54 protein-coding genes, 1 pseudogene and 1 riboswitch (1 of these 56 running past the window's edge) are annotated in these 57,671 nt (G+C 51.7%); of the genes and pseudogenes, 24 read left to right on the plus strand and 31 right to left on the minus strand.

From position 1 onward, the window contains the following. Positions 1–256: 256 nt before the first annotated feature. From BEA93_RS08035 to bioA, 3 genes are all read right to left on the minus strand, one after another. Positions 257–1,540: a putative acyl-CoA thioester hydrolase gene (locus tag BEA93_RS08035; protein ID WP_001091591.1), complete on the minus strand. Its 1,284-nt coding sequence runs from the start codon at positions 1,538–1,540 to the stop codon at positions 257–259. 151 nt (positions 1,541–1,691) lie between these two features. Then, positions 1,692–2,168 carry a kinase inhibitor gene (locus BEA93_RS08040; RefSeq protein WP_001516024.1) on the minus strand — a complete coding sequence of 159 codons (477 nt, stop codon included), beginning with the start codon at positions 2,166–2,168 and terminating at the stop codon, positions 1,692–1,694. Positions 2,169–2,226: 58 nt separating this feature from the next. Beyond that, entirely contained in the window at positions 2,227–3,516 is a 1,290-nt protein-coding gene (gene bioA, locus BEA93_RS08045) for an adenosylmethionine--8-amino-7-oxononanoate transaminase (protein WP_105224626.1), read from the minus strand. A gap of 86 nt (positions 3,517–3,602) precedes the next feature. On the opposite strand from bioA, the gene bioB reads away from it, so the two are divergent. The 5 genes from bioB to uvrB all read left to right on the plus strand — a co-directional run bounded on the left by bioB (position 3,603) and on the right by uvrB (position 9,804). Continuing rightward, positions 3,603–4,643, plus strand: coding sequence for a biotin synthase BioB (gene bioB, locus BEA93_RS08050; protein WP_000951218.1), 1,041 nt, complete (start codon positions 3,603–3,605; stop codon positions 4,641–4,643). After that, positions 4,640–5,794, plus strand: a complete 1,155-nt coding sequence (gene bioF, locus BEA93_RS08055; RefSeq protein WP_105224625.1) for an 8-amino-7-oxononanoate synthase — start codon at positions 4,640–4,642, stop codon at positions 5,792–5,794. Before bioB ends, bioF begins: the two co-directional genes overlap by 4 nt. Beyond that, on the plus strand, positions 5,781–6,536 hold the full coding sequence (gene bioC, locus BEA93_RS08060) for a malonyl-ACP O-methyltransferase BioC (RefSeq protein WP_001516028.1): 756 nt from the start codon (positions 5,781–5,783) through the stop codon (positions 6,534–6,536). Before bioF ends, bioC begins: the two co-directional genes overlap by 14 nt. Then, the gene (gene bioD / locus BEA93_RS08065; protein ID WP_000043999.1) at positions 6,529–7,209 is read left to right on the plus strand and encodes a dethiobiotin synthase; all 681 of its coding nucleotides are present in this window, start codon (positions 6,529–6,531) and stop codon (positions 7,207–7,209) included. The genes bioC and bioD overlap by 8 nt, the downstream gene beginning before the upstream one ends. 573 nt (positions 7,210–7,782) lie before the next feature. Further along, a complete protein-coding gene (gene uvrB, locus BEA93_RS08070) occupies positions 7,783–9,804 on the plus strand; it encodes an excinuclease ABC subunit UvrB (protein WP_105224624.1) in 2,022 nt (673 codons plus the stop codon). A gap of 192 nt (positions 9,805–9,996) precedes the next feature. Here the strand turns inward: uvrB and yvcK are convergent, their stop codons facing one another. Beyond that, positions 9,997–10,905, minus strand: a complete 909-nt coding sequence (yvcK, locus tag BEA93_RS08075) for a uridine diphosphate-N-acetylglucosamine-binding protein YvcK (RefSeq protein ID WP_105224623.1) — start codon at positions 10,903–10,905, stop codon at positions 9,997–9,999. A 264-nt stretch (positions 10,906–11,169) separates the two neighbouring features. After that, positions 11,170–11,314, plus strand: a riboswitch (molybdenum cofactor riboswitch). On the opposite strand from yvcK, the gene moaA reads away from it, so the two are divergent. The 7 genes and pseudogenes from moaA to BEA93_RS26335 all read left to right on the plus strand — a co-directional run. Further along, the gene (gene moaA / locus BEA93_RS08080; protein ID WP_001516029.1) at positions 11,302–12,291 is read left to right on the plus strand and encodes a GTP 3',8-cyclase MoaA; all 990 of its coding nucleotides are present in this window, start codon (positions 11,302–11,304) and stop codon (positions 12,289–12,291) included. (Overlaps the previous riboswitch by 13 nt.) Positions 12,292–12,312: 21 nt before the next feature. Next, a complete protein-coding gene (moaB, locus tag BEA93_RS08085; RefSeq protein WP_001516030.1) occupies positions 12,313–12,825 on the plus strand; it encodes a molybdenum cofactor biosynthesis protein B in 513 nt (170 codons plus the stop codon). 2 nt (positions 12,826–12,827) lie between these two features. Then, on the plus strand, positions 12,828–13,313 hold the full coding sequence (gene moaC, locus BEA93_RS08090; protein WP_000080885.1) for a cyclic pyranopterin monophosphate synthase MoaC: 486 nt from the start codon (positions 12,828–12,830) through the stop codon (positions 13,311–13,313). Further along, on the plus strand, positions 13,306–13,551 hold the full coding sequence (moaD, locus tag BEA93_RS08095; RefSeq protein WP_001516032.1) for a molybdopterin synthase sulfur carrier subunit: 246 nt from the start codon (positions 13,306–13,308) through the stop codon (positions 13,549–13,551). Before moaC ends, moaD begins: the two co-directional genes overlap by 8 nt. Before the next feature lies 1 nt (position 13,552). Continuing rightward, a complete protein-coding gene (moaE, locus tag BEA93_RS08100; protein WP_000852287.1) occupies positions 13,553–14,005 on the plus strand; it encodes a molybdopterin synthase catalytic subunit MoaE in 453 nt (150 codons plus the stop codon). A gap of 137 nt (positions 14,006–14,142) precedes the next feature. Next, a complete protein-coding gene (locus tag BEA93_RS08105; RefSeq protein WP_000373618.1) occupies positions 14,143–14,847 on the plus strand; it encodes a Bax inhibitor-1/YccA family protein in 705 nt (234 codons plus the stop codon). A 214-nt stretch (positions 14,848–15,061) separates the two neighbouring features. Then, a pseudogene (locus tag BEA93_RS26335) lies at positions 15,062–15,178 on the plus strand (Bax inhibitor-1/YccA family protein); the annotation flags it as partial. Positions 15,179–15,389: 211 nt separating this feature from the next. Here BEA93_RS26335 and BEA93_RS08115 read toward each other — a convergent pair. Genes BEA93_RS08115 through BEA93_RS08125 form a run of 3 tightly spaced genes read right to left on the minus strand, consistent with a single transcriptional unit; the run spans position 15,390 to position 18,345 of the window. Next, on the minus strand, positions 15,390–16,346 hold the full coding sequence (locus tag BEA93_RS08115; RefSeq protein WP_001516033.1) for a lysylphosphatidylglycerol synthase domain-containing protein: 957 nt from the start codon (positions 16,344–16,346) through the stop codon (positions 15,390–15,392). Beyond that, positions 16,346–17,587, minus strand: coding sequence for a cardiolipin synthase ClsB (gene clsB, locus BEA93_RS08120; protein WP_000649633.1), 1,242 nt, complete (start codon positions 17,585–17,587; stop codon positions 16,346–16,348). The genes BEA93_RS08115 and clsB overlap by 1 nt, the downstream gene beginning before the upstream one ends. Then, the gene (locus BEA93_RS08125) at positions 17,584–18,345 is read right to left on the minus strand and encodes an endonuclease/exonuclease/phosphatase family protein (protein WP_105224622.1); all 762 of its coding nucleotides are present in this window, start codon (positions 18,343–18,345) and stop codon (positions 17,584–17,586) included. The genes clsB and BEA93_RS08125 overlap by 4 nt, the downstream gene beginning before the upstream one ends. 132 nt (positions 18,346–18,477) lie before the next feature. Here BEA93_RS08125 and BEA93_RS08130 point away from each other — a divergent pair, with 132 nt between their 5' ends. Then, complete coding sequence (locus BEA93_RS08130) at positions 18,478–18,888, plus strand: YbhQ family protein (protein ID WP_000871975.1); 411 nt, start codon at positions 18,478–18,480, stop codon at positions 18,886–18,888. Here BEA93_RS08130 and BEA93_RS08135 read toward each other — a convergent pair. Genes BEA93_RS08135 through cecR form a run of 5 tightly spaced genes read right to left on the minus strand, consistent with a single transcriptional unit; the run spans position 18,850 to position 24,491 of the window. Then, the gene (locus tag BEA93_RS08135; RefSeq protein ID WP_000469021.1) at positions 18,850–19,956 is read right to left on the minus strand and encodes an ABC transporter permease; all 1,107 of its coding nucleotides are present in this window, start codon (positions 19,954–19,956) and stop codon (positions 18,850–18,852) included. The two genes, BEA93_RS08130 and BEA93_RS08135, sit on opposite strands and share 39 nt — an antisense overlap. Positions 19,957–19,966: 10 nt before the next feature. Further along, complete coding sequence (locus tag BEA93_RS08140; RefSeq protein ID WP_016248501.1) at positions 19,967–21,100, minus strand: ABC transporter permease; 1,134 nt, start codon at positions 21,098–21,100, stop codon at positions 19,967–19,969. Then, the gene (locus BEA93_RS08145; protein WP_000997115.1) at positions 21,093–22,829 is read right to left on the minus strand and encodes an ATP-binding cassette domain-containing protein; all 1,737 of its coding nucleotides are present in this window, start codon (positions 22,827–22,829) and stop codon (positions 21,093–21,095) included. The genes BEA93_RS08140 and BEA93_RS08145 overlap by 8 nt, the downstream gene beginning before the upstream one ends. Continuing rightward, complete coding sequence (gene hlyD, locus BEA93_RS08150) at positions 22,822–23,817, minus strand: secretion protein HlyD (protein WP_001516038.1); 996 nt, start codon at positions 23,815–23,817, stop codon at positions 22,822–22,824. The genes BEA93_RS08145 and hlyD overlap by 8 nt, the downstream gene beginning before the upstream one ends. A gap of 2 nt (positions 23,818–23,819) precedes the next feature. Then, positions 23,820–24,491, minus strand: a complete 672-nt coding sequence (gene cecR / locus BEA93_RS08155; RefSeq protein WP_024191852.1) for a DNA-binding transcriptional regulator CecR — start codon at positions 24,489–24,491, stop codon at positions 23,820–23,822. A 228-nt stretch (positions 24,492–24,719) separates the two neighbouring features. Here cecR and rhlE point away from each other — a divergent pair, with 228 nt between their 5' ends. Then, on the plus strand, positions 24,720–26,084 hold the full coding sequence (gene rhlE / locus BEA93_RS08160; protein WP_000007078.1) for an ATP-dependent RNA helicase RhlE: 1,365 nt from the start codon (positions 24,720–24,722) through the stop codon (positions 26,082–26,084). Positions 26,085–26,317: 233 nt separating this feature from the next. On the opposite strand, the gene BEA93_RS08165 is transcribed toward rhlE, so the two are convergent. Further along, a complete protein-coding gene (locus tag BEA93_RS08165) occupies positions 26,318–26,800 on the minus strand; it encodes an NADAR family protein (RefSeq protein ID WP_072274915.1) in 483 nt (160 codons plus the stop codon). 119 nt (positions 26,801–26,919) lie between these two features. Between BEA93_RS08165 and dinG the strand changes: the two genes are divergently transcribed. The 3 genes from dinG (at position 26,920) to BEA93_RS08185 (ending at position 31,280) form a co-directional block, all read left to right on the plus strand. Beyond that, positions 26,920–29,070, plus strand: a complete 2,151-nt coding sequence (gene dinG, locus BEA93_RS08175; protein ID WP_105224621.1) for an ATP-dependent DNA helicase DinG — start codon at positions 26,920–26,922, stop codon at positions 29,068–29,070. Positions 29,071–29,097: 27 nt separating this feature from the next. Beyond that, positions 29,098–30,066: a DNA-binding protein YbiB gene (gene ybiB, locus BEA93_RS08180; RefSeq protein WP_000386506.1), complete on the plus strand. Its 969-nt coding sequence runs from the start codon at positions 29,098–29,100 to the stop codon at positions 30,064–30,066. A gap of 140 nt (positions 30,067–30,206) precedes the next feature. Beyond that, a complete protein-coding gene (locus BEA93_RS08185; RefSeq protein ID WP_000146184.1) occupies positions 30,207–31,280 on the plus strand; it encodes a malate/lactate/ureidoglycolate dehydrogenase in 1,074 nt (357 codons plus the stop codon). Between the two features lie 222 nt (positions 31,281–31,502). On the opposite strand, the gene ybiJ is transcribed toward BEA93_RS08185, so the two are convergent. From ybiJ to mcbA, 5 genes are all read right to left on the minus strand, one after another. Further along, positions 31,503–31,763, minus strand: coding sequence for a DUF1471 family protein YbiJ (ybiJ, locus tag BEA93_RS08190; protein ID WP_000849310.1), 261 nt, complete (start codon positions 31,761–31,763; stop codon positions 31,503–31,505). 263 nt (positions 31,764–32,026) lie between these two features. Next, positions 32,027–32,293, minus strand: a complete 267-nt coding sequence (gene ybiI / locus BEA93_RS08195; RefSeq protein ID WP_105224620.1) for a C4-type zinc finger protein YbiI — start codon at positions 32,291–32,293, stop codon at positions 32,027–32,029. Between the two features lie 73 nt (positions 32,294–32,366). Then, positions 32,367–33,044, minus strand: coding sequence for a PKHD-type hydroxylase YbiX (ybiX, locus tag BEA93_RS08200; RefSeq protein WP_001516044.1), 678 nt, complete (start codon positions 33,042–33,044; stop codon positions 32,367–32,369). A gap of 211 nt (positions 33,045–33,255) precedes the next feature. Continuing rightward, the gene (locus BEA93_RS08205) at positions 33,256–35,538 is read right to left on the minus strand and encodes a catecholate siderophore receptor Fiu (RefSeq protein WP_016248508.1); all 2,283 of its coding nucleotides are present in this window, start codon (positions 35,536–35,538) and stop codon (positions 33,256–33,258) included. 263 nt (positions 35,539–35,801) lie between these two features. Further along, positions 35,802–36,062, minus strand: coding sequence for a DUF1471 family periplasmic protein McbA (mcbA, locus tag BEA93_RS25020; protein ID WP_001516045.1), 261 nt, complete (start codon positions 36,060–36,062; stop codon positions 35,802–35,804). A gap of 275 nt (positions 36,063–36,337) precedes the next feature. Here mcbA and rlmF point away from each other — a divergent pair, with 275 nt between their 5' ends. Then, on the plus strand, positions 36,338–37,264 hold the full coding sequence (gene rlmF / locus BEA93_RS08215; RefSeq protein WP_157942459.1) for a 23S rRNA (adenine(1618)-N(6))-methyltransferase RlmF: 927 nt from the start codon (positions 36,338–36,340) through the stop codon (positions 37,262–37,264). On the opposite strand, the gene ybiO is transcribed toward rlmF, so the two are convergent. The 6 genes from ybiO to rhtA form a co-directional block, all read right to left on the minus strand. Beyond that, on the minus strand, positions 37,261–39,486 hold the full coding sequence (gene ybiO / locus BEA93_RS08220) for a mechanosensitive channel protein (protein ID WP_105224618.1): 2,226 nt from the start codon (positions 39,484–39,486) through the stop codon (positions 37,261–37,263). The two genes, rlmF and ybiO, sit on opposite strands and share 4 nt — an antisense overlap. 252 nt (positions 39,487–39,738) lie before the next feature. Further along, positions 39,739–40,461, minus strand: a complete 723-nt coding sequence (gene glnQ, locus BEA93_RS08225; protein ID WP_000569100.1) for a glutamine ABC transporter ATP-binding protein GlnQ — start codon at positions 40,459–40,461, stop codon at positions 39,739–39,741. Beyond that, positions 40,458–41,117 carry a glutamine ABC transporter permease GlnP gene (glnP, locus tag BEA93_RS08230; RefSeq protein ID WP_001159054.1) on the minus strand — a complete coding sequence of 220 codons (660 nt, stop codon included), beginning with the start codon at positions 41,115–41,117 and terminating at the stop codon, positions 40,458–40,460. The genes glnQ and glnP overlap by 4 nt, the downstream gene beginning before the upstream one ends. 108 nt (positions 41,118–41,225) lie before the next feature. Next, positions 41,226–41,972 carry a glutamine ABC transporter substrate-binding protein GlnH gene (gene glnH / locus BEA93_RS08235; RefSeq protein WP_001516049.1) on the minus strand — a complete coding sequence of 249 codons (747 nt, stop codon included), beginning with the start codon at positions 41,970–41,972 and terminating at the stop codon, positions 41,226–41,228. A 402-nt stretch (positions 41,973–42,374) separates the two neighbouring features. Next, positions 42,375–42,878: a DNA starvation/stationary phase protection protein Dps gene (dps, locus tag BEA93_RS08245; RefSeq protein ID WP_000100800.1), complete on the minus strand. Its 504-nt coding sequence runs from the start codon at positions 42,876–42,878 to the stop codon at positions 42,375–42,377. A 299-nt stretch (positions 42,879–43,177) separates the two neighbouring features. Continuing rightward, on the minus strand, positions 43,178–44,065 hold the full coding sequence (rhtA, locus tag BEA93_RS08250) for a threonine/homoserine exporter RhtA (RefSeq protein ID WP_001119539.1): 888 nt from the start codon (positions 44,063–44,065) through the stop codon (positions 43,178–43,180). 233 nt (positions 44,066–44,298) lie between these two features. Between rhtA and BEA93_RS25025 the strand changes: the two genes are divergently transcribed. Together BEA93_RS25025 and ompX are read left to right on the plus strand one after the other, a co-directional pair. Beyond that, positions 44,299–44,364, plus strand: a complete 66-nt coding sequence (locus BEA93_RS25025; protein ID WP_120795379.1) for a protein YliM — start codon at positions 44,299–44,301, stop codon at positions 44,362–44,364. A 52-nt stretch (positions 44,365–44,416) separates the two neighbouring features. Further along, positions 44,417–44,932: an outer membrane protein OmpX gene (ompX, locus tag BEA93_RS08255; protein WP_001516050.1), complete on the plus strand. Its 516-nt coding sequence runs from the start codon at positions 44,417–44,419 to the stop codon at positions 44,930–44,932. Between the two features lie 50 nt (positions 44,933–44,982). Here ompX and opgE read toward each other — a convergent pair whose 3' ends face one another. Then, positions 44,983–46,566, minus strand: a complete 1,584-nt coding sequence (gene opgE, locus BEA93_RS08260; protein WP_001054649.1) for a phosphoethanolamine transferase — start codon at positions 46,564–46,566, stop codon at positions 44,983–44,985. Between the two features lie 267 nt (positions 46,567–46,833). Then, on the minus strand, positions 46,834–46,962 hold the full coding sequence (mntS, locus tag BEA93_RS08265) for a manganase accumulation protein MntS (protein WP_001001759.1): 129 nt from the start codon (positions 46,960–46,962) through the stop codon (positions 46,834–46,836). 185 nt (positions 46,963–47,147) lie between these two features. Between mntS and mntR the strand changes: the two genes are divergently transcribed. After that, positions 47,148–47,615, plus strand: coding sequence for a manganese-binding transcriptional regulator MntR (gene mntR, locus BEA93_RS08270; RefSeq protein WP_000091026.1), 468 nt, complete (start codon positions 47,148–47,150; stop codon positions 47,613–47,615). Beyond that, positions 47,612–48,730 carry an anion transporter gene (locus BEA93_RS08275; protein WP_105224617.1) on the plus strand — a complete coding sequence of 373 codons (1,119 nt, stop codon included), beginning with the start codon at positions 47,612–47,614 and terminating at the stop codon, positions 48,728–48,730. The genes mntR and BEA93_RS08275 overlap by 4 nt, the downstream gene beginning before the upstream one ends. 57 nt (positions 48,731–48,787) lie before the next feature. Here the strand turns inward: BEA93_RS08275 and ldtB are convergent, their stop codons facing one another. Beyond that, entirely contained in the window at positions 48,788–49,708 is a 921-nt protein-coding gene (ldtB, locus tag BEA93_RS08280; protein WP_001056379.1) for a L,D-transpeptidase, read from the minus strand. Between the two features lie 218 nt (positions 49,709–49,926). Here ldtB and BEA93_RS08285 point away from each other — a divergent pair, with 218 nt between their 5' ends. Next, on the plus strand, positions 49,927–51,519 hold the full coding sequence (locus BEA93_RS08285; protein ID WP_000961451.1) for an ABC-F family ATPase: 1,593 nt from the start codon (positions 49,927–49,929) through the stop codon (positions 51,517–51,519). A gap of 221 nt (positions 51,520–51,740) precedes the next feature. Here the strand turns inward: BEA93_RS08285 and BEA93_RS08290 are convergent, their stop codons facing one another. From BEA93_RS08290 to BEA93_RS08305, 4 genes are all read right to left on the minus strand, one after another. Further along, positions 51,741–53,000, minus strand: coding sequence for a DUF1479 domain-containing protein (locus BEA93_RS08290; RefSeq protein WP_105224616.1), 1,260 nt, complete (start codon positions 52,998–53,000; stop codon positions 51,741–51,743). Positions 53,001–53,150: 150 nt separating this feature from the next. After that, positions 53,151–53,966, minus strand: a complete 816-nt coding sequence (gene ybiV / locus BEA93_RS08295) for a sugar-phosphatase YbiV (RefSeq protein WP_016248513.1) — start codon at positions 53,964–53,966, stop codon at positions 53,151–53,153. Between the two features lie 145 nt (positions 53,967–54,111). Then, positions 54,112–56,544: a glycyl radical protein gene (locus BEA93_RS08300; RefSeq protein ID WP_000209339.1), complete on the minus strand. Its 2,433-nt coding sequence runs from the start codon at positions 56,542–56,544 to the stop codon at positions 54,112–54,114. Between the two features lie 5 nt (positions 56,545–56,549). Beyond that, on the minus strand, positions 56,550–57,449 hold the full coding sequence (locus BEA93_RS08305) for a glycyl-radical enzyme activating protein (RefSeq protein WP_001516054.1): 900 nt from the start codon (positions 57,447–57,449) through the stop codon (positions 56,550–56,552). Positions 57,450–57,577: 128 nt separating this feature from the next. On the opposite strand from BEA93_RS08305, the gene fsa reads away from it, so the two are divergent. Next, on the plus strand, positions 57,578–57,671 hold the start of the coding sequence (gene fsa, locus BEA93_RS08310) for a fructose-6-phosphate aldolase (RefSeq protein WP_105224615.1). The gene runs 569 nt beyond the window's last position; 94 of the gene's 663 nt are visible here — the first part of the coding sequence; the start codon lies at positions 57,578–57,580; the stop codon falls past the right edge of the window.

The raw sequence follows: 57,671 nt of genomic DNA on the forward strand, positions 1-57,671 counted from the left end.
ACCTACAAATCGCATTGAACCGTAGGCCGGATAAGGCGTTTACGCCGCATCCGGCACTTATTGTCGGATGCGATGCTGGTGCATCTTATCCGACCTACAAATCGCATTGAACCGTAGGCCGGATAAGGCGTTTACGCCGCATCCGGCACTTATTGTCAGATGCGATGCTGGCGCATCTTATCCGACCTACGAATCGCATCGAACCTGTAGGCCGGATAAGGCGTTTACGCCGCATCCGGCCAATAGTTAACAGCGCTTACTTCTTCGCCTCTGCAACCACTTTGCTACCCACGCCGCGGTTATTGTATTCCCACATACGGTTGTAGTTTGTGTCATTCAGATTGCGCTGCACTTCGTCATCATCATCAACGCTGCCGGTGTTACCCGCAAACGGACGATTAGAGATCACCGCATCGGCCCACGGTTTGACAGTGTTGAAGCCTTCGTTGATCACACTGTCACGGATTACCACCTGACCGTTGGTATTGGCATCAACATCCAGCGAGCGGCCTAATTGCGCGACACCATCACCAGAAGCATTGAAACGGCTGTTTACCGCGAGGAAACCGTAATAGATGTTAGACAGCGTCGCCGGTGCAAAAACATACGCTTCCTGCTGGGTACGAGAGTTCACCACGCGGAATTCGGTGTTATCGAACACCACTGCGCCACGACCGGAAACGATATCCACATCCCCTTCAATGTAGCTATTTGTCACCAGTGTACGCGGCTGGCGATTGGTTTCCAGACGGTTCTGCACACCGCTGTTGGTGACAAAGAAGGTATTCTGACGACCGAGAATATTGACGTTATTGATCTGCACTTTATCGCCATCGGTACGCAGCGCCACTGCCGGATGATTACCCGCATCTACGCTATCGCCCAGGGTGTTTTCGATGGTCAGATTTTGCAGTTGCAGACCATTGTTTTGCGACCAGAAGACCGCAGAACACAGTACACCGATACTGTCGCTGCGTTTGCTCTGGCAGCTATCGTACATATACCACGCTGGTTTACCTGGCATATATTTGCCGCGTGGGTTGACGTCGTGACGCCAGTCGGCAGGACTCATTCCACCATCAAGGGAAAGCCCAATTTTGACATCAATCGGTTTTTCACCCGTACCGTACAAAGTGATTCCACCCGGAGCTGCAGGAACGTAAACCGTGCCTTCATACTCACCTGGCAGCACGGCAATATACTGGCGCTTATTGGTGCGCTTGATAATTGCCGCATCCACCGCAGCCTGAATGGTCGTGTGCGTCACACCTTGTGTACCCGCTGGTCCAACAACAAAGTCAGGTTGCGCGGGCAGGGTAATCGGTGAAGGATTCCACGCTGCAGCACCTGGCGTCAGTGAGGAGAAATAGTGCTGCGCATCGAAATTCTGCGCTTCTTTTGCCGACAGAATCGGGCGAGAAGACGTACCAGGCGCGGTTTGATCAGAAGGACGTTGATCGGGCGGTGTTGAGCTACAGGCGGTCAGCGTCACGCCAAAAGCCAGTGCCAGCGCCAGACGGGAAACTGAAAATGTGTTCACAGGTTGCTCCGGGCTTTGAAATGGAAAAATGAATCCGTTGAAGCCTGCTTTTTTATACTAACTTTAGCGAAACGGGAAGGTAAAAAGACAAAAAGTTGTTTTTAATACCTTTAAGTGATGCCAGATGGTATCGCGCCATCTGGCAGAGTATTTAACTGAACATCGCGGTAATCGAGGCACTTGCCAGAGAGTGGAAATGGACGTTAAAGCCGACCATCGCGCCGCTGGCACCTTCATCGACATCAATACGTTCTACATCCAGTGCGTGAACGGTAAAAATGTAGCGATGGGTTTCGCCTTTCGGTGGCGCAGCGCCATCGTATCCGGTTTTACCAAAATCGGTACGCGTCTGCAAAACACCGTCTGGTATAGCCACCAGATCAGAGCCAAACCCTTGCGGCAATACGCGGGTATCGGCAGGCAAGTTAACAACTACCCAGTGCCACCAGCCAGAACCCGTTGGCGCATCCGGATCGTAACAGGTGACAACAAAACTTTTGGTTCCCGCAGGAACGTCGTCCCACGCCAGGTGCGGCGAAATATTATCGCCATCGTAGCCCATGCCATTAAAGACATGACGATGCGGTAACTTATCGCCATCGCGCAGATCATTACTGATGAGTTTCATGAACCCTCCTTTCTTGTTTGCAGAAAGTGTAGCCAGAAACACTCACGCTGACTTCTCGTTATTGGCAAAAAAATGTTTCATCCTGCACCGCTCGGTTAACGGCTGCCGTCAGGCGCTGTAACTGTTCCGGGCGAATAATATAGGGTGGCATCAGGTAGATAAGTTTGCCAAATGGCCGGATCCATACCCCCTGTTCGACGAAGAATTTTTGCAGAGCCGCCATATTTACCGGGCGTGTGGTTTCGACCACACCAATTGCCCCCAGCACGCGGACATCGGCAACCATTTCGGCGTCACGGGTGGGTGTGAGTTGCTCGCGTAGTTGTGCTTCAATAACCGCTACCTGCTGCTGCCAGTCGCCAGATTCGATCATCGTCAGGCTGGCATTTGCTGCTGCGCAGGCCAGCGGATTACCCATAAAAGTTGGCCCATGCATAAAGCAGCCAGCTTCGCCGTTACTGATGGTTTCCGCAACCAGGCGCGTAGTGAGTGTGGCGGAAAGCGTCATTGTACCGCCCGTTAAGGCTTTGCCGAGACATAAAATATCCGGTGCGATACCCGCATGTTCGCAGGCAAAAAGTTTGCCGGTACGGCCAAAACCGGTGGCAATCTCGTCAGCAATCAGCAAGATACCTTCGCGATCGCACATTTTGCGGATTCGTTTTAACCACTCCGGATGGTACATACGCATCCCGCCTGCGCCCTGAACAATAGGTTCAATGATTACGGCAGCGATTTCATGACGATGCGCCGCCATTAGCCGCGCGAAGCCCACCATATCGCGCTCATCCCATTCGCCGTCCATACGGCTTTGCGGGGCGGGAGCAAACAAGTTTTCCGGCAGGTAGCCTTTCCACAGGCTGTGCATTGAGTTGTCCGGATCGCACACCGACATCGCGCCAAAAGTATCGCCATGATAACCATTGCGGAAGGTCAGAAAACGCTGGCGCGTTTCGCCTTTGGCCTGCCAGTACTGCAACGCCATCTTCATCGCCACTTCTACCGCCACGGAACCGGAGTCCGCGAGAAAAACGCACTCCAGCGATTCCGGCGTCATTGCCACCAGTTTGCGGCACAGCTCAATGGCTGGCGCATGGGTAATACCGCCAAACATCACGTGTGACATGGCATCAATTTGCGATTTCATCGCGGCATTGAGCTGTGGGTGATTGTAGCCGTGGATCGCCGCCCACCAGGAAGACATACCGTCAACCAGGCGTCTGGCGTCAGACAAAATCAGTTCGCAACCTTCTGCGCTCGCCACTGGATAAACCGGTAGTGGGGAGGTCATGGATGTGTACGGGTGCCAGATATGGCGTTGGTCAAAGGCAAGATCATCCGTTGTCATAATCGACTTGTAAACCAACTTGAAAAGTTTTAGGTTTACAAGTCTACACCGAATTAACAACAAAAAACACGTTTTGGAGAAGCCCCATGGCTCACCGCCCACGCTGGACATTGTCGCAAGTCACAGAATTATTTGAAAAACCATTACTGGATCTGCTTTTCGAAGCGCAGCAGGTTCACCGTCAGCATTTCGATCCTCGCCAGGTACAGGTCAGTACTTTGCTGTCGATTAAAACCGGCGCTTGTCCGGAAGATTGCAAATACTGCCCGCAAAGCTCTCGCTATAAAACCGGTCTGGAAGCTGAGCGGTTGATGGAAGTCGAACAGGTACTGGAATCAGCGCGCAAAGCGAAAGCGGCTGGCTCGACGCGCTTCTGCATGGGCGCGGCGTGGAAAAATCCGCACGAGCGCGATATGCCGTACCTGGAACAAATGGTGCAGGGGGTAAAAGCGATGGGCCTGGAAGCGTGTATGACGCTGGGCACGTTGAGCGAATCCCAGGCGCAGCGCCTCGCGAATGCCGGGCTGGATTACTACAACCACAACCTTGATACCTCGCCGGAGTTTTACGGCAACATCATCACTACACGCACTTATCAGGAGCGTCTTGATACGCTGGAAAAAGTGCGCGAAGCCGGGATCAAAGTCTGTTCTGGCGGCATTGTTGGTTTAGGTGAAACGGTGAAAGATCGCGCCGGATTATTGCTACAACTGGCGAATCTACCGACGCCACCGGAAAGTGTGCCGATCAACATGCTGGTGAAGGTGAAAGGCACGCCGCTGGCAGATAACGATGATGTCGATGCCTTTGATTTTATTCGTACCATTGCAGTGGCGCGGATCATGATGCCGACCTCATATGTGCGTCTTTCTGCCGGACGCGAGCAGATGAATGAACAGACTCAGGCGATGTGCTTTATGGCTGGGGCTAACTCGATTTTCTACGGCTGCAAATTGCTGACCACGCCGAATCCGGAAGAAGATAAAGACCTGCAACTGTTCCGCAAACTGGGGCTGAATCCGCAACAAACCGCCGTTCTGGCGGGCGATAACGAACAACAGCAGCGTCTGGAGCAGGCGCTGATGACCCCGGACACTGACGAATACTACAACGCGGCAGCCCTATGACCTGGCAGGAGAAAATCGACGCGGCGCTTGATGCGCGGCGCGAAGCTGATGCCCTGCGTCGTCGCTATCCGGTGGCGCAGGGAGCCGGACGCTGGCTGGTGGCAGATGGTCGCCAGTATCTGAACTTTTCCAGTAACGATTACCTCGGTTTAAGCCATCATCCGCACATCATCCGCGCCTGGCAGCAGGGCGCGGAACAATTTGGTGTCGGTAGCGGCGGTTCCGGGCATGTCAGCGGTTATAGCGTGGTGCATCAGGCGCTGGAAGAAGAACTGGCGGAGTGGCTGGGCTATTCGCGGGCGCTACTGTTTATCTCCGGTTTCGCTGCCAATCAGGCGGTCATTGCCGCGATGATGGCGAAAGAGGATCGCATCGTTGCCGACCGTCTTAGTCATGCTTCGTTGCTGGAGGCTGCCAGTTTAAGTCCGGCGCAGCTTCGCCGTTTTAGCCATAACGATGTCACTCATCTGACGCGTCTGCTTACAGCCTCCTGTCCGGGGCAGCAACTGGTGGTGACAGAAGGCGTGTTTAGCATGGACGGTGATAGCGCGCCGTTGGCAGAAATCCAGCAAGTAGCGCAACAGCACAACGCCTGGTTAATGGTCGACGATGCCCACGGGACGGGCGTTATCGGTGAGCAGGGGCGCGGCAGTTGCTGGCAGCAAAAGATGAAACCAGAATTGTTGGTGGTGACTTTTGGCAAAGGATTTGGCGTCAGTGGGGCGGCGGTACTTTGCTCCGATAGCGTGGCAGATTATCTGTTGCAGTTTGCCCGCCATCTTATCTACAGCACCAGTATGCCGCCCGCTCAGGCGCAGGCATTACGTGCATCGCTAGTGGTGATTCGTAGCGAAGAGGGTGACGCACGGCGGGAAAAACTGGCGGATCTGATTGCACGTTTTCGTAGTGGAGTACAGGGTTCGCCATTTACTCTCGCGGACTCATGCAGTGCCATCCAGCCATTAATCGTTGGTGATAACGCTCGCGCGCTACGCCTGGCAGAAAACCTGCGTCAGCAAGGTTGCTGGGTGACGGCGATTCGCCCGCCAACCGTACCCGCTGGCACCGCGCGGCTGCGCCTGACTTTAACCGCAGGACATGAAATACCGGATATCGACCGTCTGCTGGAGGTGCTGCATGGCAACGGTTAATAAGCAGGCCATTGCGGCGGCATTTGGTCGGGCAGCCTCACAGTATGAGCAACACGCAGAGTTGCAGCGCCAGAGTGCCGACGCCTTACTGGCAATGCTCCCACAACGCCAGTACGCCCGGGTGCTGGACGCTGGTTGCGGGCCTGGCTGGATGAGCCGCCGCTGGCGTGAACGTAGCGCACAGGTGACGGCACTGGATCTCTCTCCGCTTATGCTTGTACAGGCACGTCAGCAGGATGCCGCACATCATTACCTGACGGGGGATATCGAATCCTTACCGCTGGCGAACACGACGTTTGATCTCGCGTGGAGCAACCTTGCCGTGCAATGGTGCGCTGAATTATCTACGGCATTACGCGAGCTTTATCGGGTAGTGTGTCCTGGCGGAATTGTGGCGTTTACCACCCTGGCACAAGGCTCATTACCAGAGCTACATCAGGCATGGCAGGCTGTAGACGCACGCCCCCACGCTAATCACTTTTTACCGCCAGCAGAAATTGAACGGGCGTTGAAAGGTTTTCGTCATCAATACAATATTCAACCCATTACGCTGTGGTTTGATGACGCACTCAGCGCCATGCGTTCACTGAAAGGTATTGGTGCAACGCATCTTCACGAAGGGCGCGACCAGCGAGTATTAACACGTTCACAGTTACAGCGATTGCAACTGGCCTGGCCGCAACAACAGGGGCGATACCCTCTGACTTATCATCTTTTTTTGGGAGTGATTACTCGTGAGTAAACGCTTTTTTGTTACCGGGACGGACACCGAAGTGGGGAAAACCGTTGCCAGTTGTGCGCTTTTACAGGCCGCTAAGGCTGCAGGTTACCGGACAGCAGGTTATAAACCGGTGGCCTCCGGCAGCGAAATGACTGCAGAAGGTTTACGTAACAGCGACGCGCTGGCGTTACAGCGCAACAGCAGCTTGCACCTGGATTACGCCACGGTAAATCCTTACACCTTCGCTGAACCTACTTCGCCACATATCATCAGCGCGGAAGAGGGTAGACCGATTGAGCCGAAGGTAATGAGCGCCGGATTACGCGCGCTGGAGCAACAGGCTGACTGGGTGTTAGTGGAAGGCGCTGGTGGCTGGTTTACGCCGCTTTCTGCTACTTTTACTTTTGCCGATTGGGTGAAGAGCGAACAACTGCCGGTGATTCTGGTCGTTGGGATAAAACTGGGCTGCATTAATCACGCGATGCTGACAGCACAGGCAGTACAGCAGGCTGGACTCACTCTCGCAGGCTGGGTGGCAAACGATGTCACGCCGCCAGGCAAACGGCATGGCGAATATATGGCCACTCTCACACGAATGATTCCTGCACCGCTGCTGGGGGAAATCCCCTGGCTTGAGGAAAATCCAGAAAGTGCGTTAACCGGAAGATATATCACTCTCACTTCACTGAAGTAGCAAAAAATTGGTTGAATTGCGAGCGAGCTGGCGTTTTCAGTCGTCCGTAATTTAACCAATCAAAGGCTAAAAAAATCGCGAAAAAATTTTTACCCCTGCATTATACGATTAGTATGGGAATTGCCCAGGCGGCTGGACATAGGGGCTGCAGGCAGTTATCCACTATTCCTGTGGATAACCATGTGCATTAGAGTTAGAAAACGTAATGTAAGCGAGAGAATACGCGGCCTGCACGCAAATTGGCGCTAAAGACGGCTTAAAGAAATATATGTTATTTTTTAATTGGTTAGATAAATGCAATGGCTGTCAGGAAAGTGTCATCTCCTGCAATAAATCCGTCATCAGCCATCTTGACAAATGTTAAAAAAGCCATTGCTCTGGGGATAACCCTGCAACACTGGCGTTTTATCTCGTCACTGCGTCAATTTTGCCTACGGTTGACACCTTAGTTTACGGCGTAACAGAGATATTGTGGTGTGAGCCTGTTTTTTTATCCAGTGTTATTTGTTGGCATTATTAATCATGACGAGTAAAATTACACACCTGCCCGCCCACTCCTTCAGGTAGCGACTCATGAGTAAACCATTCAAACTGAATTCCGCGTTCAAACCTTCTGGCGATCAGCCGGAGGCGATTCGCCGCCTCAAAGAGGGGCTGGAGGATGGCCTCGCGCACCAGACTCTGCTCGGTGTGACGGGGTCGGGGAAAACCTTCACCATTGCTAATGTCATTGCTGATCTGCAACGCCCAACGATGGTGCTGGCACCCAACAAAACGCTGGCAGCGCAACTTTATGGTGAGATGAAAGAATTCTTCCCGGAAAACGCGGTGGAATACTTCGTCTCCTACTACGACTACTATCAGCCGGAAGCCTACGTACCAAGCTCTGATACGTTTATTGAGAAAGATGCCTCGGTAAACGAACATATTGAACAGATGCGTCTTTCAGCAACCAAAGCGTTGCTGGAGCGGCGGGATGTTATTGTTGTTGCGTCAGTTTCCGCTATTTATGGTCTGGGTGATCCTGATTTATATCTCAAAATGATGCTGCACCTCACGGTCGGCATGATTATCGACCAACGTGCGATCCTGCGTCGCCTGGCGGAGTTGCAATATACCCGCAATGACCAGGCATTCCAGCGCGGGACCTTCCGCGTGCGTGGTGAAGTGATCGACATTTTCCCGGCGGAGTCCGACGACATTGCGCTACGCGTGGAGCTGTTTGATGAAGAAGTTGAACGATTGTCGTTGTTTGATCCATTAACCGGGCAAATCGTTTCAACAGTCCCACGTTTTACCATCTACCCGAAAACGCACTATGTTACGCCGCGTGAACGCATTGTGCAGGCGATGGAAGAGATCAAAACAGAACTGGCGGACCGACGCAAAGTGCTGCTGGAAAACAATAAACTTTTGGAAGAGCAGCGTCTGACTCAACGAACCCAGTTTGATCTGGAGATGATGAATGAGCTGGGCTACTGTTCGGGGATTGAAAACTATTCGCGCTTTCTCTCCGGGCGTGGACCTGGTGAACCACCGCCGACGTTATTTGATTACCTGCCTGCCGATGGTCTGCTGGTGGTCGATGAATCTCACGTCACCATTCCACAAATTGGCGGAATGTATCGCGGTGACAGGGCGCGTAAAGAGACTCTGGTGGAGTATGGTTTCCGATTGCCATCGGCGCTGGATAACCGTCCGCTGAAATTTGAGGAGTTTGAAGCGCTGGCTCCACAAACGATTTATGTTTCTGCGACGCCAGGTAATTACGAACTGGAGAAATCCGGTGGTGACGTGGTGGATCAGGTGGTGCGCCCGACTGGCTTGCTCGATCCGATTATCGAAGTGCGTCCGGAAGCGACCCAGGTCGATGATCTTCTTTCGGAGATTCGCCTGCGTGCGGCAATTAACGAACGCGTTCTGGTGACGACGTTGACCAAGCGAATGGCGGAAGATCTAACGGAATATCTGGAAGAACACGGTGAGCGCGTGCGTTATCTTCACTCCGACATTGATACCGTTGAGCGTATGGAGATTATCCGCGACTTGCGTCTGGGCGAGTTCGACGTACTGGTGGGGATCAACTTACTGCGTGAAGGTCTGGATATGCCGGAGGTCTCATTGGTGGCGATCCTCGATGCTGACAAAGAAGGGTTCCTGCGTTCAGAACGTTCGCTGATCCAGACCATTGGCCGTGCGGCGCGTAACATCAACGGCAAAGCGATTCTCTACGGTGATAAGATAACCCCGTCGATGGCGAAAGCGATTGGCGAAACGGAACGTCGTCGTGAGAAACAGCAGCGGTACAACGAAGAGCATGGTATTACGCCACAAGGTCTTAATAAAAAAGTGGTCGATATCCTGGCGCTGGGGCAGAACATTGCCAAAACCAAAGCGAAGGGCAGAGGGAAATCGCGCCCGATTGTTGAGCCGGATAATGTGCCGATGGATATGTCGCCAAAAGCGTTGCAGCAGAAAATCCATGAGCTGGAAGGGCAGATGATGAAACATGCGCAAAACCTCGAATTCGAAGAGGCGGCGCAAATCCGTGACCAGTTGCATCAGTTGCGTGAGCTGTTTATTGCCGCGTCGTGACGAGATGAAGAAGCAGGAATGTTCTTCTGGTTTGAGGCTAATGAGAACGCAAAATTGCCTGATGCGCTACGCTTATCAGGCCTACATGATCTCTGCAATATATTGAATTTGCGCGGCTTGTAGGCCGCATCTGGCATGGATAACGTGCACTTTGTCAGCAATATGAATCCGGAATTCTCTTCCGACTTTCCGTTAACCCAATGCCTGTAACGCCTTTTCCAGTGCGTTATGTAACAACTGGCGGTCATGACGATAGGGGATATCGCTGGCCTCCAGTACGTCCTGAATCACTATTCTGTCGCTGACCGCAGAAACATCCACTTTCGGCCCAACGACTACGGCATCAATCACTTTCTTCCCGACATACTGTTCCATAATCGCCAGCTTATTTTCCAGCTTCAGATTCGCCGCAGGCAGGCTCAATTCACGCCCCAGATTGCCGATATAAACCATCGGCGCTGGCGTGCGGCGTAATGCCTGTGCCATTTCCTTAAGCAGCAGAATTGGCATCAGGCTGGTATAAAAACTGCCAGGTCCGATAAGGATCAGATCTGCGTCATTGATAGCATGAACCGCTTCACGCGTTGTGGGCACATTCGGGGTTAAGAGCAATTCCTGAATTGGCGTAGTTAACTGGTCGATATTGACCTCGCCATAAACTTCATGCCCCTGATCGTCAATGGCCATCAGATCAACGGGATGCTCTGACATCGGAATTAATTGCGCGTCCACTTTCAACAGATTACGAATTAAATTGATGGCTTCCAGAGGCCGCACGCTAAGGTGATCCAGCGCCTTTAACATCAAGTTTCCGAGATTATGACCGGAAAGCTCGCCATTGCCGCCAAAACGGTATTCAAACATCGCGGAGGCGACGCTCGGTTCCGTTATCAGTTGGTTGAGGCAGTTGCGCATGTCGCCCCAGGCAATGCCGCCTTCTGAGCGGCGAATACGGCCTGTTGAACCGCCATTATCGGTGGTGGTGACAATGCCCGTTAAACGAGAGCCTAAAGATGAAAGTGATGAAAGAACGCGTCCTAATCCATGCCCTCCGCCGAGTGCAACAACACGATCAAGGTCAGCCAGCGTACGATTGCGCATATAGATTCCTGAAGTCAGATTATCCGCGCTACAGTAGCGCAACTGACAGGGAAACGGCAATTAACCTGCCAATATTGAGGATACAAATATTTTCTTCTACCTCTAAAGGACGAGGTTCGCTGTGCATCCCTGATGATGTATATCAAAGTAAAACCGTCATATTCCCTTATTCTGTAGCGAAATAGCACGATCATGACGCTATATATATGATTACATAGCGGAAAGTGTGAATGGTAAAAATCTCATTTACACGCTAGTATCGACATAACCACTAAACACTCTAGCCTCTGCACCTGGGTCAACTGATATGGTGCTTTGGCCGTGACAATGCTCATAAAGATTGCCACCAGGGCGAAGGAAGAAATGACTTCGCCTCCCGTATCTGGAAAGGTGTACATGGCTTCACAACTGACTGATGCATTTGCGCGTAAGTTTTATTACTTGCGCCTGTCGATTACCGATGTGTGTAACTTTCGTTGCACCTACTGCCTGCCGGATGGCTATAAGCCGAGCGGCGTCACCAATAAAGGCTTTCTGACCGTCGATGAAATTCGCCGGGTTACTCGCGCCTTCGCCAGTTTGGGCACCGAAAAAGTACGTCTGACAGGCGGTGAACCGTCTTTACGCCGCGACTTTACCGATATCATCGCAGCCGTGCGGGAAAACGACGCTATTCGTCAGATTGCGGTCACCACCAATGGTTACCGCCTGGAACGCGACGTGGCGAACTGGCGCGATGCCGGACTGACGGGGATTAACGTCAGTGTCGATAGCCTCGACGCTCGCCAGTTTTATGCTATTACCGGTCAGGATAAATTCAACCAGGTGATGGCGGGGATTGATGCCGCATTTGAAGCCGGGTTTGAGAAGGTCAAAGTCAATACCGTGCTGATGCGCGATGTCAATCATCACCAGCTCGACACCTTTCTGAACTGGATCCAGCATCGCCCCATCCAGTTACGTTTCATCGAACTGATGGAAACGGGCGAGGGTAGCGAACTTTTCCGTAAGCACCATATCTCTGGTCAGATTCTGCGTGACGAACTGCTGCGTCGCGGCTGGATCCATCAACTTCGTCAACGCAGCGACGGCCCCGCGCAAGTCTTTTGTCATCCGGATTACGCCGGAGAAATCGGCCTTATCATGCCGTATGAAAAAGATTTCTGCGCCACCTGCAACCGTCTGCGCGTCTCCTCCATTGGTAAACTCCATCTCTGCTTGTTTGGTGAAGGCGGCGTTAACCTGCGCGATCTGCTGGAAGATGATGCCCAGCAACAGGCGCTGGAAGCGCGTATTTCAGCGGCGCTGCGGGAGAAAAAACAGACCCATTTCCTGCATCAAAATAACACCGGTATTACGCAAAACTTATCGTACATTGGCGGCTAAAACGTCAAAAGGAGAGATCAGATGAGTCAGGTAAGCACTGAATTTATCCCGACCCGTATTGCTATTCTTACGGTTTCTAATCGTCGCGGTGAAGAAGACGATACCTCCGGTCATTATCTGCGCGATTCGGCGCAGGAAGCGGGCCATCACATTGTCGATAAAGCGATTGTTAAAGAAAACCGCTACGCCATCCGCGCGCAGGTATCTGCGTGGATCGCCAGCGACGATGTGCAAGTGGTGCTGATTACTGGCGGCACCGGACTGACGGAAGGCGATCAGGCACCAGAAGCGTTGCTGCCGCTGTTCGATCGTGAAGTCGAAGGCTTCGGTGAAGTATTCCGTATGTTGTCATTCGAAGAGATTGGCACCGCAACGTTGCAATCTCGTGCGATAGCGGGCGTTGCTAACAAGACACTGATTTTCGCTATGCCGGGTTCGACCAAAGCGTGCCGCACCGCATGGGAAAATATCATCGCGCCGCAACTGGATGCCCGTACACGTCCATGCAATTTCCATCCACATTTGAAGAAATAAGTATGTCGCAACTGACTCATATCAACGCCGCTGGCGAAGCGCACATGGTGGATGTCTCCGCCAAAGCGGAAACTGTACGTGAAGCACGGGCGGAAGCCTTTGTCACCATGCGCAGCGAGACGCTGGCGATGATCATCGATGGTCGTCACCACAAAGGCGACGTATTTGCCACCGCGCGGATTGCCGGTATTCAGGCGGCAAAACGTACATGGGATCTGATCCCACTGTGTCACCCGCTAATGCTCAGTAAAGTTGAAGTCAATTTGCAGGCAGAGCCGGAACACAATCGGGTACGTATAGAAACCTTATGCCGCCTGACCGGGAAAACCGGCGTCGAAATGGAAGCGTTAACCGCGGCCTCCGTGGCGGCGCTGACCATTTACGATATGTGTAAAGCCGTGCAAAAAGATATGGTGATTGGTCCGGTACGCCTGCTGGCGAAGAGCGGCGGCAAGTCGGGTGACTTTAAGGTGGAAGCGGATGATTAAAGTTCTTTTTTTCGCCCAGGTGCGCGAGCTGGTGGGGACCGATGCAACCGACGTTGCCGCGGATTTTCCAACCGTTGAAGCGTTACGCCAGCACCTGGCAGCGCAGAGCGATCGTTGGGCGCTGGCGCTGGAAGATGGCAAATTACTGGCTGCCGTCAACCAGACGCTGGTGAGTTTCGACCATCCGCTAACTGACGGCGACGAAGTGGCTTTCTTCCCGCCGGTAACCGGAGGCTAAGATGGCTGAAACCAAAATTGTTGTCGGACCGCAGCCGTTCAGCGTAGGGGAAGAGTATCCGTGGCTGGCTGAGCGTGATGAAGACGGTGCGGTGGTCACCTTTACCGGTAAGGTGCGTAACCATAACCTGGGTGACAGCGTAAAAGCATTAACCCTCGAACACTATCCGGGAATGACTGAAAAAGCACTGGCGGAAATCGTTGATGAAGCGCGTAACCGCTGGCCGCTGGGGCGAGTCACGGTGATTCATCGTATTGGCGAATTATGGCCGGGTGATGAAATCGTTTTTGTCGGCGTTACCAGTGCGCATCGCAGTAGTGCGTTTGAGGCCGGGCAGTTTATTATGGATTATCTCAAAACCCGCGCACCGTTCTGGAAGCGCGAAGCTACGCCGGAAGGTGACCGCTGGGTCGAAGCGCGGGAGAGCGATCAGCAGGCAGCAAAACGCTGGTAGTTTTTTGTTGGCCGGATAAGGCATAGAGCTGCATCCGGCAATTTCACCGTACCGGACATACGTTTACGCTGCGGCGATGCATACCCTCATCATTTGCAGTATCCTTTAGATATTCCTTATATCTTCAGGAGATCTTCATGGACAGATTCCCACGTTCTGATTCAATCGTACAAGCCAGGACTGGCCTGCAAACCTATATGGCACAGGTCTATGGCTGGATGACCGTTGGCCTGTTGTTGACCGCGTTTGTTGCCTGGTATGCTGCTAACTCCGCCGCCGTGATGGAGCTGCTTTTCACCAACCGCATCTTTTTAATTGGTCTGGTAATAGCGCAATTAGCTCTGGTAATTGTGTTATCAGCGATGATTCAAAAGCTCAGCGCGGGTGTGACAACCATGCTCTTTATGCTTTATTCGGCGCTGACAGGTCTGACGCTTTCCAGCATTTTCATTGTCTACACCGCCGCCTCTATCGCCAGTACTTTCGTTGTTACCGCCGGAATGTTCGGTGCGATGAGTCTGTACGGCTACACCACGAAGCGCGATTTAAGCGGCTTCGGCAATATGCTGTTTATGGCGTTAATCGGCATTGTCATCGCCTCGCTGGTGAACTTCTGGCTGAAAAGCGAGGCGTTGATGTGGGTGGTGACCTATATCGGAGTGATTGTCTTTGTCGGCCTGACCGCCTATGACACCCAGAAACTGAAAAATATGGGTGAGCAGATTGATACCCGCGACACGTCGAACCTGCGCAAATATTCAATTCTTGGCGCATTAACGTTGTATCTCGACTTCATCAACCTGTTCCTGATGTTGCTGCGGATTTTTGGCAACCGCCGTTAATTCCGTTTCCCCTCCAAATCCCGGCCTGGCGTCGGGATTTTTTCTAATTAAAACGACAATGAATAAAAGCCTGTTATAAAATGCGCCCATGACATGGGGGCGCATCCATAAATATAATTTTTTGTATATATGGCTTAAGTAAAGATATCAATAAGATAAATGCTGCCATTGCAGGTGTAATGTATCTTTTTTTAATCTCTTTGGTGGTGATTGTCGTTGCGCTTTTATAGGTGCGTTAACTCTCTATTATTATTTTATCGGCTTCTTCGGGATTCTTGCAGCAATAGCTATAACACTTGTTTGGCAAAGGCATACGCGGTTTTTTCATTAGTCATAGAAAAATAGGTAAATTTCTTTCTTGGGTAAAATTGTGAGGAAACGCAATGAGCCCGATGCGCTACGCTTAGCAGGCACAGAGTGGAATTGTAATCTATTAATTTAGCCCGGTTTTGTAGGGCGGATAAGGCGTTTACGCCGCATCCGCCATGAACAAATAGCACGTTGCTAACAATCTGCACAAACCAAAAGAACTTAATCGAACTTCACATCGCCGCTTCATTTTTCGCCCGTAGCTTCTTCGCCTGACTTTCCAGCAACAGGTAACAGATCAGCGCCAGCAGCAGCGGGATAAAGTAATACAGCACACGGTAAGCGAGTAGGGCGGCGATAATTGTGCCTTTGGATGTATTCTCTCCTGCCAGTAGCGCGATAAACACCGCTTCCAGCACGCCAATCCCCGCCGGAATATGCACGATGACACCAGCAATACTACTAACCAGTAACACGCCTAAGACAAAGAAATAATTCACGCTTTGGTCAAGTAACAGCCAGATAATTGCCCCCATCACCATCCAGTTAACGCTGGAAATCAGCATCTGAGCGAGGGCGAATTTCCATGAAGGCAGCACCAGCTTTTGCCCTTTGATGGTCATATGGCGGTGCTTCGCGAAAGCGCAAAACCATAAATAAACCGCGATAATCATCAGTAAGCCAATGCCGAGAATACGCAGCGTGGTTTGATCGACATACCAGTGATCCGGTAACGCCACCACGCCTGCGGTAAAAATAATCCCGGCTAATAAAATATAGCCCAGCCAGTTGGTGGTAATACTCAGCGAGAAAATGCGTGTGATGGTGCCGCCCGGTAATCCCAGACGCGAATAAAGGCGATAACGCATCCCAATCCCGCCGACCCAGGTACTGAGCGTCAGGTTGAAGGCATAGCAGATAAATGACACCAGCATCACCTGGCGCTTCGCCAGTTTGTGACCGCAGTAGAAACGGGCGAGCAGGTCATAGCAGCCGTAAATCAGATAACTGACGACCACCAGCCCGACCGCACTCAATAGCACAACGCGGTTATAGTCGCGGATGACCTTCCAGACCTCTTCCCAGTCCACTTTTTTGGCGTAGACCACCAGCAACACAATCACCGCGATAAAAAATAGCCAGGTAAGGATCTTCTTTGCTAAGCGCCAGCGAGGATGGGATTTACTCATCAGGGCTTTACCCCCGTATTTTCTGTTTCTACCCGATCCTGCGTTTCCATTGCCGGTTGCGCGGGCGGCTCAACCTGTGCCAGACGCGGCGTATGCGCCGGAAGCCAGCCCACCAGCGCCGGGAAGTGGCGCAAAAAGTGGAATGCCAGCACGCTTTTAGTCAGATTCCACCAGGTGCGTTTGGGCAGCATACTTTCATCTACCTGCCGACAATCGGCGGCGATGATGCCATTAAGATTGTCGCGTAGCGTCTGGTTAAAATTACGATCGTAGATGATGACGTTAGCTTCGAGATTCAGCGACAAACTGAGCGGATCGAGATTACTGGAGCCTACCGTCGCCCAGTGATCATCCATTAACGCCACTTTGCCGTGGAGCGGGCGGCGGCGATACTCAAACACTTGAACGCCGCCTTTAACCAGATAGTTATAGAGCAAACGCGCGCCAACCCTGACAATCGGCATATCCGGTTCACCCTGAATAATCAGTTTGATCCGCACCCCGCGCCGTGCCGCTTTACGTAAGGCGTGTAAAAATCGATAGCCGGGAAAGAAGTAGGCGTTGGCGATAATCACTTCCCGCCGCGCCTGAGTGAGCATTTTCAAATAGTGGCGCTCGATATCGCTGCGATGTTCTTCGTTATCGCGCCAGACCAGCAATACCTGCGCTTCCCCCGGTTGGCGGTTTTCTTCCGCTTTATGGTGACGTCGCCACCAGCGGCGTGCCGCGCTCTGCCCAGGCAAGTTTTCCAGCTCAAACTGCAGAATATCTTCAACAATCGGCCCTTCCAGCCGCACCGCGTAATCCTGTTTGGCCTGTGGGCCGTAGCTGGACATATGCTCGGCGGAGTAATTTATCCCGCCGATAAAGGCGATTCGTGTATCGATGACCACAATTTTGCGATGCATCCGGCGGAACACATTCGTGCGCATACCGAACAGGCGAGGACGAGGATCGTAATAACGAAATACCACGCCAGCCGCGGTCAGTTCGCTGACAAATTCATCGCTGAGATCTGGCGAACCATAGCCATCCAGCAAGACTTCCGCTTTAACCCCACGTTGCGCCGCTGCCAGCAGCGCCGCATGTAGCTGTTTGCCGACGTCATCTTCAAACCAGATAAATGTCTCAAGGATGATGCGTTGCTCTGCTTCGTTAATCGCTTTAAACACAGCAGGGTAATATTGCTCGCCGTTTTCCAGTAACTGAATCTTGTTCCCTTCGCGCCAACCACATTTCATAGATGGATCTCCACACTCAAAGGGGCATGGTCAGAAAGATGTCGCCAGGTCCGCAGCGGCAGCGCTGTGGGCGCACTGGCACTGGCGTTTTTGACGTAAACCCTGTCCAGACGAAGAACGGGAAATTGCACCGGAAATGTTCGCGCCGGGCGTCCGTGGGCGCGGGTAAATATCTCATCCAGCCCAGCCAGTACTTTTAAGGGATGATTGGCTTTTTGCCGCCAGTCGTTGAAATCTCCCGCGACTAATACTGGTTCGCCGTTCGGTAGTTGATTCACCCATTCAGCAAGCATCGCAAGCTGCGCCTGACGGTGCGCCTCCCGCAAGCCGAGATGCACGCACATCACATGAATCGCTTTCCCCGTGACTGGCGGAACAATGCGGCAATAAAGCACGCCGCGCTTTTCCGCGCCATCGACCGAAACATCGCGATTCTCATAATGTTCAATGGGATAGCGTGACAGCACCGCGTTCCCGTGATGCCCTTCCGGGTATACAGCATTACGTCCGTAGGCAAAATCACTCCACATGGTGTCGGCAAGAAACTCGTAGTGCGAAGTATCGGGCCAGTTCTTCACATGCAGTGGATGGACTTCGTGCGCCCCCATCACTTCCTGCAGGCAGACGATATCGGCGCTGACGGCACGCACGGCGTCGCGAAGTTCCGGCAAAATGAAGCGTCGGTTAAATGCTGTAAAGCCTTTGTGAATATTGATGGTGAGCACCTTGAACGAAAAATGTTGTGTTTGGTCGGGCATAATTTTCCTGTTTTTGCCTCTTATCTCATTGAAATAGTGTAGTCGGCGTCACAAAAAGGTGCGGTCTTACGGAATTTTCCGTAAAGTTCGGTACTCTGAATTAGTAGAGATAAATTCTTCAGGAGAGAAGCCATGAAGTGGCAACAACGCGTTCGTGTCGCAACTGGCCTAAGTTGCTGGCAGATTATGTTGCATTTACTGGTAGTGGCGCTGCTGGTTATGGGCTGGATGAGTAAGACGCTGGTTCATGTCGGCGTAGGGTTATGCGTGCTGTATTGTGTAACAGTAGTGATGATGCTGGTGTTACAGCGTCATCCTGAGCAACGCTGGCGCGAGGTAGCAGATGTGCTGGAAGAGTTGACCACCACCTGGTATTTTGGCGCGGCGCTGATTGTGCTGTGGCTGTTGTCCCGCGTGCTGGAAAATAACTATTTGCTGGCAATTGCAGGGCTGGCGATCCTTGCCGGCCCGGCGGTAGTGTCGCTACTGGCGAAAGATAAAAAGTTACATCACCTTGCGTCTAAACATCGCGTACGCCGCTGATCCTGTTGTGGCCGTTATCACCAGTAACGGCCACAAACTATTCCACACAATATCCAGACTCGCATCCTTCAAATAGATCTGCTTGGTAATGTCTGTAAAGTGGCGGATAGGGTTAATCCACGTCAGGTTTTGCAGCCATACTGGCATGTTCTCCACCGGCGAAACGTAACCGGAAAGCAGGATTGCAGGCATCATAAAGACAAATACGCCGATAAACGCCTGCTGTTGCGTTGAACAAAGTGATGAAATCAACAGACCGAAGCCCACCAGCGATAAACCGTAAATCACCATCGTAAAGTAGAACAGCGCCAGCGAACCGGCGAAGGGGATTTGATACGCCCAGATACCAATCGCCAGCACAATGGTGGCCTGGAACGTGGCGACAATTAACGCAGGGACGGCTTTACCAATAAATATCTGCCAGGTGGTGAGGGGCGAAACCAGCAACTGATCGAGCGTTCCCTGTTCACGTTCGCGGGCAACAGAAAGCGAAGTGACGATCATTACGCCGATAGTGGTGATCATGGCGATCAGTGATGGCACCACGAACCATTTGTAGTCGAGGTTCGGGTTATACCAGTTGCGCACCACCAGCTCGCTGTTGTTTGGCTTCGGCTTTCCTTCCAGCAGCTCCTGCTGATAGTTTTTGACGATTTGTTGCAGGTAGTTAGCGGCGATTTGCGCACTGTTGGAGTTACGTCCGTCGAGAATTAATTGCAACGGCGCGGTCTGGAAGGTATCCAGTTTGCGCGAGAAATCAGGCGGGAAGCGCACCAGCAATAACGCCTTTTGCGTGTCGATGGTCGGGCGGATCTCCTGTGGACTTTTCAGCAGCAACACATGGGTAAAGGCGCTGGCGCGGGCAAAACGTTGGGTCAGTTCTACCGAATGTGCGCCGTTATCTTCGTCGTAAATGGCGATGGTGGCGTTGGTTACTTCCAGCGTGGCGGCGAACGGGAACAGGATCACCTGAATCAGCACGGGTAAAATCAGAATCGCGCGCGTCTGCGGTTCGCGCAGCAGCGACTGCAACTCTTTGCGAATTAACGTCCATAAGCGATGAAACATGCTCTTCTCCCTAATCCAGTCGACGTTTGGTTTTCAGCCACGTCAGACCGATAAACATCACCGCCGAAGCGATCAAAAACAGCACATTCACGACCAGCACTACCGGAATATTCCCGGCGAGAAACAGGCTTTGCAGGGTGCTGACGAAATAACGTGCGGGAATAATGTACGTCACTGCGCGGATCACCGCAGGCATACTGTCGATCTGAAAAATAAAGCCAGAGAGCATAATCGACGGCAAGAACGCGGCGTTCAGTGCGACTTGTGCGGCGTTGAACTGGTTGCGGGTAATCGTTGAAATCAGCAGCCCCATCCCCAGCGTACTGAGTAAAAACAGGCTGGAGATAAAAAACAGAATCAGCAGCGAACCGCGATATGGCACACCGAGAATAAATACCGACACCAGCATACACAGCAGCATTGCCAGCATGCCGAGGACGTAATAGGGGAGCAGCTTACACAGCAGCAGTTCCGTGCGGGTAATCTCCGTAGAGAGCAAAGCCTCCATAGTGCCGCGTTCCCACTCCCGCGCCACCACCAGCGAGGTGAGGATCGCGCCGATCACCGTCATGATAATGGTTACAGCACCGGGAATAATAAAGTGCTGGCTAATCGCCGCCGGGTTAAACCAGTAGCGAGTCTGGACATCAATAAGCGGCTCAAAAGTCTGCCCGTTGTCTTCCGCTCGCTGCATTTGCCAGATCTGCCAGATCCCTTCGACATAACCCTGCACAAAGTTGGCGGTATTTGGCTCGCTGCCGTCGGTAATCACCTGAATTGGCGCGGTGGCGTTGGCACGCTCCATCTGTTCCGCGAAATCCACCGGAATCACCACCAGACCACGAATTTTCCCCGCCTGCATTTTGGCGATTAATTCCTGGCGATTATCGCTGATAGTGGCGTCGATATAAGGTGAGCCTGTCATGGTGTGGGTGAAATCCAGCGCCGCTTCGCTACGCTGTTCAAGCAATATTCCGACCCTCAGCTTGCTGGAGTCGAGGTTAATGCCGTAGCCAAAAATAAACAGTAGCAACAGCGGGATCACCACCGCAATCAGCCAGCTACTCGGATCGCGAATGATCTGCCGCGTCTCTTTAACGCACAGCGCTCGCACGCGACGCCAGGACAGGATCGGATTACTCATTGCCATGCTCCTTATCCCAGTCGTGGATCAACTGAATAAAGGCTTGCTCCATCGTGGGGTCGGGTTGCTCATCATTGGCCGATTGCGCTTTCAAATCGTCCGGCGTGCCGCTGGCAATCAGTTTCCCGCGATACACCAGTCCGATGCGGTCGCAATATTCCGCTTCATCCATAAAGTGGGTGGTGACCATCACCGTGACACCTTTCTCTACCATGCTGTTGATATGTAGCCAAAACTCGCGGCGGGTGAGGGGATCGACGCCGGAAGTGGGTTCATCGAGAAACAGAATATCCGGTTCATGCATCAACGAGCAGGCCAGCGCCAGCCGCTGCTTAAAACCTAATGGCAGTTCATCGGTAGCATGTGAGGCAATGCTTTTCAGGCCGAACGCTTCGCTCATACGGGTGATTTTTTCAGTCTGCGCCCGACCGCGTAAGCCATACACGCCGGAGAAAAAGCGTAAATTCTGTTCGACTGTCAGGTTGCCATACAGCGAAAATTTTTGCGCCATATAGCCGAGATGCTGGCGCGCTTTACCGGAACTCTCTTTCAGATCCATTCCCAGCACCAGCGCCTGACCGGAGGTCGGCACCAGCAAGCCGCACATCATCTTAAAGGTGGTGGATTTCCCCGCACCGTTTGGCCCCAGCAAACCAAAGATTTCACCGCGTTTGACGGCAAAATTGACGTGATCGGTGGCGGCAAAATCGCCAAACTTCTTGGTCAGCTCTTTCGCTTCGATCACCGTCTCGTCCGGTGAGCCTTCTACCGTATGCAATATTGCGCCCAGCGGTGATTCTGAGGTTCCGGCACCGCCCAGCAAATCAATAAACGCATCTTCAAAGCGAGGTGTGGTTTCGTTGATGTTGATTTCCGGCATTCCGTCGGCGCGGCGAATATCGTCTGGTGTGGCCTCTTTTTTGAGGATCAGACGTACTGATTTTCCCTGAATCATCCCGTCGCTGACCTGCGGCAGTTTCAGCGTTCGTTGCAGCAGTTTGCGGTTGCTTTCGTGCGGGCTGGTCATCAGAAAGCTACGTCCGGCCATGGTTTGCGTCAGAGCCTTCGGTTCTCCCTGATACAGCAACTCACCTTCGTTCATCAGCAATACGTCACGGCACTGTTCGGCTTCATCGAGATATGAGGTACTCCAGAGGATCAGCATCCCTTCGCCTGCCAGTTCGTGCACCATCTGCCACAGCTCGCGCCGTGAGATGGGGTCTACGCCGACGCCAGGTTCATCGAGCAGTAACACTTTCGGTTCACCCACCAGGGTACAGGCCAGCCCGAGTTTTTGTTTCATCCCGCCAGAGAGCTTACCCGCCAGGCGTCCGGTAAATGGGCCAAGAGAAGTAAACTCCAGCAGGCGAGCAAACGTCTGTTTTCGCGCTTCACCGGTTACGCTGCGCAAATCCGCGTACAGATTAAGATTCTCCATCACCGTGAGATCTTCATACAGACCGAATTTCTGCGGCATATAGCCGAGCACCGCGTGTAACGCCGCGTCGTTTTTGATGGGATCAAAGCCAATGACCGTAGCACTGCCGTTGTCGGGTTTCAGTAATCCGGCCAGCATCCGCATCAACGTGGTTTTACCCGCGCCATCCGGCCCCACCAGCCCCGTAACATAACCGGCATGAATGGTACAGTTGAGCGGTGCGACGGCGGGCTTGTCCATACCCGGAAAGCGTTTTTCCAGGCCGTTTAGCGTGATAACGGCATCATTCATGTCCTGCCTCGTCACCGAATTGCACCGTTACTGGCATTCCCTGGCGTAACGCATCATCGGCGTCGGTCACCACAATCCGCAGGCGATAGACAAGGTCGGTGCGCAGATCCGGCGTTTCGACGGTTTTCGGGGTAAATTCAGCGGTTGGCGAAACGAAACCAATCTGCCCGTGATACGGCTTGTCCGGGCGACCATCGGTATAGAGCAGCACTTTGCGGCCTGGCTGGGCCTGGTCGAGATTGCGCTCATCGACATAGGCACGCACCCACACCGGACGCGTTAGTGAAACGGTAAACACCGTGCCACCTTCATTGAGCACTGTGCCAGGCTCTACCGCGCGGGTTAACAGCGTGCCATCAGAGGGGGCTACCAACGTTGAGTCCTGTAAATTCAGCTCCGCCTGCGCCAGTTGCGCCTGCGCCTGTTCCAGGCTGGCTTTCGCCTGGGCGATGTCCTGTTCACGGTTACCGGAACGGTACTGACGCAATTTATCCTGTGCTGATTTCAGCGTTGCCTGGGCCTGGTCGCGCGAGGAGCGGGCATTTTCCAGGTCGTTTGCCGAAATAGTGCGGCTTTTCCACAATCCTTGCTGACGAGCATAGAAATTCTGCGCATAGTCGTAAGCGGCCTGCGCCTGTTTTACGGCAGCGGCAGCCTGGGCGATTTCTTCATCGCGATAACCGGCAAGCATCAGATCATATTGTGCCTGCGCCACCGAAACGCCTGCTTTCGCCTGCATCAGCGCAATCTCATACGGCTTGTGATCCAGTTCGCCCAGCACCTGACCCGCTTTGATGGCATCACCTTCGTCTACCGCCAGAGATTCAACGCGACCACCGACACGGAAGCTAAGATTAACAGTGCGAATATCCACGTTGCCATACAGCGTCAGGCCGTTATCCTGGCGGCTTTGATACCACCAGTAGCCTCCGGCAACCACGGCGGCAAGTACCACTACCGCCAGTCCAATCACGACAGGTTTTTTCATCACTACAAACTCCTTTGCGATAATCCTTGCAAAATCAGGTCGATATGACAGGTTACCGTCTGGTTAATCAGTTCGGTCTTTTCTTCATCGAACGCGGTCCAGCCGGTACGTAACAGAATCGTTTCTTTGCCGAGACGAAACGCCAGAATCTCGCCAATCAGCGCATGAGTATGGAGGATCATGCGGGTATCGTTGGCGTCACAGCCGGTCCAGGCGGCAATCAGGCGCGTAAGGTGGCTGTGTAGCGGACTAATCACCTGTTCATGCACCAGATGGTAGGCCGCCGTGGGAGAGAGCTGCTCACGGGAGATAAACTTGCTGAGGTTGACGGTATCATCCTGGGTGAGCAGTTGAATCATGTTCCTGCAAGCGCGAAGGATCAGTTCGCGGATAGCGGCGCGATCCGGCTGTGGTTGTGCGAACAAGCGTTCGGCTTCCTCGGCGTGCGGACGGAACTGCTCGCCAATAAAATCGGCAATCCACTGGGCGCAGGCGAGGTATAAATCTTCTTTCGAACCGAAGTAATAGGTGATGGCTGCGATATTCTGCCCGGCCTGGGCGGCGATATCGCGGGTGGTGGCGTTCATTCCATACTCACCAAACTGTGCCAGTGCCGCAGCAATTAGCTGTTTTTTGGCCTGTTCACCTTTGGTTGTCATGGCAGGACTATTCATCGCACAGCCCATTCTTAATCAAATGATTGATTAAGATTATGACTCATTTTTAGCGTTGTCCAGTATGGCTAAGAATTTTAGCAACGCCAGTCACAGGGATAATTTATGCGCTGCGTCACAAAAACTGCTACACTCCGCTCCCTCATGACATTGTGGTTTTTGTCATTTTCCTTTTCAGTATCTCCCTGAAAACTACACCGGTAACGGTCGGGGCGGTTCGGAGTAGTTATGTCTTTCGATTCTTTGGGTTTAAGCCCTGATATCCTGCGCGCCGTTGCCGAGCAAGGTTACCGTGAACCCACCCCTATTCAGCAGCAGGCGATCCCCGCAGTACTGGAAGGCCGTGATCTGATGGCCAGTGCCCAGACCGGCACGGGTAAAACAGCGGGCTTTACGCTGCCGCTATTGCAACACCTGATTTCCCGTGAGCCGCACGCCAAAGGGCGTCGTCCGGTTCGTGCGTTGATCCTCACCCCGACCCGTGAACTGGCGGCGCAGATTGGCGAAAACGTCCGTGATTACAGCAAATACCTGAACATTCGTTCGCTGGTGGTGTTTGGCGGCGTCAGCATTAACCCGCAGATGATGAAACTGCGCGGCGGTGTTGATGTGCTGGTGGCAACGCCCGGGCGTCTGCTGGACCTGGAACACCAGAATGCGGTGAAACTGGATCAGATAGAAATCCTCGTCCTTGATGAAGCTGACCGTATGCTCGATATGGGCTTTATCCACGATATTCGCCGTGTGTTAACAAAGCTGCCCGCGAAACGCCAGAACCTGCTGTTCTCCGCGACTTTCTCTGACGAGATTAAAGCGCTGGCAGAAAAACTGCTGCATAACCCGCTAGAAATCGAAGTGGCGCGCCGTAATACCGCCTCTGAGCAAGTGACCCAGCACGTTCATTTTGTTGATAAGAAACGCAAACGGGAATTACTGTCGCACATGATTGGTAAAGGTAACTGGCAGCAGGTGCTGGTGTTTACACGTACCAAACATGGTGCCAACCATCTGGCAGAACAGCTAAATAAAGATGGCATCCGCAGTGCGGCGATCCACGGTAATAAATCGCAAGGTGCGCGTACTCGTGCGTTGGCCGATTTTAAATCGGGTGATATTCGTGTGCTGGTGGCGACCGATATCGCCGCGCGTGGCCTGGATATCGAAGAGTTGCCACACGTCGTCAACTATGAGCTGCCAAACGTACCGGAAGATTACGTGCACCGCATCGGGCGTACCGGTCGTGCCGCAGCCACCGGCGAAGCGTTATCGCTGGTGTGTGTTGATGAGCACAAACTGTTGCGCGATATCGAAAAACTGCTGAAAAAAGAGATCCCGCGTATCGCTGTTCCGGGCTATGAGCCGGATCCGTCAATTAAAGCCGAACCGATCCAGAACGGTCGCCAGCAACGCAGCGGCGGCGGTCGTGGGCAGAGCGGTGGTCGTAGTCAACAGCAACCGCGTCGCGCAGAAAGCGGTGCGAAGGCTGGTAACGCGAAGCCTGCAGCAAAACCGTCTCGTCGTCTTGGTGATGCCAAACCGGCAGGCGAGCAACAACGTCGCCGCCGTCCGCGTAAACCTGCCGCAGCTCAGTAATCTTTTATGCCGGGTAATGCCCGGCATCTGAGACTGATGACAAACGCAAAACTGCCTGATGCGCTACGCTTATCAGGCCTACGTGGTTCCTACAATATATTGAATTTTAACAACTTGTAGGCCGGATAAGGCGTTCGCGCCGCATCCGGCATATCACTACAAGCGCTAGTCAGCAATTTGCAAGCGCGGCAAAAAGATTTCTCTGTTTTACCGCCCACAAGCCACCCGATGCGTTACTTCTCCGCAGCCAATTGTTCGCGCAGCTCCATTAAAAGGTAGCCCAGGCGATTCTTGCCCTGACCATTACCGCCATCTCCCCAGTAAGCATCATTTTTCGTATGCTCAACCAGTTTCGCTGACGCGGTTGCCAGCAGGAGCGCGCGCAGTTCTGCGTGTTGTTCGAATTTAGCGCGAAGCGCTTTGCGCATCACCTCTTCTTTTATCGACTCCCAGTTTTTACGCAGGGGCTTAGAACGGTCACGCCCCATACGCGCGGCGATCATGGGTGAGGAAATCCGGCGGATCTCTTCGTGGTATTTTTCATCAAGGAACTTTTGTGCCTGAAAATAGTGTTCTGAGGTGGGCCAGGTTTTGCCGTCAATCTTGATGGCCCAGGCGGCAAAGTTAGAAAAATCCCCGTAGTCGTCACTGGTGCTGTAGAAATTTATGATGGTGTCTTGCATGACGTGTTGAATCCTTTGTTGTCGAACAGGAATTAGACCGTATTATCCTGGCGGTTATTGCGAGCCACTTTCCAGAAACAGAAAAATCATTACCCCTGAAAACTGAAAAATGCCACAATATTGGCTGTTTATACAGTATTTCAGGTTTTCTCATGGCATTAACCGCCGCGCTTAAAGCGCAAATTGCCGCCTGGTATAAGGCGCTTCAGGAACAGATCCCCGACTTTATTCCCCGTGCGCCGCAGCGGCAGATGATTGCGGATGTCGCCAAAACACTGGCCGGAGAAGAAGGGCGGCATCTGGCGATTGAAGCCCCCACCGGCGTTGGGAAAACGCTCTCCTATTTGATCCCCGGCATCGCCATTGCCCGCGAAGAGCAAAAAACGCTGGTGGTGAGTACTGCTAACGTGGCGTTGCAGGATCAGATCTACAGCAAAGATTTGCCGCTGCTGAAAAAGATCATTCCCGATCTAAAATTCACCGCCGCTTTCGGGCGTGGGCGCTACGTTTGTCCGCGTAACCTGACGGCGCTTGCCAGTACCGAACCCACACAACAGGATCTGCTCGCGTTTCTCGACGATGAACTGACACCGAACAATCAGGAAGAACAAAAACGTTGTGCAAAGCTGAAGGGCGATCTCGATACTTATAAATGGGATGGCCTGCGCGATCACACTGATATCGCCATTGATGACGATCTCTGGCGTCGTCTGAGTACCGACAAAGCCAGTTGCCTCAACCGTAACTGTTATTACTACCGCGAATGTCCGTTTTTTGTTGCCCGCCGGGAAATTCAGGAAGCGGAAGTGGTAGTGGCAAACCATGCGCTGGTGATGGCGGCGATGGAAAGCGAAGCGGTATTGCCAGAACCGAAAAATTTGCTGCTGGTGCTGGATGAAGGTCATCATCTGCCGGACGTGGCGCGGGATGCGCTGGAAATGAGCGCGGAAATTACTGCACCCTGGTATCGGCTACAACTGGATCTGTTCACAAAACTGGTCGTCACCTGCATGGAGCAGTTTCGCCCGAAGACCATTCCACCGCTGGCGATCCCTGAACGGTTGAATGCGCATTGTGAAGAGTTATATGAGCTTATCGCCTCTTTAAACAACATCCTCAATCTCTATATGCCTGCCGGGCAAGAGGCAGAGCACCGTTTTGCTATGGGCGAATTGCCGGATGAAGTACTGGAGATCTGCCAGCGGCTGGCAAAACTGACCGAGATGCTGCGTGGTCTGGCTGAGTTATTCCTCAATGATTTAAGTGAGAAAACCGGTAGCCATGACATTGTGCGTTTGCATCGACTGATTTTGCAGATGAACCGCGCGCTGGGGATGTTTGAGGCGCAGAGCAAACTCTGGCGGCTGGCGTCTCTGGCGCAATCTTCTGGTGCGCCGGTAACCAAATGGGCGACGCGGGAAGAACGCGACGGACAGCTACATCTCTGGTTTCACTGTGTGGGGATCCGCGTCAGCGATCAACTCGAAAGGCTGCTGTGGCGCAGTATTCCGCACATTATTATCACTTCTGCAACCTTGCGTTCGCTGAACAGTTTTTCGCGTTTGCAGGAGATGAGTGGGTTGAAAGAGAAAGCGGGCGATCGCTTTGTGGCGCTGGATTCCCCCTTCAACCACTGCGAACAGGGCAAAATTGTCATTCCGCAGATGCGTTATGAACCGTCCATTGACAACGAAGAGCAGCATATTGCCGAAATGGCGGCCTTTTTCCGTGAGCAGGTAGAGAGCAAAAAACATCTCGGCATGTTGGTGTTGTTTGCCAGCGGGCGGGCGATGCAGCGATTTCTCGACTATGTGACGGATTTACGTCTGATGTTGCTGGTGCAGGGCGATCAGCCTCGCTACCGCTTAGTTGAACTGCATCGTAAACGCGTTGCTAACGGTGAGCGCAGTGTATTGGTAGGTTTACAGTCTTTTGCCGAAGGCCTTGATCTGAAAGGTGACCTGCTAAGTCAGGTGCATATTCATAAAATCGCCTTTCCCCCCATCGACAGCCCGGTGGTGATCACCGAAGGCGAATGGCTAAAAAGTCTTAATCGTTATCCCTTTGAGGTACAAAGCCTGCCGAGCGCCTCGTTTAACCTGATTCAGCAAGTTGGGCGTCTGATTCGAAGCCACAGTTGCTGGGGTGAAGTGGTGATTTATGATAAACGCTTGTTAACCAAAAACTACGGCAAGCGGTTACTTGATGCCTTACCGGTGTTTCCGATTGAGCAACCAGAAGTCCCTGAAGGTATAGTTAAAAAGAAAGAAAAAGCAAAATCCCCACGCCGTCGGCGGCGTTAATGATGTGAGTCAGGTAAGGAGTCATAAATGGACTATCGCAAAATCATCAAAGAGATCGGGCGCGGCAAAAACCATGCGCGCGATTTAGACCAGGATACGGCGCGCGGCCTGTATGCCCATATGCTCAACGGTGAAGTACCTGACCTTGAGTTGGGCGGCGTATTGATGGCGCTGCGTATCAAAGGGGAAGGGGAAGCAGAGATGCTCGGCTTTTACGAAGCCATGCAAAATCACACCATCAAGTTGACGCCCCCTGTTGGCAAGCCGATTCCTGTTGTTATTCCCAGTTACAACGGTGCACGGAAACAGGCCAACCTGACGCCATTGCTGGCGATCCTGCTGCACAAACTCGGTTTTCCAGTAGTGGTTCACGGTGTTAGCGAAGATCCGACCCGCGTGCTGAGCGAAACCATTTTCGAACTGATGGGGATTACGCCAACGCTGCACGGCGGCCAGGCGCAGGCGAAGCTCGACGAACATCAACCTGTGTTTATGCCTGTAGGCGCGTTTTGCCCGCCGCTGGAAAAACAACTGGCGATGCGCTGGCGGATGGGCGTGCGTAACAGTGCGCATACGCTGGCGAAACTGGCGACGCCATTTGCTGAAGGTGATGCGCTGCGTCTTTCCAGTGTTTCGCATCCGGAATATGTCGGGCGGGTGGCGAAATTCTTTAACGACATCGGTGGGAGGGCGCTGTTAATGCACGGCACCGAAGGCGAAGTGTATGCAAATCCGCAACGCTGTCCGCAAATCAATCTGATTGATCGCGAAGGAACGCGGGTGCTGTATGAAAAACAGGACGATGCAGGCAGTGAGCTACTGATACTGCCAGAAGCAAAAGACCCGGAAACCACCGCGAAGTGGATTGAGCGTTGTCTGGCAGGCAGCGAACCGATTCCCAAATCACTAAAAATCCAGATGGCTTGCTGCCTGGTGGCGGCGGGCGAAGTGGCATCCGTTAGCGATGGCCTGGCGCGCGTTAAGCAATCATTTTAATTTCTCCCCCTGCCGGATGATGAGCGTCATCCGGCCTTTACTCCACAGCAACATGAAATTGCAGCATATTTATTGACCTTCCCGCGTGCGGCGCGCAGCATAAAAAAGCAACAGGCATATAACATAAACAGGAGTTAACTATGGCAAGTGGTCATCGCTTTCATGCCCGGACGCTGCACAACTTTATTCTGACTGTGTTTCGTCAGATGGGTAGCGAGGAACAGGAAGCAAAACTAGTAGCAGATCATTTAATTGCGGCAAATCTGGCAGGGCATGATTCACATGGGATTGGCATGATCCCGAGCTATGTGCAGTCCTGGCGACTGGGTTCTTTGCAAATCAACCATCACGCTAAAATTGTCAAAGATGCGGGGGCAGTGGTCACGCTTGATGGCGATCGTGCATTCGGTCAGGTGGCGGCGTACGAGGCCATGACACTTGGCATTGAAAAAGCGCGTCAGCACGGAATTGCTGCTGTGGCACTGCGTAACTCTCATCATATCGGGCGTATCGGTTACTGGGCGGAACAGTGCGCAGCGGCGGGGTTTGTCTCTGTTCACTTTGTGAGCGTAGTGGGGATTCCGATGGTGGCACCGTTCCATGGTCGCGATCGTCGCTTCGGCACCAATCCGTTCTGCGTGGTCTTTCCACGAAAGGATAACTTCCCGCTGTTGCTTGATTATGCCACCAGCGCCATTGCATTTGGCAAAACCCGTGTCGCCTGGCATAAAGGTGTGCCCGTACCGCCAGGCTGCCTGATTGATGTTAACGGCGTGCCGACGACCAATCCGGCAGTGATGCAGGAGTCACCGTTGGGATCACTGCTGACCTTTGCCGAACATAAAGGTTATGCCCTGGCGGCGATGTGCGAAATTCTTGGTGGTGCGCTTTCCGGCGGCAAAACGACCCATCAGGAAACGTTACAAACCAGCCCCGATACCATTCTTAACTGTATGACCACCATCATCGTTAACCCGGAATTGTTCGGCGCGCCAGATTGTGCAGAGCAGACCGAAGCCTTTGCCGAGTGGGTGAAAGCTTCGCCGCATGATGAAGATAAGCCGATTTTGCTGCCAGGCGAATGGGAAGTGAATATGCGCCGTGAGCGGCAGGAGCTGGGGATCCCGTTAGATGCCGGGAGCTGGCAGGCGATTTGTGACGCGGCGCGGCAAATTGGTGTACCAGAAGCGACGTTGCAGACTTTCTGCCAATAGTCAGCCAGCGAAAAAAAGCCCGTCCAGTGACGGACGGGCAAACAAGGGTAACATAGGATCAATGAGGGTTAGAGCACATGCGTCTGTCGGTAAACAGACAGGGAAATCCTTTTGCCGGATGCCGGTCAACGGTTCGGATTTTGTAGGCCTGATAAGACGCGGTAGCGTCGCATCAGGCACTTGTTGCCGGATGCGACGTAAACACCTTATCCGACCTGTGAATTACTTATAGATAACCGCAGTTCCGCTTAATTTATTGTTGTTGGTGGCAGAAGTAATGCTGTATCCACTGGCACCAGCCGCCGCAGCTTTTTCTGCCAGTTTTGCTTCCAGCGCGTCGAGGGTGGATGCGCCATCGGCAGAAACTACGCCGATTTTATTCATGCTTTGTGCCTGGGATGCCGTTACCGGTTGTGCCGCGAACACGCCAAATGACAGAGTTGAAAGAGCCATAGCAGCAACAACAGTATTGATAGTTTTCATAATTAATCTCTCGCAGGTGATTTTGTTTAAGTGACGTTGTTTCGTCGATGTGATGAGTATCACGTTTTTTTACGAGAGATAAAATCGAAGAGAATTGACCGCCTTGTTCAAATAAATTGATTGATATCTAAGATGCTGATAATTCATCTATTTGTCGTGCTTATGATTCAATTTTGTACCGCGTGTCAGTTACGGCTGCGTTAAAGGCACGGAATGCCACGCAAAATGCAAATTATACTTGCTGTACTCCATGCCAGTTGTAGTTAACGTAACTGGCTGTCCTTCGAGCCTCTGCGATTATATCCTGTATAAGAAGGTTTTTGTAAATCTTTCTCCTGCTGGCAGTGGATGCATAAACGTACGCCAGGAATGGCTTCCCGACGGGCCTGCGGGATGGGAGCACCGCACTCTTCACATTCATACAGGCTTTCACCACGCGGGATTTCATCCCGAGCGCGGGCAACCGCATCTTCAATTGTACTGTTGATCTGTTCGTTGACGGCGTCATCATTAGCCCAACCGGATGCCATATCGTCCTCCCCATATCAATGCTTGTACAATTAAGTGTAGCTAATATAGGGACAAACTCTGGCAGTTCAACTGTCAGATCTCCGACCATTCTCGCAGCAGATTGTGATAAAGATTGAGTAGCGACAGGATTTCTTCACCTTCACCAAAGCGGTTTTTCAGCGACTGAATGTTGTTGTCCAAATCGAATAGCATGGCGCGCTTTTTATCATCGCGGATCATCGACTGGATCCACATAAACGAGGCCATCCGCACGCCGCGCGTGACGGGCGTTACGCTGTGCAGGCTACTCGAAGGATACAACACCAGATCGCCTGCCGGGAGTTTTACCCGATGCTGCCCGAAGGTGTCATTGACGACCAGTTCGCCGCCTTCATAGCTTTGTGGATCGCTCAAAAACAGCGTCGCAGAAAGGTCTGTGCGCATCCAGCCGTTTTGCGGATGACTGCGTACTGCGCCATCCACATGAAAACCATAGGTTTCATTGTTCTGATAACGATTAAACAGCGGCGTGGATAGGGTACGCGGCAAGGCAGCGGCAAAGAACAGAGCATGTTGGTTAACCGCGTTAAGCACCTCAGTTTGCAATGCGGCATATAACGCGCTGCGGGTGTCCACTTGCTGATTGCTCTTAACTTGTGCGCCCTGCGCGCCAGTGGTGACACGACCATCAATCCATTCGGCTTGTTCCAGTTGTTCACGAAGACGCGCGACGTCCTGTGGCGATAACACGCCGGGAATGTGGTACATCATACAAGTTCTCCAAAAAGTGGGGCTTCACCCCACACCGATTTTTAACAGCAGGTGCTTTGTTCATGCCGGATGCGGCGTGAATGCCTTATCCGGCCTACCAAATGATGTGAACTCAACGTGTTGCACAACCTTGTAGGCCTGATAAGCGCAGCGCATCAGGCAGTCCTGTTCTCGCCATCAATCTTAGTAAGCCCTGCGCCCCATATCTGAATCAGAAATGCATATTGGCGGTGAGCAGGAAGGTTCTTGGCTCGCCCGGATGATAGCGGTAGCCGCTCTTGTTAATCGAGGCCACGTAATTGGTATCAAACAGGTTGTAGACGTTTAACTGGAAATCGAGGTTGCGATTGACGCGATAGCCCAATTTGGCATCGGCAACCCAATAACCTTCAGTAAACGCCGGAGTTCCCACCGCGCCGTCAGAACCTTTATGCATACTGCCGATATAGCGTGCGCCTGCGCCAATGGAGATATCATCCGTTGCCTGATACTGGCTCCATAAGGTAAAGGCGTGTTCTGGCGTATACGGCAGTGATGACGAACCATCCTGAGCCACGTCCGCACCATTTTTAATGGTCGCTTTTTGCTGGGTATATCCGCCAATCACCTGCCATGCGGGAGTGATATTTCCAGCCACGGAAATCTCATAGCCTTCGACGCGCTTTTTACCGTACTGCGAGTAAGTCCCGTCGTCGTTTTGCTCAACTTCATTTTCGATATCGGTACGGAACAGCGCGGCAGTTAGTAGCAGGCGTTTATCCAGCACTTGCCATTTGGTGCCAATTTCGCTGGTCTTCGCTTTTTGCGGTTTAAAGTCGGTGCGGTTGGCGCTGTTACCGCTGCCAGACTGTGCAAGAGCGAAGTTGCTGCCGCCAGGCGGTTGTTGGGAAACAGCATAGTTGACGTAGACATTGCCATTTTCCGTCAGATGATACAGCGCCCCGGCTTTCCAGTTGACCAGATTGCCTGACCTGGCGGTGTCGACGGTGGTGACCGGAGAACCGTTTGCCGCGCCAGTTGGGCAGGTGACGGCACCGCGACCACTGCCGCCGCAGGCGGTAGCACTGTCATATTCAGTATGATAATTGTCCAGACGGATCCCGCCGTTCAGCTCAAAATCACGGGTGATTTGCAGCGTATCGAAGGCATAAATCGCGAAGGTATCTGTCTGACCGTTAGCATTGGCACCGTTGCGCGTCAGACTGCCAGGATGAATGCTGCTGTCAGGATGGTAAATGTTCACCGGCGGTAACGTCACCGGATTAACGCCGTAGTTGGTCTGCGTTTCGCGGGTAAATTCCACGCCGGTACTGACATCATGGGCGATTGAACCGGTATAGAACGCCGACGTCAGGTTAGTCTGGTTGGTGAGGATTTTATTACTCACATCTTTAGTATTCGCCGTGCGTGACCACGTCCAGCTATCCACATTGCTGGTGGGCTGGGTAATATTCGATGCTCCGCCCATAATCGCCGTCATCAGATAATCCTGCTTCACGCGCGACCAGCGGGTGGTATTACGAATGGTGGTGTTATCGCTGATGTCATGTTCAAAACGCATAGTGGCGGTATCGGTGGTCGAATCGTCGTAATCGGAGTCCGTACCATAAAAGTTATGCGTATCCACTTTACCGGAATGGTTCAGTGCCGCCGTTCCTGCAGAAGGTGCGGAATAACCCGGCAAACCAATGGTCGGAATGCCGCCGTCCGGCGTGTTGTGCTGGGTAACGTGTAAATAGTTGAGATACAAACGCGTCGACGTACCGAGGCCTAATGCCACGGAAGGGGCGACGCCGTAACGTTCATTTTTAACCTTATCGCGCCCGGCATCGTGCGTTTTTTCGCCCATCACATTCAGGCGCACTGCGCTGGTGTCACCAATCACCTGATTGACGTCCAGTGTGCCGCGACGGAACCAGGCGCTACCAATACTGGCAGAGGCGTCAATACCAGAGTCATTACGTGGCTGTTTACTGATCATATTGATCGAACCCGTCGGCGCGCTGCGTCCGTAATCGGTGCCGGATGGGCCTTTAATGACTTCCACCTGTTCGGTATTGAAAGTGTCACGTGAGACACTACCAATATCGCGGATGCCATCAATATAAATGCTGTTAGAGGTATCCGCACCGCGCATATAAATGGCGTCGCCGGTAGTGGAATTACCATTCTCACCGGCAAAAAATGCGCCCACGCCAGGTACGTTTTTTAGCGCGTCAGTAAGGTTGGTTGCGCCCTGATCTTTTATCACCTGTTCAGAAATCACCGTCATTGTGCGGGTGGTATCGATGACCGGGCGGGAGAATTTTGGATCGGCAGATTTAAGTGGCGCATAAAGCGAAGGCGTCGATGCCTCGACAACCAGTGTATCATCAGCGTTTTGTTGCCCTTCTGCGGCGAGAGCCTGTGGCACAGGCGTGATGCCGATACAAAGGCCAGCAAAGAACGTGAGCGAATGAAAGGGTCTGGCAGGGAAATTGCGATTGTTTTCCATTTGGCAGGTGACTTTTTCTTATATGTTTAAATTTTCACTATCACGAGAAAGCATCTCTGCGGATGCGATGCCACTGTTAATCCCGTAATAGTAATCTTGAAGTGATAATAATTTTGATAAGCATTATCACCTGGCGCGATTTTCTATCACCCATTGCGTGAAAAATAAATACATTTATTTACATTGTGTTCATATTTGATGTTTTTTGCTTACAAAACAGGCGAAAACTGCATCCAGAGGCGAATGCAGTTGCGTTGGTGTGGTTATTTGTAGATGGTTGCAGTACCGAACATCTGATCATTTCCGCCTGCGGAATTAATGACATAACCTTTCGCGCCTTGTTCGCGCGCTTTTTCTGCCAGTTTTTCCTCCAGATCGCTTAGGTTAGATGCACCGGTTGCCGAAACGGTTCCGGCTGGCCGTAGTTGACCGCTGTCCTGGTTACTCAGAGGTTGCGCGGCATAAGCCGTGAAGGTGATTCCGCTCAGGACGGTGGCAAGCAGTAGTGCGAGGCACTTTTTCATAATGACATCCTCATAAATACAACGAGTAGTGCCTGATAAGTGTAGGTCTCCTGCGTGATGAGAATGACGCAAAAAATTGACAGAGATGTGCTTGTTTTTTGAACGATATATTTTTACAAAACCAGACAAATCAATGACATGCAGGGTACTGATTTTTATGGTGAATTGCTGAAAAATGCAGTCAGGTTAAGGTTTTGAGTCATGTTAAACGCAGCCAGATATTTACCCTGCCGCGTTATGCGGGTATCTTACGCCGCTGCTTAAAGGAGAATGCTATGTCCGCCCAGAAACCGGGGTTGCACCCGCGCAACCGTCATCACAGCCGCTACGATCTCGCCACGCTCTGTCAGGTGAATCCTGAACTGAAGCAATTTCTCACGCTTACCCCTGCCGGTGAGCAAAGCGTAGACTTCGCCAATCCGCTGGCGGTGAAGGCGCTCAACAAGGCGTTGCTGGCACATTTTTATGCCGTGGCGAACTGGGATATTCCTGACGGTTTTCTGTGTCCGCCAGTACCTGGCCGGGCGGATTATATTCATCATCTTGCCGATTTACTGGCTGAGGCGACCGGAACAATTCCGGCCAGTGCCAGCATTCTGGATATCGGCGTTGGCGCGAACTGTATTTATCCGCTGATTGGCGTACATGAATATGGCTGGCGTTTTACCGGTACTGAAACTAACAATCAGGCGTTAAGCAGCGCGCAGGCGATCATCAGCGCCAATCCGGGGCTTAACCGCGCCATCCGCCTGCGTCGGCAAAAAGAGAATAGTGCTATTTTTAACGGCATTATCCATAAAAATGAGCAATATGACGCAACCTTGTGTAACCCGCCGTTCCACGACTCTGCCGCGGCAGCGCGTGCTGGTAGCGAGCGCAAACGGCGTAATCTCGGATTAAACAGAGACGATGCGTTGAACTTTGGCGGTCAGCAGCAGGAGCTGTGGTGCGAAGGCGGTGAAGTGGCTTTCATCAAAAAGATGATTGAAGAGAGTAAAGGCTTTGCGAAGCAGGTAATGTGGTTCACCTCGCTGGTTTCTCGTGGCGAAAACTTACCGCCGTTGTATCGTGCTCTGACGGATGTTGGCGCGGTAAAAGTGGTCAAAAAAGAGATGGCCCAGGGGCAAAAGCAGAGCCGCTTCATTGCCTGGACCTTTATGAACGACGAACAGCGTCGTCGTTTTGCCAATCGTCAGCGTTAAAGTGTCGGTTCTCCCGGTAGTAATGGTTCTGCCGGGGTAACGCCCGGAGCAGGCAGCACTTGATAAGTCTGTACCGGTGCGCGAACACCCGCCTGGTCGAAATGTTTTTTTACCTGGCTGTCGAGGGCAAAACGTACCGTCCACTGTTTGAGTGGCAGCGTGGTAAACGAAACACGCAGTGTAAACGCGGTATTGCTTAAGCCAACAATTCCGGCAAAGTTAGGTTCACCGATAATCAGCCCGCGAACTTCTTCATTTTCCATCACTTCCGCCACGGCATCTTTTAGCGCCTGATTGGCTTTATCGGCATCTTCATGACGATCAACATCGTAATTCGCCACCACAGAGCCAATGCCGCGGACAAAGTTGGCAAAGGTGGTTATCGAGGACCACGGAATAATGTGATAAGCCCCGGTATCCTGGCGCACGCCCACGGATCGAATCGACATGCGTTCAACCGTGCCGGTCAGCGGCCCGATGGTGACTAAATCTCCGGTATTCATGCCGTTTTCAAACTGAATAAACACCCCGGTAATAATATCTTTCACCAGCGTTTGCGAACCGAAGGAAATCGCCAGCCCTAACGCTCCGGCTCCTGCCAGTAGCGGCGCAATATTGACGCCAATTTCCGACAACACAATCATAATGGTGATGGTACTGATTACCACCGCCAGCGCGTTGCGAAACAGTGTCAGCAGGGTACGCGTGCGGGCGCTGGGCAGCGGGCGACCATGAATATCCGAAGCCAGCCGATTTTCGATCAAACTGGCGAGTACCGTCCAGCCAACTGCCGAGAAGAAAAGGATGAGAGCGATGCGGATCAGGATATCCACCGTTTTCTGCCCCGCGCCGTTTTGCAGCCAGTTCCAGAAATCGAACAGTCCCCAGGCGCTGAATAGTAGCATCACCGCTACGCACACTGTCAGAATACGTGCCGTTTTCAGCGCCGCCGACAGCCAGCCGTTCAGCCGTTTTTGCAGTTCCGGATAGTTACGCTGAGTGTGTGGCGAAAGGGTAATGGTTTTTGCCAGCCAGCGAGAAAACATACCGGAAACAAACGCCGCGATCCCAATAATCGCCAGGCTACGCACCGTCGCGCCCATCATAAATTTCAGGCTGTTTCCTGGGTCAAATAACGAGAAGAAAAACAGCACGATAAAATAGGCGCTTGCCAGCCAGTGCCACACCAGCGCAAAAGCACGAATAAACAGACTGAAAAAGGCCAGTGAGTGTTCCGCGAAGTTGAGCAAATGCTGGGTAATCTCTTTTTTATTACGGAATATCAGATACAACGCCCACACCGTCATACACAGCATGATGATGACGTTCGCAAGTGCCCCGATTTGCACATTCACCTGGTTTGAGATAATCGGTACAGCCACAATCAGGCCATAACCAATCAGGCCGCTTAGCCAGCTAAGGCGGCGGCACCAGTAGCGGGCACTCTCATCCTGAATAGAGAATGGACGCAGTTCAGCAACGTTCGGGCAGAAAATCAGGCGTAAAACAGCTTTGAAAAATTCAATCAGGGCGAAAGCATTGAGAAACAGACTCTGTTGAAAAGCAATGGTGCGGCTGCCCGCATTCAGGTTGTTGCTTAAAACCTGACCGACAAATAATGTCAGTGCCAGTAACAGCAGGTCGATAATAAACGCACCGATAATCATCGCCGGAAGCTGCAACCAGTTACTGCGCTCACGATTTTTCTGCCGCGCCCACAGACCCATTTTGCGATATAACGGCAGTGCGCACAGGCGAACCAGCCAGTAAAAACTAAACACTAAAACGGCCAGCATGGAAAAATGGGTAAGGGCGTTGCTGAAGGTTTGCGGATTAAACGGTTTATGTGGGGAGCCAGTAATATTGCGATAAAGTTGCCCGAAGCGTGCGGAGAGAGCTTCACCATAATGGCGACTGACTTCGGTCACCTTTTGTAGCACGGTTTGCTCTTCAACCAGCGTTGGCGGCACGATCTTCGGTACGGGTTCCGCGGGGGGCGTGGCGGCGACGGTGCGTAACTGATCGACCAGCTCTTTGCGTGAGGTGTCATTATCCAGTACATCCGCCAGTGCACTATAGGCCGCTTTTTTTTGTTCAATATCCGGTTCCGGAGCCGGTTCAGTCGTTGGGGCCGTTGTCGTTGTGGTTGTAACGCCGGGTATGGATACCGCGTGGGCAGGTGCGCCCAGCAGGCAGAAGAGGATGAACAGGATCCACCGCATGACTCCTCCAGTGAGAAAATAGAGCAAAAAGATAAGTATAGATGCTGAGGGAGGGGGAATTTTAAATGAGAGGAATCTGGTGTTCCTCCCTTTCGGGTGAAAGGGAGGAAGGGATATTAAGCAGGTTGCTGATAACGTGCGGGCTTTTTTGCCGAATGCGGCGTGAACGCTCCTACAAATTTATGCAATTTCAATAAGTTGCTATATATTCTGTAGGACTGATAAGCGTAGCACATCAGGCAATGGGTCTTATTAAGAGACGTGCTGTAAAAATTCCTGCAAACGCTGGCTTGGCGGATTCTTGATCAACACCTGTGGATTGCCATCTTCCGCAATCCGGCCTTTGTCGATAAAGATAAGACGTGAAGCCACTTTTTCGGCAAAACCGATTTCGTGGGTTACGATCACCATCGTCATACCTTCCTCTGCCAGATCCTGCATGACCTTCAGCACTTCATGGCGCAGTTCCGGATCAAGAGCCGATGTCGGTTCATCGAACAACATCATTTTCGGCTTCACCGCCAGCGCACGGGCAATCGCCACACGCTGTTGCTGACCACCAGAAAGCTCGGAAGGGTAGTGATGCGCGCGTTCCGCGAGGCCAACTTTTGCCAGCAGTTCACGCGCCAGTTTTTCTGCGTCTTCTTTGTTTGCACCACGCACGCGCAGCGGGCCAAACATTACGTTTTCAAGCGCAGTCAGGTGCGGGAAGAGGTAAAACTGCTGGAACACCATGCCTGCTTCCTGGCGAATCAGACGCTCGTCAACTTTCGGATCGTTAACCTTCAGGCCATCGACAATCAGATCGCCGGAGGTGATTTCTTCCAGTTTGTTGATGCAGCGCAGCAGGGTCGATTTACCCGAACCGGATGGTCCGATAATCACCACCACTTCGCCCTGGCTAATGTTCAAATCGATATTGTGCAGCACCTGGGTTGGCCCAAAGTGCTTGGAGACGTTTTTAAATTCAATCACAGGATTTTCATCCTTCTTTCCAGACGACGCAGAACAAAGCTCAGCACCAGGGTAATAATCAGATAGAACACCGCTACGGCGCTCCAGATCTCAAGGGCGCGGAAGTTACCGGCAATAATTTCTTGTCCCTGACGGGTCAGTTCCGCCACGCCGATCACAATAAACAGCGAGGTGTCTTTAATGCTGATGATCCACTGGTTGCCCAGTGGCGGCAGCATACGGCGCAGTGCCAGCGGTAAAATCACGTAGCGAATGGTTTCCCAGCGTGAAAGACCGAGCGCCAGCCCGGCTTCACGAAAACCTTTGTGGATTGACAATACCGCTCCACGGGTAATTTCCGCGATGTACGCGCCGGAGTTGATCATGATGGTGACCACCGCCGCAGTAAACGGATCGATACGTAAGTCGTTAAACGCCATCGGCAGGGCGAAGTAGATAAACATTACCTGGACGACGATAGGTGTCCCGCGGATCACTTCAATAAAGACCAGCGCGACGTGGTTGGCTATCCAACCACCGAAGGTGCGTGCAAAACCAGCCGCCAGGCCGATCACCAGGCCGCCAGCCAGACCGAGGACAGAAATCCACAGAGTCATTTTAGCGCCTTCGATCAGAAGCGGAATGGCCGGCCAGATGGCACTCCAGTCAAACTGCATATGTTGTTCCTGTTACCGTGGTGTAAATACCCTGAGCCAGAAGACTGGCTGGGCGAAACGCAGGCCCGGTATGCAAAAGGCCACCGGGCCATAAATTAAAGGCAATAATTATTTCGGCTCAGTACCGAACCATTTTTTGTAGATTTCGTTGTAAGTTCCGTTCTCGCGCAGGGTTTTCAACGCGCCGTTGACCTTGTCACGCAGTTCGTCGCTACCTTTCGGGAACGCAATACCGTATTGCTGAGCTTCCAGGGAGTCACCTACCGCTTTGAACTGGCCGTTACCGGCGGTTTTGATGAAGTACAGAATGTTTGGTGTATCGTGCAAAACAGCGTCTGCGCGGTTGGTGCCCAGTTCCATATAGGCGTTATCGATATTCGGGAACTGACGTAGATCTTTGGTTTTGATGTTAGTTTTTGCGTAATCAACGGAACCCGTGCCGCTCTTCACTGCAACAACTTTACCGTCGAGATCTTTCACGCTTTTCACATCGTTATTGTTGGCTTTTACCATCACCAACAGGCCGCTTTTGTAGTAGCCGTCAGAGAAATCGATCGCTTTTTTACGCTCGTCGGTAATAGTGATGCCCGCCAGTGCCAGATCGATGTTTTTGGTTTGTAATGCCGGAATAATGCCGCTGAAATCCATCGGTTTCAGTTCGTAATCCAACTTCAGTTCTTTAGCAATTGCCGCCCACAGATCGACATCAAAGCCCACGTATTTGTCGCCCTGTTTAAATTCAAACGGAACGAAAGCGGTATCTGTCGCGACAACTAATTTTTTATCCGCGGCATGAGAAGAAACCGCAAAAGCCAGGGTCAGTGCAGCCAGTGAAACTTTTAATACAGACTTCATAGCATTTCCTTTTTTCTATCCACGGGACGATCCCCTGCGTGACATTCATATATATGAAAAAATCGTGCCAGTTTTGCAACCCGTTGATTTTTCGAGATGCGACGAAATCTTACTGCACGATCTATGGGGCAATGCCCCCAGATTGCACCATTCTGGGGCACCAAAGTGGTGCGCTAAAATTGTGCAGTCAGCACAATGATCATTTAGCGTAAATCCTGATGAAAAAACAATCTTTATGTAACGATTGTGTGATGTTGTGGATACAAAAAATTTACTTATTCAGCCGGGAACGGTAGATGAATGCACTAAAAAAGTGCATTAAGAAGGGCAGCAAAGCAAAACGGCCTCCTGTCAGGAAGCCGTTTCATTGCGTACTAAAGTTTTGAACCATCAGCGATGGATTTATTCGATGTTAGATTCGATAAACCACAGGAATTTATCCAGGTCGCGGGAAGCGGCGGTCAGAATATCCGCAGTGTCATCATCTTTTGCTTCCCCGATTGCTTTACGTACGTCATTGGCGACAATCGCGTAACGGTCTGCCAGTTCTTTCAGGTGATCCTGAACGTTGTGGATGTCCAGCGGGTAGCTTTTCAGCGGTGTTTTGCTATTGATAACTTGAGTGGTGCCAAGGGCAACACCGCCCAGTTGTACCGCACGTTCCGCCATGGTATCCAGGTGATCAATCAGGGCTGTACGGAAGCCATCCAGCATTTCATGTACGGCAATGAAGTTAGCGCCGCGCATATTCCAGTGCGCTTGTTTAGTAATCAAAGAAAGATCAATAAACTGGATAACCTGACGATTTAGCAACTCTACTGTTGCTTTTTTCTCGCTGTCAGAGACATCGTTGCGGGTATAAAGCAGATTGGTCGCTTTTGATTTAACTAATTTAGCGGTACTCATAATTTCATATCCTCTTGATGTTATGTCCCAGCAATTAACGGGATTAAGTATAGCACCGGCTATGTATTTCGCTATTGTGGCTGTTCCTATCGCACTAATAGCGGTAATAAACGTGAAAAATAAAATCTGATATAAATTCAGTAAGTTATATGTAATGATAAGAACGATTCTTATTTATTTGTTCATCAGAAGCTTTCGGAATAAATATGCTTTTGTATAACCGGATATATAAGGCCGTAGCGGGTGAAAAAAAGCGGAATATTCTGCATGGTTATGCATAACCATGCAGAATTGTAAATTTAAGTAATATCTAATTCTTCTATTTTGTTCTCTTTGCGTGCTGTCAGCGTGGAGCCCATTGAAGCGGCAATGATAGCGCCGAGTGCCAGAAGCTGTATCGGCGTCAGCATCTCACCGAGGAAAATCATCCCGGAAATGGCGGCCAGCGCCGGTTCCATGCTCATCAGAGTGCCAAATGTTCGCGTCGGCAAACGGGTGAGGGCAATCATCTCCAGCGAGTAGGGCAGAGCGGTCGAGAGGATTGCGACAGCCAAACCCAATGGAACCACTGCCCAGTGCCAGAGAGCCTCTCCTGCCTGTAACGCGCCAATTGGCACGAAAATTAACGCTGCAATCAGCGAGCCAACTGCCACCGTTGCAGGGCCGTGTTCAGCACCCGCACGTTGCCCACTTAATATGTAGATAGCCCAACAAGCACCGGCACCGAGAGCCAGCGCACAGCCGGTTAAATCGACATGGGAAACATCTTGCCCCAGCGGCAGCAGGAACCACAGACCGAGCACTGCCAGCAAAACCCAAACGAAATCTACCGGACGACGCGAGGAGAACAGCGCCACCGCCAGTGGTCCGGTGAACTCCAGCGCAACCGCAATTCCTAGTGGTACGGTCTGAATAGAAAGATAAAAAAGATAGTTCATTCCACCCAGCGATACACCGTAAAACAACAGTGGCAACCGTTGTTCTTTGGCAAAACGCAGCCGCCACGGCTTAAAGAAAGCGATAAGAATCAGTGTCCCCAGAGCAAGACGCAGTGCAGTAACCCCGGGCGCGCCAACCAGTGGAAAAAGAGATTTTGCTAATGAGGCTCCACCCTGAATAGATGCCATGGCAACGAGCAATATTAATATCGGTAACCACACCGGCATTTTACGTAATGACCCTGGCATCATTTCTCCCATAAGTTTGTATAGTAAGGTAAAGCGTGGAGTGTACTGGATATACCGCAGGCTGGTTGAGCATTTGTTGAAAAATTTTTCCCCGTTTTGACTAAAATGCGCCAGGATTGATTGACTCATTAGTCTGATGATTAGGAATAATCTGGATGAGTGAGAGTGAAAATATGCGTAATACTTACGCAATTCACTGAAAAAATGATTTAAATTTAGATGGATAGCGGCATGTGGAAACGTTCTGTTACATGAAATGGCCCGTTAGACATCACAAATCGCGAAGAGTTTCCCATTAATTTTTGATATATTTAAAGCTTAGGACTTATTTGAATCACATTTGAGGTGGTTATGAAAAAAATTGCATGTCTTTCAGCACTGGCCGCAGTTCTGGCTTTCACCGCAGGTACTTCCGTAGCTGCTACTTCTACCGTTACTGGTGGTTATGCTCAGAGCGACGCTCAGGGCAAAATGAACAAAATGGGCGGTTTCAACCTGAAATACCGCTATGAAGAAGACAACAGCCCGCTGGGTGTGATCGGTTCTTTCACTTACACTGAAAAAAGTCGTACTAACAGTGCAGGCGATTACAACAAAACCCAGTACTACGGCATCACCGCAGGTCCGGCATACCGTATCAATGACTGGGCGAGCATCTATGGTGTAGTCGGTGTTGGTTACGGTAAATTCCAGGATACTAACTACCCGACCTTCAAACACGACACCAGCGACTACGGCTTCTCCTACGGTGCGGGTCTGCAGTTCAACCCAATCGAAAACGTTGCTCTGGACTTCTCTTACGAGCAGAGCCGTATTCGTAACGTTGACGTAGGCACCTGGATTGCCGGTGTTGGTTACCGCTTCTAATCACTTCGGTGATATAAAAAATCCGCCTCTCGGGGCGGATTTTTTTTGTCTCAAGATTTGGGATCGAATATATCGGTTCCGAGATGGTTGTAATCCACCTTCTGTAACTGGAAGTTTGTGATGTATATCGGCCCGGCTTTCTTTTCAGAAATAAACGGGTATTTGATGTTAATTTCCTTCGCTTTTATCCCCGTCCACTGTGAGAAAAAGCCTAAGAAGTCATTGGCTGAACGGCGTGCTTTAATTACCCGATGCGCTTTATCGTCGCTTGAAATGACCATAAAAGGCACCTGGAAATTTTGCTGATATTTATCGTCGTGAGCCAGATACTGGACTTCTTTACCGCGTTCCTTAAAGGCCAGACCGTGGTCAGAAAAGTAAACCATAGAGAAACTGTTACCGCTGTTGCGTAACTGGTCATAAAGTTTGCGCAGTAAGTCGTCCGTTTGCGTCATGGTGTAGAGATAGCATGACGTTTCTTTCGATTGTACGAAGGTTTCGTATTTGCCTTGTGTCCGGTCGCAGGCCTGCGGATGTGAGCCCATCAGATGTAAAACAATCAGTTGCGGTTGCGAGTGTTCTTCCGCCAACACCTGAGCGGTCATTTGCAGCAACGCTTCGTCTTTGGTGTTCTTATCGGCTTCAAAATTCCCTTCTTTCAGGAAGTACACTTCATCCGCACGTTTGGCGATGCTGGCGATGGCGGTATCGTATTCACCAATTTGTCCCTGATTGGAAAACCACCATGTCTGAAAACCCGCGCGGTTGGCAAGGGTGACAAAGTTATCCTGAAACTGTGGCTTGCCATCGACCACGCGGTTAAGCGTTAAGCCGAGCGATTTTTGCGTGGAACCACTGGCGGCAATGTAATCAGCAAAAATCAGGCCGTTAACGCTGCTGGCAAACGGGGTGTTGTTCCAGTGGCCGCCAAAGGCACCAAGCGCGTCGCGCCGCGCACTTTCACCGATCACCACCACATAAGTGTGGTATTTCGGCTTAACTGCCGTAATCGTCCAGGTGTCTTTCATCCCGGAAAGTTTCGCCATCCGTTCTTGCTCTTCAATTACCTCGTTATTGTTAACGATGACATCCTTAGCAAAACGAAATACCGGATAGCCAGTATCTTTCAGTTTAAATACGCCGCCCCAGGCCAGGTTTTGAACCGGAGCGACAAAAAATGTCGCCACGCTGAATACCAGGCACAGGCTGTCGAATTTATTCCAGCGCGCTTTTTCACTCTCTTTTTTTCGCCGGACAGCAATCACGCCGAGCGCAAAAATAAATAAGCCGACCAGATAGCTGTACCACGGAAAAATCGTCAGGATTTCAGTCGACTCTTCCATATTTGTGGAGTGCAATGCCAGCAATGTATTGAAGTTAGGCGCGCCGTAGGCCTGAGCAAAGGGGAAATAACAAGCTGCCACTAACGAACTGACGCCGATCAGGACTTTTTGCACGCGAGGCAATGTCCGCCATAGCAAAAGCAAAATAGCCGTAAACGCGGCGGTGTAGAGCAAACTGAAGGGATAGCCTAAGCCGAGATTAATTAATAGCGACTGTAAAAAGTAGAACGCAGTCCACGGGCTAAATACCCGGCTACGGGTAACAAGCGATTCTTTGAGGGTTAAATTCATATGCCACTATCGTAACAAACGCCATGTGCTCACCCTGGCGTCAAGGGTCAATACCTGCAAGAGTGCGAGAAGAGAGTGGAGTGGTCCGCATCCGCGAGCCGCAATATACGCAGGGCTGCAAGAAGATAGAGCGAGCCGCCGCTCAGGTCAACTACTGACGAAAAAATCTTTTGCGAAGAGGATAGCAAATCCGACAAAAAGTGGGGTTTTTCAAGCCAAACAATGTTTCTGCTAAAAGCTGGAGTGAAGCGGCGTACCGCGACGCCGCTATTTATTGGAGGGTTTATCTTGCTGCGGTTTGTTGTTGACCATATCGCACAACATCGAGAGCAGCATTAACCGCACTTTAAAGGGGGAGTAACTAAACACGCGTATACACCTCTTGAACTCATTCATAAGACCTCCTGACTTGCTAATCCCGTCGATCCATGAGGGATGATTGCATTACATACAGATATAGCACAGGCTATATTATATAGCTATTGCTAAAACGTTAAATTTTTGTGCCTTCACAACTCTGGTTTACAATGTGCGCACGAAATGAGAGCGCTATATATGTGTCACCATAATGAGGAAGCACAATGAGTCGTCGCGCAGGTACGCCAACAGTAAAAAAAGTGACGCAGTTAGTGAACGTGGAAGAGCACGTTGAAGGGTTTCGCCAGGTCAGAGAGGCACATCGTCGCGAGCTTATCGACGATTACGTTGAGCTGATTTCTGATTTGATTAGAGAAGTAGGAGAAGCACGTCAGGTTGATATGGCCGCCCGTCTGGGCGTCTCTCAACCGACGGTGGCTAAAATGCTCAAGCGGCTGGCAACAATGGGGCTAATTGAAATGATCCCCTGGCGAGGCGTGTTTTTGACTGCGGAAGGGGAAAAGCTGGCGCAGGAAAGCCGTGAGCGGCATCAGATTGTCGAAAATTTCTTGCTGGTGTTGGGCGTCAGCCCGGAAATCGCCCGTCGTGACGCGGAAGGTATGGAACACCATGTCAGTGAAGAGACGCTGGACGCCTTTCGTTTGTTTACCCAGAAACACGGTGCCAAATGAGCCTGCCTTTTTTACGCACGCTACAAGGCGATCGTTTTTTTCAGTTATTAATTCTTGTTGGTATCGGATTAAGTTTTTTCGTTCCTTTCGCACCAAAGTCCTGGCCTGGCGCTATCGACTGGCACACCATCATCACCTTAAGTGGCCTGATGCTGCTGACCAAAGGTGTGGAGTTAAGCGGTTATTTTGATGTGCTGGGGCGTAAAATGGTGCGCTATTTTGCCACTGAACGTCGACTGGCAATGTTTATGGTGCTGGCGGCGGCGCTACTTTCTACGTTTCTGACTAACGATGTTGCGCTGTTCATTGTTGTTCCGCTGACCATTACGCTAAAGAGACTGTGTGAGATCCCGGTTAATCGGTTGATTATATTCGAGGCGCTGGCGGTGAATGCCGGATCGCTGCTGACGCCGATAGGCAACCCGCAAAATATTCTTATCTGGGGACGCTCTGGCCTTTCGTTCGCCGGTTTTATTGCACAAATGGCACCGCTGGCTGGCGTGATGATGCTGACACTATTGCTGCTGTGCTGGTGTTGTTTCCCTGGAAGGGCGTTGCAGTATCATACTGGTACGCAAACGCCGGAGTGGAAGCCGCGACTGGTGTGGAGTTGTCTGGGACTGTATATCGTTTTTCTTACGGCGCTTGAGTTGAAACAAGAGCTATGGGGGCTGGTGATTGTAGCAGCGGGATTTGCGCTGCTGGCACGTCGCGTGGTGTTGAGTGTGGACTGGACGCTGCTGCTGGTGTTTATGGCGATGTTTATCGACGTCCATTTGCTGACCCAACTTCCAGCTTTACAGGGCGTGTTGAGTCACGTGAGTCATTTATCCGAACCCGGATTATGGCTAACGGCAATTGGTTTATCGCAGGTGATCAGTAATGTGCCGGGCACAATTTTGCTGCTGAACTATGTGCCGCCGTCGTTGTTACTGGCCTGGGCGGTAAATGTCGGGGGTTTTGGTTTGTTACCGGGATCGCTGGCAAATTTGATTGCACTGCGTATGGCGAACGATCGTCGTATCTGGTGGCGTTTCCATCTCTATTCGATACCAATGCTGTTGTGGGCGGCGCTGGTAGGATACGTTTTGTTAGTTATGCTCCCGGTTGGATAAGCGCTGGAAAATAAAAAAGGCGGATTATCAGTCCGCCTTTTGCTTAAGTTTTGAAGATTAATTCAGACGAACTGGCATCCCGGAACGGTTTTGAATAGCCTGGTCCAGAACCGCCTGATCAACATCTGGCTGACCGGTCACGGTCTGTACGCTCTTCGTCAGGGTAATTGGTACAATTTCCTGACCTTCAAACTGAGCTTCGGTCGTAGACAGCGGGTTATGGACTTCAATATAACGGCTGCCGTCTGGCTCGGTGGTCGCTTTCACTGGTTCATCAATAAACTGTACGCGCGTACCAACAGGCACTTTCTCGAACAGGAATTTGATATCTTCGTTACGCAGACGCACACAACCGTGGCTTACACGCAGGCCGATACCAAAGTTGGCGTTGGTGCCGTGGATAGCGTACAGGCGACCGATGTACAGAGCGTACAGCCCCATTGGGTTATCCGGACCAGCCGGAACAACAGCCGGAAGCGGTTCGCCTGCTGCACGGTATTCCGCATGCATTTTGGCGGTCGGTGTCCAGGTCGGGCCGGCTTTCTTACGTTCTACTTTGGTGGTCCAGTTGATAGGCGTGTCTTTACCTAACTGACCAATCCCGATCGGCAGCACGATAACGGTGTTAGTCCCTTTCGGATAGTAATACAGACGCATCTCTGCGCTGTTAATTACAATACCTTCATGAACCGTGTCTGGCAGGATCAGTTGCTGCGGAATGTTCAAGACGGTGCCGCCTTTCGGCAGGAAGGTATCCACACCAGGGTTCGCTTCCATCATATTGGAAAGCCCCATCTGATACTCGGCCGCAAAATACTCCAGCGGCTGGGTATTGCCTTCTGGAATGGTGATCACCTGATTCTGACCAACCAGGCGACTCCCGTCGGTTGGCAGAGGATAAGTTACCGCTGACGCGGTACTGCAAAAGCCGACAACAGCGAAGGCCGCTGCGAATAACGTTTTCAATTTCATATTCATGTTAAGCGAGATTTCGTGCCTGGCAGGCCATTAGGTTGAGAATATTAGAGTATTGGAAGCGCATTATATGTTCATTCCTGCTAACAGTGAAATCAGATGTGTACGAAATCACATTTTTTGCCTTTGGGAAGAGTGTAGACCTTAAGCGGCGAGCGGGATCTTCTTTCAGACTTATGGCATAATACGCGGTTTGTCATATCTCTTTTCAGGATACGCCTGTGTTAGTTTCCAGTAACGTCACCATGCAGTTCGGCAGTAAGCCGTTGTTTGAAAACATTTCCGTCAAATTTGGCGGCGGCAACCGTTACGGCCTGATTGGCGCGAACGGTAGTGGTAAATCCACCTTTATGAAGATCCTCGGCGGCGACTTAGAGCCGACGCTGGGCAACGTTTCCCTCGATCCCAACGAGCGCATTGGTAAACTGCGCCAGGATCAATTTGCCTTTGAAGAGTTCACCGTGCTGGATACGGTGATCATGGGGCATAAAGAGTTGTGGGAAGTGAAACAGGAGCGCGACCGCATCTATGCTTTGCCGGAAATGAGCGAAGAAGATGGCTACAAAGTTGCCGATCTGGAAGTGAAATACGGCGAAATGGACGGTTATTCTGCGGAAGCACGCGCCGGTGAGCTGCTGCTTGGCGTGGGTATTCCAGTGGAGCAACACTACGGTCCAATGAGCGAAGTGGCTCCAGGCTGGAAACTGCGTGTGTTGCTGGCGCAGGCGCTGTTTGCCGATCCTGATATTCTCCTGCTCGACGAACCAACCAACAACCTGGACATCGATACCATTCGTTGGCTGGAGCAGGTGCTGAACGAGCGTGACAGCACCATGATCATCATTTCGCACGACCGTCACTTCCTCAATATGGTCTGTACGCACATGGCGGATTTGGATTACGGTGAGCTGCGCGTTTATCCGGGTAACTACGATGAGTACATGACGGCGGCGACCCAGGCACGCGAACGCCTGCTGGCTGATAACGCCAAGAAGAAAGCGCAGATTGCCGAGTTGCAGTCCTTTGTAAGCCGCTTTAGCGCCAACGCATCGAAATCTCGTCAGGCGACTTCACGTGCGCGTCAGATTGATAAAATCAAACTGGAAGAGGTGAAAGCCTCCAGCCGTCAGAACCCGTTCATTCGTTTTGAGCAGGATAAGAAGCTGTTCCGTAATGCGCTGGAAGTAGAAGGCCTGACTAAAGGGTTTGATAACGGTCCGCTGTTTAAAAATATCAACCTGCTGCTGGAAGTGGGTGAAAAGCTGGCAGTACTCGGCACCAATGGCGTCGGTAAATCGACCCTGCTGAAAACGCTGGTAGGGGATCTGGAACCGGACAATGGTACTGTAAAATGGTCAGAAAATGCGCGTATTGGTTACTACGCACAGGATCATGAATATGAGTTCGATAATGATCTGACCGTGTTTGAATGGATGAGCCAGTGGAAACAGGAAGGCGATGACGAGCAGGCGGTACGCAGCATTCTCGGTCGTTTGTTGTTCAGCCAGGACGACATCAAAAAGCCTGCTAAAGTACTTTCCGGTGGTGAAAAAGGCCGTATGTTGTTTGGTAAGTTAATGATGCAGAAACCGAATATTCTGATCATGGACGAACCGACCAACCACCTGGATATGGAATCCATCGAGTCGCTGAACATGGCACTGGAACTGTATCAGGGCACGCTGATCTTTGTTTCTCACGACCGTGAGTTCGTAAGCTCCCTGGCGACCCGTATTCTGGAAATCACTCCGGAACGCGTGATCGACTTTAGCGGCAACTACGAAGATTATCTGCGTAGCAGAGGGATCGAGTAAGTTATTGCCCGTCACCCCGATACAGTCGGGGTGACGGCGGCTGAGGACAAACGCAAGATTGCCTGATGCGCTACGCTTATAAGGCCTACGCAGTCCCTGCAATATATTGAATCTGCAAGATTTTGTAGGTCGCATCCGGCATTAACAAAGCGCACGTTGTCAGCTCTCTGAGTAACATCGAACCGACTTCCTTAACCTCACTTCCACTAATCTATCAACTTTCACACGTCCATGCCCAGCGCGCGTTTACCGTGAACGTTCAGATCCTCCAGCGTAAAGCGGCCTTCCCAGTTTGCTTCATAATCTTCACGTGGGAAGTCACCCGGCGAGACGCCTTTTTCCAGTGCCTTTCTGACCTTGTGCGCATAAGCCCGGTTTTTCTCGCACATCGGCGCGGCGGGAATATACATCACGTTCCCCCAGCCTTGTTGATTGTCTACCGGCGCGACGGAGTGAATCACATCGCAGTGCCACCAGACGGAATCCCCTGCTGTTATTGCCGGAATTGACGTGAGTGCTTTTATCAACAATGGGTGCCATTTCTCTGAAATTGGCAGAACCTTACCAGGCGCGACACCGCACAGCTCGTCGTCCGGTACGTCATCCAGTAACGGACGCAGTAAAACGTATGCCATCGCTTCCGGGATTGGCACCACATGTAATAATCCCTGGCCAGGCAACATATCGGAGAGCGCCGTCCAGCCCTGAAACGTGCGGAACACCGAACATTTGGTGGTGTTATCTACGGTGTATTCTTCTACATCGGTACGATGCGCAGCATCCCACGGATCATAATCATCAAAATTACCGTTGAAAACATTGGCAAAAACGCGCTGATAAGCGGGTAATAGCCAGCGTTCCAGAGCACCAGAATCGGTGTGTGCGCCCAGACCTTTGGACGTCGTGCCTGGTGGGCGACGGCGAATTCTGTCCGGATAAATCACGCTGACATCGGGATCAAACCATTGTTTGCCGTTGCTTTCAGATTTCCACAGGCGGTTAAGGAAAGATTGAACCGCAGACATATTGTCGCTCTGCCGCGCTTGCATCTGCGCCTGTGACCAGTAAATGGGATAGATTTCGGGGCGAGAAGCCTCCAGCGAACCGAAAAAACTGTCGCCAGGACCTCTATACACATCATCAAAGTGATTGGCATCAAGGTAGTCGAGCATTGCGCGATCCCACGCCAGCGCCTGCTCACGAGGGAAATGGCCTTTTATTACCGCACAACCGCGGCGCTTAATTTCATTGCGAGTGACATTGTTTACTGTACCGGCTGCAATATTCCTATAAGAGATCTCCGGCCAAACCGGCAATCCTTGTGCTTTCAGGGCATCTATTTCTGCTACACGCGCTTCGATTTTTGCTGAGAGTTTATCGAAGACATGTTGCACATCACCGATCTGCTGTCGCAGCTCCGCTTTCATCTTACGGATAGCCGCTTTCGTATCTGTTGGCAGTGTCTCACAGGTAAAAGTCATATCAACCTCGCATCTTTCATTCGAAAGTAAAAATGATTACGATTGATACTTTAAGTTAAAAATAAGTTAACGCAAGATAAAGATTTTGAGTCACTGCACAAAGCGAGAAAAAAGAGAGAGGCCGGAGGGGGCGCTCCGGCCAGGGGAAGATTACTTATTGAAAGGATCTGTGTTATCCAGCACCGCCTGAATCACATTCAGCGCGCCGTCATGATTATTATCATCGGTAGTGTAACGGGCGATGTGTTTAATGTTTTCCGCTGCATTGCCCATCGCAAAAGAATAACGCGCCATTTTCAGCATCTCTGCGTCGTTACCGCTGTCGCCAATTGCCACCACATTTTGCGGCGACAGATCCCAGCGTTTCAGTAACCGTGAAATGCCGTTCGCTTTATGCAGGCCGGGAATAATCAGGTCGATAAACCCAAAGCCACTGGTAACGGGTTTCATTATGCCGTCGAGCGCAACGTGCAGTTTGTCAACTACCAGCGGGATCTGCTCATCCGGCAGGTTAAGTGAAAACTTGAACAGAACATCATCAATATCCTGATAATCTTTTACCGGTTTCAGGCGATGGTAGTGTTTTGCCATCAATGCAACGAATGATTCAGGGGCATTTTCACTGATGTATGCACTTTGCAGACCGCAGGCAACAAAATTGAGCTGTTTATCTTTCAGCAGTTCACCAATGACAATTCGAGATTCATGCGGGGTCAGTTCGCCGTGGAACAACTGCTTGCCATGTTCGTAGACCAGCGCGCCATTTTCCGCGACAAAAGAGATCTCATTCTTTAGCTCAGGAAAGAAGGAAATGAGCTGGTAATACTGGTTACCGCTGGCGACAACGAACTCGATGCCGCGCTTTTTCAGCTCCTGATATTGCGCCATAAAACGTGCCCGATTGTACGTTTTGGCATCGTTAAGAAAAGTACCGTCCATGTCTGTGACGATAACTTTTACGCTCATATGTGTGCTCCTGGCTCAAAAATGAAACCGTAACAGTGTAATAACAATGTGACGTGGAGCACAAATTATATTTCGAATGAAAGTAAGGGAGAATTGATTATGTGAATGATTTAGCCCGGTAACGACGGCTACCGGGCGGAGAGGACTACAGCATATGTTCGGTACGGGCGATGATATCGTCCTGAGCGTCAGGAGAGAGCGCGGTGAAGAAGGCGGAATAGCCTGCTACACGTACCACCAGATCGCGATACTGATCAGGATGTTTTTTTGCTTCCAGCAGTGTTTCGCGGGAAACGATGTTGTACTGAATATGCCAGCCTTTATGCACTTCGAAGAAGGTACGCAGCAGAACCATCAGCTTCTGCTTGTCGGACTCATTCTCCAGTGTCGCCGGATTCAGTTTCTGGTTGAGCAGTACACCACCAAGAATCGACGCCGTAGGCAGTTTACCTACCGAACCAATCACCGCCGTTGGGCCGAGGTGGTCGGTGCCGGAGGCCGGGCTTGCACCTTCCGCCAGAGGCGTATGTGCTTTACGCCCATCCGGTGTCGCCATCGTCTGTGCACCAAACGGTACGTTCGCGGAGATAGACGACGTACCTGCGTAATAGTTACCGCCAACCGGGCCACGACCGTAGCGCGGATTATGGTACTGCTTCAGTTCATCGATATAGGTCTGATAAGCGCGAGCCAGCAGTGTATCGACGGTATCATCGTCGTTGCCGTACTTCGGCGCGCCATTAATCAGACGCTGACGCAGTTGCTCGTGAGTCAGCCCTTCAAAGTCATCCGCCAGCGCGGCAGCAAGCTGTTGCTGACCAATCGCGCCTTGTTCAAACACCAGTTTTTTCACAGCGGCCAGGCTGTTACCCAGGTTGGCAATACCGACCTGTAAGCCAGAAACCCAGTCATATTTCGCGCCGCCTTGCTTAATACTTTTCGCTCGCTCAATGCAGTCATCCACCAGCGCCGAGCAGAGAATATCGTGTACGTTCTCTTCCAGCATGGTGTCGACGACATATTCGATTTCGATCGATTTGCGCGTGTAGTAACGGATTTGTGTATCCCACGCGTCCATGACTTCATCGAAGTTGTTGAAGTTACCCGCTGACAACGCTTTTTCTTGTGGCAGGAACACTTTGCCGCTGGTGGCATCACGACCACCTTCCAGCGCCGCCAGCATTACGCGGGCGAAGTTGATAAAGCTCATGCCGGTGCAGCGATAGCCCCATTTGCCGCCGACGGCAGTTTCGATACAGCCAATTGCCGCGTAATCGTAAGCGTCCTTCGGTTCAATACCGAGTTTAATAAATTCCGGGATCACGATTTCATCGTTGTTAAATGCCGGCATCCCGAAGCCACAGCGGATCACTTGCACGCAGGCATCGAGGAAATCGTTACTCATTCCCGCGTGGTAACGCACGCTGAGGTTAGGCTGAGTTGAACGCAGGCGACCACAGGATTCGAGGATTGCGTAGGAGAGCGGATTCACTGCATCCATCGGCTGACCATCAACCAGGTTTTGCCCACCGATGGTGACGTTCTGATACAGCGGGCTACCGGCAGAGGCTTTGGAGTGCGAACCGGAGCGGATTTTGTTCACTTCCAGCAACTTCAGCCAGCAGCTATGCAGCATCTCAATGGCGTGTTCACGATCCAGCGTCTGGTTGAGTTCAACGTCGCGACGATAGTACGGATAGAGATACTGATCCATACGACCAAACGATACCGAGTGACCGTTGGATTCGATCTGCAAAATCAACTGGATGAAATAGCATAATTGCAGCGCTTGCCAGAAAGTCTGCGGTGGCTGGTGGGCGATGAGATCGCAGTTTTCGGCCATTGCCAGCAGCTCATCGCGACGGCTTTCGCGGGTTTCGGTGGCTGCCATTTCACGCGCCAGGGCGGCGAAACGTTCAATGTGTTCACTGACTGCCACCAGCACGATATCAATGGCTTTCAGGAATTGCTCGCCGTGCAAATCTTCCAGTACCGTCAGGTTAATACGCGAGCGGCGCTCCGCTACTTTTTCGCGCAGACCATCAAGCCCTTTTTCCAGCAGCAGCGGGAAATTGACCGCCAGGTGCGCATCGCCGGAGGTCATATTGCCTTCCGCTTTAATGATGCCGGTTGCCAGCAGGCCTTTTTGCTCATCGGTAAACATGCCATAGCAGCGATCCTGTACGGTTTGACCGCGCCACCACGGGCAGACTTCATGTAGAACACGTTTGTTCTCTTCGCTCACCGCAAAACCAGCGCCGGGACGATCCGCCAGATCATCAATCTCTTTTTCGATCCACGACACGGTATATTCCGGGAAGATCGGCGCGGCGCGGACTTCGCTTGCCTGGTTGCCGATGATCAACTCATCGTGTTTGATCCAGATGGTGCGATTAGCCAGGTGATGCGCCAGCGCCAGCGCGCGACGAACCGGGATTGGCTTATCGAGATGTTGTTGATACATCTCGGTATAGTGCTGTGCGCGCTCGGTACAAACCGGTGGTTTCACAATATGTACCAGCGCATTTTTGTGCGCTTTAATGCGGTCGCTGAGCGTATCCAGTTTCAGTGTTGTCATGATTGTTATCCTCGTAAGGTCGCGGTTAACCCTTTCTGGCAGGCATACTGCTGGGCAAAGTCGAGCAGTTCTGGCGCATCAAGCGGTTTTTCCGGGGCGTCATAGGGCAGATTAAGTAAGTGATATTTGTTGATGCCCAGCGTGTGGTAGGGCAGGAAATGAATTTCACCAACCTGTAGTTCATCGGCGGCAAAATCGGTAATGGCTTTCACTGCGGTTTCATCGGCATTAAAGCCCTGAATCAGCGGTACGCGGATGATGATTTTTTTCCCTGCCGCCGCAAGTTTTTTCAGGTTATCCAACACTCTGGCGGCGTTACCGTCGGTCCATTGTTTAAACGGTGCGTCGGCAACGTGTTTTAAATCGGCAAGAAACAGATCGATATAAGGCAGGGAAGGCGCGATATATTTCCACGGCACATGCAGACAGGTTTCCACTGCGGTATGAATACCGGCTTCGTGGCTGGCTTGCAGTAACGCCGCCGCCATTTCCGGCTGCATAAACGGCTCCCCGCCAGAAAGCGTTAAACCGCCGCCGCTGCGATCGTAAAACGGTTTGTCGCGCAGGACGGTCGCCATGATCTCCTCAACGTTTTTTGTTTCACCGCATACGGTCAGTGCCTGAGTTGGGCAGCAGTCGGTCAGCGCGCTCAGATGCTCAGGCGTTAACTTTTCACGATGGATAAGTAAACCATTCAGCGCTCGCTCAATCACTTCCGGGGCCGCCTTAGCGCACAGCTCGCAGCCTTCCAGGCACAGACGTGCGTCATACAGCAGATCCTGCGTGCGGGCGCGGCTTTCCGGGTTCTGACACCAGCGGCAGCCCAATGAGCAGCCTTTAAGAAAAACTACGGTGCGGATACCGGGACCGTCGTGGGTCGAGTAGCGTTGAATATTGAAGATCATAGATGCCCCTCTGTTTCGTTCAAACATTAAATAGCTTTCGAATGAAAGTTAAATTGATGTGCATCAACTGTTCAGAGGGTTTTTTCGTGATAGTCTGATTTCATACAAAAGTACATTTGAGGATGGCTATGGAACTGTATCTGGATACTTCAGACGTTGCTGCAGTGAAGGCGCTGGCGCGTGTTTTCCCGCTGGCGGGTGTGACCACTAACCCAAGCATTA

The sequence above is a fragment of the Escherichia sp. MOD1-EC5950 genome (assembly GCF_002965345.1).
GTDB classification, from domain to species: Bacteria; Pseudomonadota; Gammaproteobacteria; order Enterobacterales; family Enterobacteriaceae; genus Escherichia; species Escherichia marmotae.

What these genes read in the sequence shown, in the direction of transcription:
- BEA93_RS08040 (WP_001516024.1), bottom strand. Translation starts at nt 2,168, where the DNA reads ATGAAACTCATCAGTAATGATCTGCGCGATGGCGATAAGTTACCGCAT.
- bioA (WP_105224626.1), bottom strand. Translation starts at nt 3,516, where the DNA reads ATGACAACGGATGATCTTGCCTTTGACCAACGCCATATCTGGCACCCG.
- bioB (WP_000951218.1), top strand. Translation starts at nt 3,603, where the DNA reads ATGGCTCACCGCCCACGCTGGACATTGTCGCAAGTCACAGAATTATTT.
- bioF (WP_105224625.1), top strand. Translation starts at nt 4,640, where the DNA reads ATGACCTGGCAGGAGAAAATCGACGCGGCGCTTGATGCGCGGCGCGAA.
- bioC (WP_001516028.1), top strand. Translation starts at nt 5,781, where the DNA reads ATGGCAACGGTTAATAAGCAGGCCATTGCGGCGGCATTTGGTCGGGCA.
- uvrB (WP_105224624.1), top strand. Translation starts at nt 7,783, where the DNA reads ATGAGTAAACCATTCAAACTGAATTCCGCGTTCAAACCTTCTGGCGAT.
- yvcK (WP_105224623.1), bottom strand. Translation starts at nt 10,905, where the DNA reads ATGCGCAATCGTACGCTGGCTGACCTTGATCGTGTTGTTGCACTCGGC.
- moaA (WP_001516029.1), top strand. Translation starts at nt 11,302, where the DNA reads ATGGCTTCACAACTGACTGATGCATTTGCGCGTAAGTTTTATTACTTG.
- moaB (WP_001516030.1), top strand. Translation starts at nt 12,313, where the DNA reads ATGAGTCAGGTAAGCACTGAATTTATCCCGACCCGTATTGCTATTCTT.
- moaC (WP_000080885.1), top strand. Translation starts at nt 12,828, where the DNA reads ATGTCGCAACTGACTCATATCAACGCCGCTGGCGAAGCGCACATGGTG.
- moaD (WP_001516032.1), top strand. Translation starts at nt 13,306, where the DNA reads ATGATTAAAGTTCTTTTTTTCGCCCAGGTGCGCGAGCTGGTGGGGACC.
- moaE (WP_000852287.1), top strand. Translation starts at nt 13,553, where the DNA reads ATGGCTGAAACCAAAATTGTTGTCGGACCGCAGCCGTTCAGCGTAGGG.
- BEA93_RS08105 (WP_000373618.1), top strand. Translation starts at nt 14,143, where the DNA reads ATGGACAGATTCCCACGTTCTGATTCAATCGTACAAGCCAGGACTGGC.
- BEA93_RS08115 (WP_001516033.1), bottom strand. Translation starts at nt 16,346, where the DNA reads ATGAGTAAATCCCATCCTCGCTGGCGCTTAGCAAAGAAGATCCTTACC.
- clsB (WP_000649633.1), bottom strand. Translation starts at nt 17,587, where the DNA reads ATGAAATGTGGTTGGCGCGAAGGGAACAAGATTCAGTTACTGGAAAAC.
- BEA93_RS08125 (WP_105224622.1), bottom strand. Translation starts at nt 18,345, where the DNA reads ATGCCCGACCAAACACAACATTTTTCGTTCAAGGTGCTCACCATCAAT.
- BEA93_RS08130 (WP_000871975.1), top strand. Translation starts at nt 18,478, where the DNA reads ATGAAGTGGCAACAACGCGTTCGTGTCGCAACTGGCCTAAGTTGCTGG.
- BEA93_RS08135 (WP_000469021.1), bottom strand. Translation starts at nt 19,956, where the DNA reads ATGTTTCATCGCTTATGGACGTTAATTCGCAAAGAGTTGCAGTCGCTG.
- BEA93_RS08140 (WP_016248501.1), bottom strand. Translation starts at nt 21,100, where the DNA reads ATGAGTAATCCGATCCTGTCCTGGCGTCGCGTGCGAGCGCTGTGCGTT.
- BEA93_RS08145 (WP_000997115.1), bottom strand. Translation starts at nt 22,829, where the DNA reads ATGAATGATGCCGTTATCACGCTAAACGGCCTGGAAAAACGCTTTCCG.
- hlyD (WP_001516038.1), bottom strand. Translation starts at nt 23,817, where the DNA reads ATGAAAAAACCTGTCGTGATTGGACTGGCGGTAGTGGTACTTGCCGCC.
- cecR (WP_024191852.1), bottom strand. Translation starts at nt 24,491, where the DNA reads ATGAATAGTCCTGCCATGACAACCAAAGGTGAACAGGCCAAAAAACAG.
- rhlE (WP_000007078.1), top strand. Translation starts at nt 24,720, where the DNA reads ATGTCTTTCGATTCTTTGGGTTTAAGCCCTGATATCCTGCGCGCCGTT.
- dinG (WP_105224621.1), top strand. Translation starts at nt 26,920, where the DNA reads ATGGCATTAACCGCCGCGCTTAAAGCGCAAATTGCCGCCTGGTATAAG.
- ybiB (WP_000386506.1), top strand. Translation starts at nt 29,098, where the DNA reads ATGGACTATCGCAAAATCATCAAAGAGATCGGGCGCGGCAAAAACCAT.
- BEA93_RS08185 (WP_000146184.1), top strand. Translation starts at nt 30,207, where the DNA reads ATGGCAAGTGGTCATCGCTTTCATGCCCGGACGCTGCACAACTTTATT.
- ybiJ (WP_000849310.1), bottom strand. Translation starts at nt 31,763, where the DNA reads ATGAAAACTATCAATACTGTTGTTGCTGCTATGGCTCTTTCAACTCTG.
- ybiI (WP_105224620.1), bottom strand. Translation starts at nt 32,293, where the DNA reads ATGGCATCCGGTTGGGCTAATGATGACGCCGTCAACGAACAGATCAAC.
- ybiX (WP_001516044.1), bottom strand. Translation starts at nt 33,044, where the DNA reads ATGATGTACCACATTCCCGGCGTGTTATCGCCACAGGACGTCGCGCGT.
- BEA93_RS08205 (WP_016248508.1), bottom strand. Translation starts at nt 35,538, where the DNA reads ATGGAAAACAATCGCAATTTCCCTGCCAGACCCTTTCATTCGCTCACG.
- mcbA (WP_001516045.1), bottom strand. Translation starts at nt 36,062, where the DNA reads ATGAAAAAGTGCCTCGCACTACTGCTTGCCACCGTCCTGAGCGGAATC.
- rlmF (WP_157942459.1), top strand. Translation starts at nt 36,338, where the DNA reads ATGTCCGCCCAGAAACCGGGGTTGCACCCGCGCAACCGTCATCACAGC.
- ybiO (WP_105224618.1), bottom strand. Translation starts at nt 39,486, where the DNA reads ATGCGGTGGATCCTGTTCATCCTCTTCTGCCTGCTGGGCGCACCTGCC.
- glnP (WP_001159054.1), bottom strand. Translation starts at nt 41,117, where the DNA reads ATGCAGTTTGACTGGAGTGCCATCTGGCCGGCCATTCCGCTTCTGATC.
- glnH (WP_001516049.1), bottom strand. Translation starts at nt 41,972, where the DNA reads ATGAAGTCTGTATTAAAAGTTTCACTGGCTGCACTGACCCTGGCTTTT.
- dps (WP_000100800.1), bottom strand. Translation starts at nt 42,878, where the DNA reads ATGAGTACCGCTAAATTAGTTAAATCAAAAGCGACCAATCTGCTTTAT.
- rhtA (WP_001119539.1), bottom strand. Translation starts at nt 44,065, where the DNA reads ATGCCAGGGTCATTACGTAAAATGCCGGTGTGGTTACCGATATTAATA.
- ompX (WP_001516050.1), top strand. Translation starts at nt 44,417, where the DNA reads ATGAAAAAAATTGCATGTCTTTCAGCACTGGCCGCAGTTCTGGCTTTC.
- opgE (WP_001054649.1), bottom strand. Translation starts at nt 46,566, where the DNA reads ATGAATTTAACCCTCAAAGAATCGCTTGTTACCCGTAGCCGGGTATTT.
- mntS (WP_001001759.1), bottom strand. Translation starts at nt 46,962, where the DNA reads ATGAATGAGTTCAAGAGGTGTATACGCGTGTTTAGTTACTCCCCCTTT.
- mntR (WP_000091026.1), top strand. Translation starts at nt 47,148, where the DNA reads ATGAGTCGTCGCGCAGGTACGCCAACAGTAAAAAAAGTGACGCAGTTA.
- BEA93_RS08275 (WP_105224617.1), top strand. Translation starts at nt 47,612, where the DNA reads ATGAGCCTGCCTTTTTTACGCACGCTACAAGGCGATCGTTTTTTTCAG.
- ldtB (WP_001056379.1), bottom strand. Translation starts at nt 49,708, where the DNA reads ATGAATATGAAATTGAAAACGTTATTCGCAGCGGCCTTCGCTGTTGTC.
- BEA93_RS08290 (WP_105224616.1), bottom strand. Translation starts at nt 53,000, where the DNA reads ATGACTTTTACCTGTGAGACACTGCCAACAGATACGAAAGCGGCTATC.
- ybiV (WP_016248513.1), bottom strand. Translation starts at nt 53,966, where the DNA reads ATGAGCGTAAAAGTTATCGTCACAGACATGGACGGTACTTTTCTTAAC.
- BEA93_RS08300 (WP_000209339.1), bottom strand. Translation starts at nt 56,544, where the DNA reads ATGACAACACTGAAACTGGATACGCTCAGCGACCGCATTAAAGCGCAC.
- BEA93_RS08305 (WP_001516054.1), bottom strand. Translation starts at nt 57,449, where the DNA reads ATGATCTTCAATATTCAACGCTACTCGACCCACGACGGTCCCGGTATC.